46 protein-coding genes, 1 rRNA gene and 1 pseudogene are annotated in these 51,758 nt (G+C 42.8%); 17 read left to right on the top strand and 31 right to left on the bottom strand.

Annotation, left to right across the window (positions count from 1 at the left end; all coding sequences use genetic code 11):
• Window positions 1–191 precede the first annotated feature (191 nt).
• Complete coding sequence (locus MF4640_RS11060; RefSeq protein WP_153042476.1) at window positions 192–1,247, bottom strand: serine hydrolase; 1,056 nt, start codon at window positions 1,245–1,247, stop codon at window positions 192–194.
• 215 nt (window positions 1,248–1,462) lie between these two features.
• On the opposite strand from MF4640_RS11060, the gene MF4640_RS11055 reads away from it, so the two are divergent.
• From MF4640_RS11055 to MF4640_RS11045, 3 genes are all read left to right on the top strand, one after another.
• Entirely contained in the window at window positions 1,463–2,098 is a 636-nt protein-coding gene (locus MF4640_RS11055) for a response regulator (protein WP_004692836.1), read from the top strand.
• A gap of 21 nt (window positions 2,099–2,119) precedes the next feature.
• Window positions 2,120–3,688 carry a sensor histidine kinase gene (locus MF4640_RS11050; protein WP_078389590.1) on the top strand — a complete coding sequence of 523 codons (1,569 nt, stop codon included), beginning with the start codon at window positions 2,120–2,122 and terminating at the stop codon, window positions 3,686–3,688.
• Window positions 3,689–3,760: 72 nt separating this feature from the next.
• The gene (locus MF4640_RS11045) at window positions 3,761–5,125 is read left to right on the top strand and encodes a sigma-54-dependent transcriptional regulator (protein ID WP_413772695.1); all 1,365 of its coding nucleotides are present in this window, start codon (window positions 3,761–3,763) and stop codon (window positions 5,123–5,125) included.
• Between the two features lie 4 nt (window positions 5,126–5,129).
• Here MF4640_RS11045 and MF4640_RS11040 read toward each other — a convergent pair whose 3' ends face one another.
• The 4 genes from MF4640_RS11040 to lptF form a co-directional block, all read right to left on the bottom strand.
• Window positions 5,130–6,305: a S41 family peptidase gene (locus tag MF4640_RS11040; protein ID WP_078389588.1), complete on the bottom strand. Its 1,176-nt coding sequence runs from the start codon at window positions 6,303–6,305 to the stop codon at window positions 5,130–5,132.
• An 18-nt stretch (window positions 6,306–6,323) separates the two neighbouring features.
• Window positions 6,324–7,871, bottom strand: a complete 1,548-nt coding sequence (gene gpmI / locus MF4640_RS11035) for a 2,3-bisphosphoglycerate-independent phosphoglycerate mutase (protein ID WP_078389587.1) — start codon at window positions 7,869–7,871, stop codon at window positions 6,324–6,326.
• A gap of 123 nt (window positions 7,872–7,994) precedes the next feature.
• Window positions 7,995–9,065, bottom strand: coding sequence for an LPS export ABC transporter permease LptG (gene lptG, locus MF4640_RS11030; RefSeq protein WP_004692843.1), 1,071 nt, complete (start codon window positions 9,063–9,065; stop codon window positions 7,995–7,997).
• A gap of 2 nt (window positions 9,066–9,067) precedes the next feature.
• Window positions 9,068–10,168, bottom strand: coding sequence for an LPS export ABC transporter permease LptF (gene lptF, locus MF4640_RS11025; RefSeq protein WP_078389586.1), 1,101 nt, complete (start codon window positions 10,166–10,168; stop codon window positions 9,068–9,070).
• A 158-nt stretch (window positions 10,169–10,326) separates the two neighbouring features.
• Here lptF and MF4640_RS11020 point away from each other — a divergent pair, with 158 nt between their 5' ends.
• Genes MF4640_RS11020 through MF4640_RS11010 form a run of 3 tightly spaced genes read left to right on the top strand, consistent with a single transcriptional unit; the run spans window position 10,327 to window position 12,842 of the window.
• Window positions 10,327–11,775: a leucyl aminopeptidase gene (locus MF4640_RS11020; protein ID WP_078389585.1), complete on the top strand. Its 1,449-nt coding sequence runs from the start codon at window positions 10,327–10,329 to the stop codon at window positions 11,773–11,775.
• Window positions 11,768–12,175 (top strand): DNA polymerase III subunit chi, encoded by a 408-nt coding sequence (locus MF4640_RS11015; RefSeq protein ID WP_004692846.1) that lies wholly within the window; start codon window positions 11,768–11,770, stop codon window positions 12,173–12,175. The genes MF4640_RS11020 and MF4640_RS11015 overlap by 8 nt, the downstream gene beginning before the upstream one ends.
• Before the next feature lie 31 nt (window positions 12,176–12,206).
• Window positions 12,207–12,842, top strand: coding sequence for a hypothetical protein (locus tag MF4640_RS11010; RefSeq protein ID WP_004692847.1), 636 nt, complete (start codon window positions 12,207–12,209; stop codon window positions 12,840–12,842).
• Window positions 12,843–12,928: 86 nt separating this feature from the next.
• Here MF4640_RS11010 and MF4640_RS11005 read toward each other — a convergent pair whose 3' ends face one another.
• The 7 genes from MF4640_RS11005 to glnK form a co-directional block, all read right to left on the bottom strand.
• Window positions 12,929–13,477 carry a VTT domain-containing protein gene (locus MF4640_RS11005; RefSeq protein WP_004692848.1) on the bottom strand — a complete coding sequence of 183 codons (549 nt, stop codon included), beginning with the start codon at window positions 13,475–13,477 and terminating at the stop codon, window positions 12,929–12,931.
• 145 nt (window positions 13,478–13,622) lie between these two features.
• A complete protein-coding gene (locus MF4640_RS11000) occupies window positions 13,623–14,282 on the bottom strand; it encodes a riboflavin synthase (protein ID WP_078389584.1) in 660 nt (219 codons plus the stop codon).
• Between the two features lie 23 nt (window positions 14,283–14,305).
• Entirely contained in the window at window positions 14,306–15,604 is a 1,299-nt protein-coding gene (locus MF4640_RS10995; protein WP_004692850.1) for a DNA adenine methylase, read from the bottom strand.
• A complete protein-coding gene (gene ribD / locus MF4640_RS10990; RefSeq protein WP_078389583.1) occupies window positions 15,601–16,704 on the bottom strand; it encodes a bifunctional diaminohydroxyphosphoribosylaminopyrimidine deaminase/5-amino-6-(5-phosphoribosylamino)uracil reductase RibD in 1,104 nt (367 codons plus the stop codon). The genes MF4640_RS10995 and ribD overlap by 4 nt, the downstream gene beginning before the upstream one ends.
• Before the next feature lie 14 nt (window positions 16,705–16,718).
• Entirely contained in the window at window positions 16,719–17,177 is a 459-nt protein-coding gene (gene nrdR / locus MF4640_RS10985) for a transcriptional regulator NrdR (protein ID WP_004692852.1), read from the bottom strand.
• Window positions 17,178–17,328: 151 nt separating this feature from the next.
• Window positions 17,329–18,732: an ammonium transporter gene (locus MF4640_RS10980; RefSeq protein ID WP_010325684.1), complete on the bottom strand. Its 1,404-nt coding sequence runs from the start codon at window positions 18,730–18,732 to the stop codon at window positions 17,329–17,331.
• Between the two features lie 59 nt (window positions 18,733–18,791).
• Window positions 18,792–19,130: a P-II family nitrogen regulator gene (gene glnK / locus MF4640_RS10975; protein ID WP_004281042.1), complete on the bottom strand. Its 339-nt coding sequence runs from the start codon at window positions 19,128–19,130 to the stop codon at window positions 18,792–18,794.
• A gap of 275 nt (window positions 19,131–19,405) precedes the next feature.
• Here glnK and MF4640_RS10970 point away from each other — a divergent pair, with 275 nt between their 5' ends.
• Together MF4640_RS10970 and MF4640_RS10965 are read left to right on the top strand one after the other, a co-directional pair.
• On the top strand, window positions 19,406–19,633 hold the full coding sequence (locus tag MF4640_RS10970) for an accessory factor UbiK family protein (RefSeq protein ID WP_004692854.1): 228 nt from the start codon (window positions 19,406–19,408) through the stop codon (window positions 19,631–19,633).
• Window positions 19,634–19,698: 65 nt separating this feature from the next.
• On the top strand, window positions 19,699–21,186 hold the full coding sequence (locus MF4640_RS10965; protein WP_078389582.1) for a YifB family Mg chelatase-like AAA ATPase: 1,488 nt from the start codon (window positions 19,699–19,701) through the stop codon (window positions 21,184–21,186).
• Between the two features lie 108 nt (window positions 21,187–21,294).
• Here MF4640_RS10965 and MF4640_RS10960 read toward each other — a convergent pair whose 3' ends face one another.
• Both MF4640_RS10960 and MF4640_RS10955 read right to left on the bottom strand, forming a co-directional pair.
• Window positions 21,295–22,038 (bottom strand): TorF family putative porin, encoded by a 744-nt coding sequence (locus MF4640_RS10960; protein WP_078389592.1) that lies wholly within the window; start codon window positions 22,036–22,038, stop codon window positions 21,295–21,297.
• A 346-nt stretch (window positions 22,039–22,384) separates the two neighbouring features.
• Window positions 22,385–23,155, bottom strand: a complete 771-nt coding sequence (locus MF4640_RS10955) for a TorF family putative porin (protein ID WP_004692874.1) — start codon at window positions 23,153–23,155, stop codon at window positions 22,385–22,387.
• A 459-nt stretch (window positions 23,156–23,614) separates the two neighbouring features.
• On the opposite strand from MF4640_RS10955, the gene MF4640_RS10950 reads away from it, so the two are divergent.
• Window positions 23,615–24,928, top strand: coding sequence for an OprD family outer membrane porin (locus tag MF4640_RS10950; RefSeq protein ID WP_005401006.1), 1,314 nt, complete (start codon window positions 23,615–23,617; stop codon window positions 24,926–24,928).
• Between the two features lie 102 nt (window positions 24,929–25,030).
• On the opposite strand, the gene ppa is transcribed toward MF4640_RS10950, so the two are convergent.
• Together ppa and MF4640_RS10940 are read right to left on the bottom strand one after the other, a co-directional pair.
• Window positions 25,031–25,555 carry an inorganic diphosphatase gene (gene ppa / locus MF4640_RS10945; protein WP_004692877.1) on the bottom strand — a complete coding sequence of 175 codons (525 nt, stop codon included), beginning with the start codon at window positions 25,553–25,555 and terminating at the stop codon, window positions 25,031–25,033.
• A gap of 117 nt (window positions 25,556–25,672) precedes the next feature.
• Entirely contained in the window at window positions 25,673–26,077 is a 405-nt protein-coding gene (locus tag MF4640_RS10940; RefSeq protein WP_005401007.1) for an MAPEG family protein, read from the bottom strand.
• Window positions 26,078–26,184: 107 nt separating this feature from the next.
• On the opposite strand from MF4640_RS10940, the gene MF4640_RS10935 reads away from it, so the two are divergent.
• Window positions 26,185–26,565: a hypothetical protein gene (locus MF4640_RS10935; RefSeq protein WP_004692879.1), complete on the top strand. Its 381-nt coding sequence runs from the start codon at window positions 26,185–26,187 to the stop codon at window positions 26,563–26,565.
• 49 nt (window positions 26,566–26,614) lie between these two features.
• On the opposite strand, the gene MF4640_RS10930 is transcribed toward MF4640_RS10935, so the two are convergent.
• Window positions 26,615–28,294 carry an AMP-binding protein gene (locus MF4640_RS10930; RefSeq protein WP_078389581.1) on the bottom strand — a complete coding sequence of 560 codons (1,680 nt, stop codon included), beginning with the start codon at window positions 28,292–28,294 and terminating at the stop codon, window positions 26,615–26,617.
• 148 nt (window positions 28,295–28,442) lie between these two features.
• A complete protein-coding gene (parC, locus tag MF4640_RS10925) occupies window positions 28,443–30,662 on the bottom strand; it encodes a DNA topoisomerase IV subunit A (protein ID WP_078389580.1) in 2,220 nt (739 codons plus the stop codon).
• Between the two features lie 210 nt (window positions 30,663–30,872).
• Here parC and MF4640_RS10920 point away from each other — a divergent pair, with 210 nt between their 5' ends.
• On the top strand, window positions 30,873–31,172 hold the full coding sequence (locus MF4640_RS10920; RefSeq protein ID WP_153042475.1) for a hypothetical protein: 300 nt from the start codon (window positions 30,873–30,875) through the stop codon (window positions 31,170–31,172).
• 25 nt (window positions 31,173–31,197) lie between these two features.
• Here MF4640_RS10920 and MF4640_RS10915 read toward each other — a convergent pair whose 3' ends face one another.
• The 4 genes from MF4640_RS10915 to MF4640_RS10900 all read right to left on the bottom strand — a co-directional run bounded on the left by MF4640_RS10915 (window position 31,198) and on the right by MF4640_RS10900 (window position 35,443).
• Window positions 31,198–32,517, bottom strand: coding sequence for an MFS transporter (locus tag MF4640_RS10915; protein ID WP_078389578.1), 1,320 nt, complete (start codon window positions 32,515–32,517; stop codon window positions 31,198–31,200).
• Window positions 32,518–32,620: 103 nt separating this feature from the next.
• Window positions 32,621–33,265 (bottom strand): trimeric intracellular cation channel family protein, encoded by a 645-nt coding sequence (locus MF4640_RS10910; RefSeq protein ID WP_004692884.1) that lies wholly within the window; start codon window positions 33,263–33,265, stop codon window positions 32,621–32,623.
• 59 nt (window positions 33,266–33,324) lie between these two features.
• A complete protein-coding gene (locus MF4640_RS10905) occupies window positions 33,325–33,792 on the bottom strand; it encodes a YchJ family protein (protein ID WP_078389577.1) in 468 nt (155 codons plus the stop codon).
• A 70-nt stretch (window positions 33,793–33,862) separates the two neighbouring features.
• Window positions 33,863–35,443, bottom strand: a complete 1,581-nt coding sequence (locus tag MF4640_RS10900; RefSeq protein WP_004692886.1) for a TerC family protein — start codon at window positions 35,441–35,443, stop codon at window positions 33,863–33,865.
• A gap of 335 nt (window positions 35,444–35,778) precedes the next feature.
• Between MF4640_RS10900 and MF4640_RS10895 the strand changes: the two genes are divergently transcribed.
• Window positions 35,779–36,399 carry a TIGR00730 family Rossman fold protein gene (locus MF4640_RS10895; RefSeq protein ID WP_078389576.1) on the top strand — a complete coding sequence of 207 codons (621 nt, stop codon included), beginning with the start codon at window positions 35,779–35,781 and terminating at the stop codon, window positions 36,397–36,399.
• A gap of 59 nt (window positions 36,400–36,458) precedes the next feature.
• Here MF4640_RS10895 and MF4640_RS10890 read toward each other — a convergent pair whose 3' ends face one another.
• The gene (locus MF4640_RS10890; RefSeq protein ID WP_004692891.1) at window positions 36,459–37,433 is read right to left on the bottom strand and encodes a hypothetical protein; all 975 of its coding nucleotides are present in this window, start codon (window positions 37,431–37,433) and stop codon (window positions 36,459–36,461) included.
• Window positions 37,434–37,598: 165 nt separating this feature from the next.
• Window positions 37,599–39,506, bottom strand: coding sequence for a choice-of-anchor I family protein (locus tag MF4640_RS10885; RefSeq protein ID WP_078389575.1), 1,908 nt, complete (start codon window positions 39,504–39,506; stop codon window positions 37,599–37,601).
• A gap of 160 nt (window positions 39,507–39,666) precedes the next feature.
• On the opposite strand from MF4640_RS10885, the gene mdtD reads away from it, so the two are divergent.
• From mdtD to MF4640_RS10860, 4 genes are all read left to right on the top strand, one after another.
• Window positions 39,667–41,061 carry a multidrug transporter subunit MdtD gene (gene mdtD, locus MF4640_RS10880; RefSeq protein ID WP_078389574.1) on the top strand — a complete coding sequence of 465 codons (1,395 nt, stop codon included), beginning with the start codon at window positions 39,667–39,669 and terminating at the stop codon, window positions 41,059–41,061.
• A 98-nt stretch (window positions 41,062–41,159) separates the two neighbouring features.
• Entirely contained in the window at window positions 41,160–41,945 is a 786-nt protein-coding gene (locus MF4640_RS10875; protein ID WP_411692111.1) for a GH25 family lysozyme, read from the top strand.
• Window positions 41,946–42,080: 135 nt separating this feature from the next.
• A complete protein-coding gene (gene dinB / locus MF4640_RS10870) occupies window positions 42,081–43,142 on the top strand; it encodes a DNA polymerase IV (protein WP_078389573.1) in 1,062 nt (353 codons plus the stop codon).
• A gap of 528 nt (window positions 43,143–43,670) precedes the next feature.
• Window positions 43,671–44,027: a RidA family protein gene (locus MF4640_RS10860; RefSeq protein ID WP_004692897.1), complete on the top strand. Its 357-nt coding sequence runs from the start codon at window positions 43,671–43,673 to the stop codon at window positions 44,025–44,027.
• A 61-nt stretch (window positions 44,028–44,088) separates the two neighbouring features.
• On the opposite strand, the gene MF4640_RS10855 is transcribed toward MF4640_RS10860, so the two are convergent.
• Entirely contained in the window at window positions 44,089–44,631 is a 543-nt protein-coding gene (locus tag MF4640_RS10855; protein WP_078389572.1) for a DUF2726 domain-containing protein, read from the bottom strand.
• 381 nt (window positions 44,632–45,012) lie between these two features.
• Entirely contained in the window at window positions 45,013–47,418 is a 2,406-nt protein-coding gene (locus MF4640_RS10850) for a YgiQ family radical SAM protein (RefSeq protein WP_078389571.1), read from the bottom strand.
• On the opposite strand from MF4640_RS10850, the gene MF4640_RS19710 reads away from it, so the two are divergent.
• Entirely contained in the window at window positions 47,417–47,644 is a 228-nt protein-coding gene (locus tag MF4640_RS19710) for a hypothetical protein (RefSeq protein ID WP_227518530.1), read from the top strand. The genes MF4640_RS10850 and MF4640_RS19710 overlap by 2 nt on opposite strands.
• 272 nt (window positions 47,645–47,916) lie before the next feature.
• Here the strand turns inward: MF4640_RS19710 and MF4640_RS10840 are convergent.
• The 5 genes and pseudogenes from MF4640_RS10840 to rrf form a co-directional block, all read right to left on the bottom strand.
• Window positions 47,917–48,861 (bottom strand): annotated as a pseudogene (locus MF4640_RS10840) (glutamate carboxypeptidase); the annotation flags it as partial.
• A gap of 79 nt (window positions 48,862–48,940) precedes the next feature.
• Complete coding sequence (istB, locus tag MF4640_RS10835; protein ID WP_034686254.1) at window positions 48,941–49,714, bottom strand: IS21-like element ISAba8 family helper ATPase IstB; 774 nt, start codon at window positions 49,712–49,714, stop codon at window positions 48,941–48,943.
• Window positions 49,714–50,733, bottom strand: a complete 1,020-nt coding sequence (gene istA / locus MF4640_RS10830) for an IS21-like element ISAba8 family transposase (RefSeq protein WP_078389570.1) — start codon at window positions 50,731–50,733, stop codon at window positions 49,714–49,716. Before istA ends, istB begins: the two co-directional genes overlap by 1 nt.
• A 57-nt stretch (window positions 50,734–50,790) precedes the next feature.
• Entirely contained in the window at window positions 50,791–51,168 is a 378-nt protein-coding gene (locus tag MF4640_RS10825; RefSeq protein ID WP_078389569.1) for a hypothetical protein, read from the bottom strand.
• 245 nt (window positions 51,169–51,413) lie between these two features.
• Window positions 51,414–51,528, bottom strand: a 5S ribosomal RNA gene (gene rrf, locus MF4640_RS10820).
• Between the last annotated feature and the right edge of the window lie 230 nt (window positions 51,529–51,758).

The following is a 51,758-nucleotide window of genomic DNA, read 5'->3' as shown; positions in this document are numbered from 1 at the left end:
AAGTGAAGGAGCTGTCTGCTGAAATGCTGAACTTAAATTCTGAGAAAAAGTCATAAAAAAATGAGCGTATCTGGATACGCTCATTTTTACCGCATTTCAGCTATTTTGTCTTAACTGATCAGCATTACTGCATATGCAGGGCTTTTTTATGACTCAATTTTTGTTGTTGAGTGAACAAAAACAAAGTCGGGTTAAATGCGTTTTGGTAATTGGCTTGCCCAGTTCATTAGGCGCGTTGCATCATTGGTACGTGCTGCAGATGAGTCTGCGCCCAATAACACCACCACTGCTGGACGGTTATTTAAAGTGGTATGCATCACCACACAACGACCGGCTTCATTAATGAAACCTGTTTTTGAAATATTAATATTCCAACCACCATTACGAACCAAGGCATTGGTATTGTTTGATTTCAATACACGATAGCCCAAGTTAAAATCATAGCTTGCTGTGGTTGAGAACTGACGAATCAGACCATACTGAGACGCAGCATTGACCAAAATACCTAAGTCACGTGCTGAAGCGACATTACCCGGATGCAGACCAGTCGATTCCATATAATGGGTTGAATTCATGCCCAAAGATTTTGCTTTGGCATTCATCGCCGAAACAAAGGCTGAGCGACCACCCGGATACGTCCGTGCAAGCGCTGATGCTGCTGGGTTTTCTGACTTCATTAATGCAAATAACAATGCTTCTGCACGGTTCATACTGTCCCCTGCACGCAGTGACGAGCTTGAACTTTTACAACCCGAACAGGAAAAGTCCGCTTGCTGTAAAGTAATGTTTTCAGACATATTTAAACGCGCATCTGAAATCACCACCGCCGTCATCAGCTTAGTAATCGAAGCAATTGGCAGCGCGGTATTACTGTTTTTACTGTACAGCACTTCACCTGTATTGCCATCCATCACCAGTGCTGCACGAGCATTCACACTGGGTTGGTTGGAATATTTCGAGGTATCGAAAATTTGTACCGTTTTTGAGGTACTGTTGTTCGTCACCACACCATTAGAACTGCGAATACTGGTGGTGACTTTTGTTGAACCCTGAGGAGCGTACTCTTCAGGATCTTCCATGAGATCATCATTCAGAAGCTGTTCTGCATCTGCCGCAGACCAGCTCATGCTTGCTTGGCTTGGCCCCGAGCTCGGGTTCATCACCAAGTCTGCAAAGCTATGGGTACTGACCGTCATTGCAATCGACCATCCCAATAGATGCATTAAAAATTTATTTGATTTTTTCACTTTTCTTCACTCAACTTCATAACCCATAAGATACATTTGCGTATTCACGCCAATATGCCTTACATTTGTACACAATGCGAACAGCATTGCCGTCGACAGCGTGCATATCTTTTCAAATAAGCCTAAGAATAGGATTGCTAATTTTGTCGTTTCATTGCAAGCTTATTTTGCTTTATGTAACAAAAAATATGGTTTTTATAGTGAGGAAGAGCTAGGTGATCACAGTTTTAGTGGTAGATGACCATGAGTTAGTACGTACAGGGATTTGTCGAATGCTCGAGGACCATGCCGATGTTCAAGTCATTGGCCAAGCTGAATCTGGTGAAGAAGCAATTAATCTCGTCCGTCAACATCACCCGAATGTGGTTCTGTTAGATGTCAACATGCCAGGGATTGGTGGCGTTGAAACCACACGCCGCTTACTGCAAACCGCACCCGAAACCAAAGTACTGGCAGTCAGTGGCCTAGCTGAAGAACCGTATCCTTCCCTGTTACTCAAAGCTGGCGCCAAAGGCTACATTACCAAAGGTGCGCCCGTGACCGAAATGGTACGTGCCATCAATAAAGTGATGCAAGGCGGCAAATATTTCAGCGCTGATATTGCTGAACAACTGGCCAGTTCTTATCTATCGGATACACAAACCTCACCTTTTGATGCTCTGTCTGAACGTGAAATGCAGGTGGCGATGATGGTCGTGAATTGTATTAGTGCACAGGAAATTTCTGACAAGCTTTTTGTCAGCGTAAAAACGGTCAATACTTACCGTTACCGAATTTTTGAAAAGCTCAACATTGACAGTGATGTGAAGCTGACTCACCTTGCTATTCGTTATGGTTTAATTAAACCCTGATGCAAGCTGACTAACACCCACATGCTGCAATACTCAACCAATATTCAGTTAAATCAATACCGTCTAGGTGTTTGGTATGCGTCTTATCGACTGTTTATTGGTTGCTGTTTATTGTTGGTTTATCTGCTGACTTATGAGCAACTGTTTTCCAATTATCAATATCCAGTATTGTATCGTTCTGTCCTGATTGGCTTTATTTTTATCAGTGCCTTTCAGCTATTGAGCCTCAAGCATGTGCGCAAGCGCATACCACTTCAGCTCACCTTGTTATTTATCGTCGATGTCATTAGCCTCAGCTTACTTACTTTCGCCACCGATGGTCCGAACTTACAGTTAAGTTTATTGTTTGTGATCACGATCTTTGCCTCTTCTGTATTGGTCGATAAACAAAAAGCACTCATCATTACGTTGATTGCTGTGATTACACTGGTTTATCAACACTTTATTGGAACGCTATTTTCAATTAGTTCACTGAATACCATTGGCAACAGTGCCGTGCTCGCCTTTTTGTTCTTTGTAGTTTATGGGTCTGGACAAATTGCAGTACGACGTTTTCAAGTCCTTGAAAATTTAAACTTCTATCAGTCCCAAGAACTGGATCAACTGCAAAACATTAACCGTTATATTTTAGAGCAAACCGAGCTCGGCTATTTGGTTCTCGATGAAAACTGCCACATGGTGCTGAGTAATCCTGCCGCATGTGCATTATTGGGTATCTCCCCGATTTATGCTCACGATAAATATCCTTTGTACAAAGCACAGCCTGATTTATTTGAACTCCTCAAATTCGACCAACTGAAGAATGGAGAAAAATTCCAATTTACATCCCAGCTGAGTCGCTTTCAAATTCAGATCGAAATTCAAAAACTACAAGTACCGAATCAGACACTCACCTTATTCGTCCTGCAAGATGCACAAAAAATTAATCAACGTGTACAACAACTCAAACTGGCTGCACTGGGTCAACTTTCTGCCAGCATTGCACATGAAATCCGCAATCCACTGGCAGCCATCACGCAAGCCAATGAATTAATGCAACTTAACGACCCACAACAAGAACTGTTGCATAACATGATTGCCAAACAAGCCTCACGGATTGATAAAATTATTGGCGATACACTGAACATGGCACGCAGTAAAGAAACCTATCCGACCTTGATTGATGTCGCCTCTTTTTTAGAACGTTTTATCGTTGAAGATTTGCCCGATGTCAAAGATCAAATTGATTACCGCATTTCCGATCAAGCTCAGATTCAGTTTGATGAACAACAACTGAGGCAAGTGCTGATCAACCTGATTCGAAATGCCATTCGGCATAATGCAGCTGAAGCCGAGCACATTCACATTCGAGTCTATAGCTATAAAAACCTCGTCCACATTGATGTCTGCGATTTTGGTGAAGGGGTCGCCACTCAGGATCAAAGCACCCTGTTTCAACCGTTTTTTAGTACCTCAATCAATGGAACTGGGTTAGGATTATATTTATCCCATAGTTTCTGCGAAGCCAACCAAGCTAAGCTATACTATGTAGAACAAAAAATAGGGGCATGCTTTCGGATTGAATGCCCCCGTATAAACAATGACGTGTAATTTTTGGGGTTAAACGTGGAAAAAAAACCACTTGTTTTATTGGTGGATGACGAACAAGACTTATGTACACTGATGCAAATGTCTTTAAGTCGGATGGGGATTGATACACATATTGCCTATCGCTTACAAGAGGCGGTTCAAGCCCTGAAAACGCATCAATATGATGCCTGTCTAACCGATCTTAATTTACCCGATGGTAATGGTCTGAGCTTGGTCGATTTTATTGCTCAAAATTATCCTAATTTGCCTGTTGCAGTGCTGACTGCTTACGGCAATATGGATATTGCGATTGCAGCACTTAAAGCTGGTGCGTTTGATTTTGTCAGTAAACCAATCAACCAAAAACATTTAGAGCAACTTTTACAAAAAGCCTTTAATCAACCCATCAATCAGCTGCATATCCAAGAAGATACGCTTGAACATCGTCTGCTGATTGGTCAGTCCCTTCCTATTCAACAGCTACGCATAACCTTAAAGAAAATTGCACGCTCGCAAGCCCCTGTCTTTATTACGGGTGAATCAGGCACTGGCAAAGAAGTGGTGGCTAATCTGGTACATCGCCTGAGCAATCGCAATGAAGGGCCATTTATTGCCATTAACTGCGGTGCCATACCGACCGAACTGATGGAAAGTGAATTGTTTGGACACCGTAAAGGCAGCTTCACAGGGGCCACTCAAGACAAACAAGGGCTGATTCTCTCTGCACATGGCGGCAGTTTATTTTTAGATGAAATTGCCGAGTTACCGCTCACTATGCAGGTGAAACTGCTGCGCGCGGTACAAGAAAAACGCATTCGCCCAATTGGGAGTGACACGGAAATTGATGTCGATTTTCGTGTGATTAGTGCCAGCCATCAAGACCTAGAAGCACTGGTACAACAAGGCAAGTTCCGTCAGGATTTATACTTCCGCATCCATGTCATGGACATTGTACTGCCTGCTCTACGTGAGCGTGGCAATGACATTATTCTTTTGGCACAACATTTCATTCAGAAAATCTGCCAAGAATGGGACATCCCAGTCAAAGCATTGAGTGAACGTGCACGTGAATTTTTATTGGCCCAATATTATCCAGGCAATGTGCGTGAACTACGCAATATGATGGAACGTGCCATCACTTTAAGTGATGAAAGCAGTATCGACTTACCACACTTGCAAACAGCTCCACTGCGACCGATTGCTCAGACCAGCTATGCCAATGCCACGCAACAAGGTGCTGTTGGCAATGATCAGCTCAGTCATGTGCCTTCGCGTAAATTGCCCGAAGAGGGTCTAGAGCTGTATTTAGAAAAAATTGAAAAAGAAATTTTGATGAATGCGCTCAATCTCACCCATTGGAACCGAACACTGGCGGCTAAAAAGCTCGGCATGTCTTTCCGTTCTTTACGTTATCGCTTGAAAAAATTCGGGCTAGATGGCGAAGACGATTCCGTTTAAAGACTTAACGACGATTCATTAAAATCTCTGCCACATGTTCAACATAGCTTTCGTCTTTGAGTTCATGTGGCATCGGATACACTTGATTCGGTGCAATCCCCACCCCCTCAATCATTTGCCCACTTGGGGTGTAATAGTGTGACACGGTCATTTGTAAGGCTGCACCATTGGAAAGCGGAAACAGTTTTTGCACCACGCCTTTACCATAACTTTTTTCACCCATCACCCACGCCCGTCCATGCTCCTTCAACGCAGCGGTAAACACTTCCGCAGCCGATGCAGAGCGGTCATTAATCAAAATGCCCACTTTTAAATTTTGAAACTCGAGGCTAGGTAAGGCCTGAAACTGCTGATCCCCTTCGGAACGGCTTTGAGTTGAAACAATCACCCCTTGATTTAAGAATAAATCGGCAGATTCAACTGCGGCAGACAACAGCCCCCCGGGATTATTTCTGAGGTCTATCAAGACCGCTTTTAAACGCGAAGACTGATGCTCTTCAATCAGTTGCTGAATTTCATTGGCCGTATCCTGCTGGAATACCCGCACCTTGAGCACCAAAACTTGGTTATTCAACAGTTGCGCCTGAATATCGGTTTCAACCTTTTTGGTTCGGACTAAATTGATCGGGGTTGAGTTGGCTTTCAACTGCAAGCTGACGGTACTACCAATCGCCCCACTGAGTAATTCATTGACTTGAGCATGGTTGAGCTTGCGTAGCTCTTGATCATCCACTTTAAAAACGGAGATCCCATTTTTTAAGCCCAGTTTGCTGGAATCTGAGTCAGGTTTTAATCCACGAATCAACCATTGTTGTAAGCGAGAATCAAACTCTAAGCTGAAGTCAACTGAAGCCAAATCCCCTTCGGTATATTGCACCAGTTGTTTATATTCTTGAGGAGATAAATAGCGAGAATAACGGTCTAAGCCACTGACTAAACCTTTAATGGCCTGTTGAAACAGTGCTTCATCACTACGTTCAGCCACATAATTGTCTTTGACTAAACCGTAGATTTGCACAAATTGTTGAATTGATTCAATTGGAACCTCAACATAACCTTGTTCCAGTTCATCATCAAAAGCGGGGGCTGCCGCAGTTTTTGCAACAGCCCCCATCGGGTGGATCAGACTCAGACCTAAAGCAATCACTACACCTATTGAAGTCCACGATGCTTTTGCCATTTACCCACCCAAATTGATTTATACGTCTAATGTAATTAAGTTACGACCTTGCATGTCTGCTGGAACAGGAAGATGCATCAAGCTTAACAAGGTTGGTGCGACATCGGCCAATACGCCCCCCTCAGCAATGGTTGCTTGAGTTGGGCCGACATAGATAAAAGGCACCAATTCTGTCGTATGCTGAGTATGCACCTGACCACTGTGATAATCCTGCATTTGTTCAACATTACCATGGTCAGCCGTAATTAACATATGGCCTTTTTGTGCCATCACCGCCTCATAGACACGGCCTAAGCATAAATCAACAGCTTCCACTGCTTTCACTGCAGCATTAAACACGCCCGTATGACCAACCATATCGCCATTGGCATAGTTCACCACCAATAGATCAAACTCGCCTGAGTTAATCGCAGTCACCAATTCATCGGTTACTTCATAGGCGCTCATTTCTGGCTTGAGGTCATAAGTAGCAACATTTGGCGAAGGAATCAAAATACGTTTTTCACCTGGATATTCATCTTCACGACCACCACTGAAGAAGAATGTCACATGTGCATATTTCTCAGTTTCAGCAATACGCAATTGGGTTTTACCAAGGTCTGAAAGATATTCACCAATCGAGTTTTTTAATGCTTCAGGCATATACGCCACAGGTGCATCAATACTGGCTTGGTAGCGTGTCAACATCACAAACTTAGATAAGTTTGGTACAACTTTACGCTCAAAGCCTGCAAAATCTTTTTCAACAAATGCTTTGGTAATTTCACGCGCACGATCCGCACGGAAATTCATAAAGACAATGCTGTCACCATCTTGAACTTTCACGACATCGCCAATGCGTGTTGCTTTGACAAATTCATCAGATTCGTCTGCGGCATAAGCCAAGGCTAAACCTTCAACTGCTGTAGCTGCAGTACGTGTTGCTTCAGACTCTGTGAGTAAACGATAGGCTTGTTCCACACGGTCCCAACGGTTATCTCGATCCATCGCAAAATAACGACCAATCAGACTCACAATACGACCTTGATTTGGATATTGAGCAAACAATGCATCTAATTTTTCTAAAGAAGGCTGTGCACTGCGTGGTGGGGTATCGCGACCATCTAAGAAGGCATGAAGGTATACAGTTGCACCGCGTTTTAACGCAAGTTCAGCCATGGCAACAATATGATCTTCGTGTGAATGAACCCCACCTTCAGACAATAGCCCCATGATGTGCAACGCACCACCCGCGGCTTTGGCTTTTTCAACGGCATCAACCAAAACTTCATGTTCGAAAAAAGCACCCGTACGAATGTCTTTGGTGATTCGGGTAAAGTCTTGATAGAGCACACGACCTGCGCCCAAGTTCATATGGCCCACTTCAGAGTTGCCCATTTGGCCATCTGGCAAGCCCACGTCTTCACCAGAACCTGAAATTAAGCTATGCGGATGCTTTGCTTCAATCGCTGTTAAATTCGGTCGATTCGCTGCTAAAAATGCATTGTCTTCGATCGCTTCACGGTGTCCCACACCATCCATAATGACCAGTACGTGAGGGATTTTGCCAGCAGTTGCATCCGCCATAATAAGCACTCTTTTTTTGTCTACAAATTCATCGCTCTATCTTACCGAATTTTCGGTCAAGACTCTATGCAGGCATGATGGTTTAACACCATCATCCGCATTGTTTTCTTCAATATCGTACAGTTATCGCGCACGTTGTAATAAATAACCACCTGCGACAAACATCAGTAAAATCGGCACAAAAACGAACCATGCGGGTGAAGGTGAATAAACCAAACTTGCATAACCCAAGAAGTCTTGCAGGTAAAAGAAACCTAGGCCTGTAAACAGTGCAATCACCAAACGAAAGCCCATCGATTGTTGGCGCAGTGGGCCAAAAATAAAGGAGCAGGCAATCAACACCAAAGCAATCAAGGCAAATGGAGACGCCACTTTCTGCCAAAAAGCCAACTGATAAGTTTTAGGCACTTGGCTGTATTCATGCATATAGCTCATGAAACTGACCAATTGACTCGGTGAAAGGTCTTCAGGGTCAATCGTCACCATGTGCACATATTTCGGCTGCAGTGCCAGTGCCAAAGGCGTTTCAGCGGCCTTTTGTGCCGTAGCATTGCCTGTCGGCAGCAAATCAACTTGGGCCGTATTTTCTAAAATCCAACGACCATCTTGCACAAACTGACCTTGCTCAGCATTTAAAACGCCTTTCAAACGAGCATTATTGTCAAAGTCGACCACTTGCACATTTTTCAGCTGACCTTGAGAATTGGCATAATCGACATAAATAAAACGCTGCCCTTCTCGTGTCCAGTAACCACGTACTTCACCGAGCTCAGCCGCTGTTCGATGGCTTTTCACACCTTTGGCTTGCTCATTGGTATATGGAATCACCCATTCACTTAAAGCAAATGACAGTACCACCAAAATTAAAGCTGAACGAATCACCCAACCAACAATCCGCCAAAGACTCACCCCCACTGAGCGCATCACAATCAGCTCACTGTTTGAAGCCAAAGTGCCCAGTCCCAGTACCGAGCCAATTAACGCGGCAATCGGTAGAATCTCATAGAGATATTGCGGCGCCCCCCACAGTACGTAACGTAAAGCATCCCAAGCGCCATAACCTTCTTTAAGAGAGCCTAACTCACCCAAATAGGTAAACAGAATTTGCAAGACCGATAAAATAGCGGTAGCACCCAGCATCGCCATCGCGGTGGTTTTGGTCACATGTTTTGCGACTATACGACGTGCGAACATGATTAAGACCCCGCTCGTTGTAATGTTTTCTTAATTTTCGGGGCCAGCTTTTGTTTACGCGAAAACAAAGCCGCTGCTATCGCATAGATCACCAAGATCATTGGATAAGCCCAAATCCCCATTTCTTCTTTACTGACTCGGGTTTTAATGGCCATCAGCGCCACGATTAAACTGGCAAAAATAAGCAATGCAGGAAACAGCTTTAAGTAACGTCCTTGGCGTGGACTCACTTCAGATAAAGCCACAGCGAGAAGCAACGCCACTACAATGGCAAACGGTACAAAAATACGCCAGCCCAACTCACTCGCCACAACAGGATCATGACGATTATCCCAAAGTTTCATGGTGGACAATGCTTCAACATCGGCACTTTCAAACTTTGCTTCTTTATCATTTTCTAAGCGTAGGCGATAAGACTGGAACTCGGCTTGGCTATAACGTGGCTGTCCCGGATAAATTTCATAACGGCGACCTTGCACCAAATCCACGACATTGGCTGGATCATTTTCAATTTCAACCCGCGTGGCTTCTTTGGCCAAAATCATCACATCAGGCTTACCCTCTGCTTGAGCGCGTTGATAGAAGAAGATGTCTTTGAGGTTTTTACGGTCTTCGGATAAGTCACCCGCATAAATGGTATAAGGCCCCGATGAAATAAACTCTTTGGGTCGAACCAAATCAAAACCAGTACGCACCGCCTGACTGGTGGTGAGCTGCTCAAACTGACGAACACCCCACGGCGCCATCCAAAGCATCAGCACGGCTTGAACGGCAAGAAACATCACAGTCATAGGAATCAGCAGTCGCCCCAATTGGTTACGACTGACGCCACTGCCATTGAGTACCGCCATTTCATGATCGACATACAAACGACCAAAAACCAGCATCAGCCCAATAAAAAAGCCTAGAGGAAGAATCAGCGTTAAAAATTCAGGCAAACGATAGCCAATAATGCTAAATAAAATACCTGCATCTAAGCGACCCTGCGCGGCTACGCCAAAATACTTGATCAAACGACCGCCCATCATGATCAAGGTCAATAAGGCGATCACAACCAAGGATGTCGACACCACTTGTTTGACCAGATAACGCCGAATAATCAAATTAATTCTTCCAAAAATAGGTGAATAAAAACTAGCGCTAGTTTACCCGAATAGTGAAAATATAAAACCTGTACTCTTGTTGCACTTTGCAACTCTATTCATGTTAATGTTTCAGTGGTTTAATCATTTTCAAACTTTATAAGGCTTAAATAAAACTTATGAAACTCTCTATTAATACGTCATTCACAGAGAATACGTCTAGCCAATTTTTGTTGATATTAGTAGATTCTGAAAACACGCAACATCTTGCAAATGCTTATCAAATTAATGATTTAAACAACTTAATTGAAGCGACTCAGTTTAAAGCCGCGTTCAATGAAACCTTGAGCCTCATTGGTCAAATTCCAACAAGCTTCAATACAGCCTTGGTCGGTGTCGGGAAAGCAGCTGAATTACAAGCAGCAAAGCTGGTGAAAATTGCTCAAACCATTATCAAAGCTTCACAAAAAAAATTCAAACACATCAGCCTTGACCTTTCAGCCCTTCCAGCTGAACTCCATTATTTATTTGCCCTCAGTTTGACGCAAGCGGCATATGCTTTTGATGAATTCAAATCGAAAAAAGCCGACAACGTACTTGAACAGATCAGCCTCATTGCCGCCGAGTCGCCGCTAAATGCTGCGCAACTTAAATTGATTGAAGCCGTGCAATCTGGTCAAAGCTTTGCTCGTGACTTAGGCAACCGTCCGGGCAATATCTGCTTCCCTGAATATTTGGCAGAGCAAGCCTTAGAACTGGCAGCCCAATATCCTGACCTACTCCGTGTTAATGTCCTTGATGAGCAGCAAATGGCGGATCTGGGCATGCATTCCTTCCTTGCGGTGAGCAAAGGTTCAGACCGCCCAGGCCGTATCATTACCCTTGAGTATCAAGCTGAACGTACTGAAGCCCCAGTGGTCTTGGTCGGTAAAGGAATCACCTTTGATACAGGTGGCATTTCATTGAAACCGGGCGCTGGTATGGATGAAATGAAATATGACATGTGTGGTGCAGCATCGGTTCTAGGGACACTCCGTGCTCTATGTGAATCACGTTTAGCCATTCATGTCGTAGGTACGATTGCTGCAGCTGAAAATATGCCGTCAGGCAAAGCTACACGTCCGGGTGACATCGTGAGCACCATGAGCGGTCAAACCGTTGAAATTTTAAATACCGATGCAGAAGGTCGTTTGGTGCTGTGCGATACATTGACCTATGTAAAACGCTTTAACCCTGAACTGGTCATTGATATTGCAACCTTAACAGGTGCCTGTGTCGTGGCACTCGGTTCAGTCTTAACGGGTATGTTTACCCCAGATGACAAACTGGCGGCCGAACTGTCTGAAGCAGGTCAAAATAGCTTTGACCGCGTCTGGCGCATGCCTGTGATTGATGACTATCAAGAACAGTTAGACTCTCCATTTGCCGATATTGCCAACATTGGCGGGCCAAAAGCTGGTGCCGTAACTGCAGCGTGCTTCTTGCAACGTTTCACCCGTGATTACCGCTGGGCGCATTTGGACATCGCAGGTACAGCATGGAACTCGGGTGCCAATAAAGGAGCAACCGGTCGTCCAGTACCCTTATTGATGCAATTCTTAGCTCATCGTGCGCAGTCTAATGGCTAATATTAGCTTTTATCTGTTTGAACAAAGTCCTGAACGACAAGTCGAAAGTGCTTGTCGTTTATGTCGAAAAATCTTGCGTCAGCCAGAGCGAATCTGGTTGTATGCAAGCGACCCTGAACTACAACAGCAACTGGATGAGCGTTTGTGGAGTTTTGATGATACGAGCTTTATTCCACATGGCATTGATCAAATCGATGCCCGCATTTGTATCTCAGCGCAACTGCCTGAACAATCCGACTGGATTGTGTTCAATTTTAACGATCAAGCTCTTGAACAGTTCGAAAAATTTAGCCACATTATAGAAATTATTGAAAATAACGAATCGGCCAAACAACAAGGTCGTGAAAAATTTAAACAATATAGACGTCTCGGGGTTGAAGCTCGAACCTTCAAGCTTTAATTGATTCCCCGTCTAAATAAGGAGATGCGTAGTGGCATTGAATGTTGGTCCAGATTTTAAACAGCGCTGGTTAAAGGTACCTGATGCTGTTCGTCAGGCCTTTATTGATGACCTGAGTCGCGTCTGCGATGTACTCAAACCTGAAACAGGTTTGCACAGTTGGATTGAACAAGACCAACGTGCTCAAGCTGTCTCGATCCAACGAATTGAACAAGCGTATGCCGATCTGAAAGCACAGCTGATTGAAGAAGCGCGGATTCGCAAACAACAAGCGTTAGAAAAATCACTGGCAGACAAACGCGCAGCACAGGAAGCTTATGCGGAGAGCCTCAAAAAAGATGAAATCCGTCAGTTCAATGAGCAAACCCAAGCTTTAAATGTGATGCGTCAAAGTGTCGATCAGGAAATTTCGAGCTACACTGCACGCTATGAGAAAACGCCTGAACAAGCTCTGGACTATGCCAAAGGTAAATTTGGTATTGATGACTCACAAATTTTGTCTGAGTTAGAAAGTGTCCGTTTACGTTTAGAGCTTGAAGCGGAAACCTTAATTGAAGAGTCTGTAGTCAGCTACCGCAGTAAGCTGCAAGCCGCGGCTCAAGAAGAAATTGACTATATTTTGAAAAATTCAGACTTTTCTGATGAAGTGGTATCCAACTCTGCCTAACTGGCCTTGGCTTCCGTTCAAACTCACTTCGGTGAGTTTTTTTATGCACTCTTGTTTTTTCTCGGCTGATGTGATCTGTCTCGATCTCAAACCAACACATCAACCATAAACGATAAGGTATTGCCCACACCATAACCAATCGCCAACAAACTACCAATCCAAATCAGGCCACCGGTCACGTTATACCACATAAAAGTCGCCAAGCTCATATGCCCTGCGCCCGCAGCAAAAGGCGCGAAAGAACGCACAAAAGGAATAAAACGTGCCACTAAAATGGTTTTACCACCATGCTTTAAGAAATATTGATTGGTCTTCATCATATATTCGGGTTTCAGCCAACGCGAATGCTGATGGGCAAATTTAAAGCCCAACTTCTGACCAGTATAATAATTGACGATATAACCCAATACCGCAGCAATCATCATCAAAATACCCATGGTGTGGATATGGATTAAATCCGAGCTGGAACATAGGGCACCAATGGCAATCAGTAAACTGTCACCCGGCAAAAAGAACATAAAAACGAAGCCCGTTTCTGCAAAAATAATCAGAAAAAGAATCGCATAAATCCAAAGGCCGTATTCTGCAAGCAGTACGGGCAATAATTGTTCTAGATGGAGAAAAAAATCAATCATTGTCACCTATCCGTGCAATGAACTGCGTACTATCTTTCATCATACTCAATTGCTTACCTATTCATTTCAAAAGAAAAACTCCCTCATTTTGGGCAAATAGGGAGCTCATCTTTTGTCTATTCTTGCTGCAATCTAAACGATTTTTCTATTTCAAGAAACCATTTTGTGCCAAAAAGTCTAAACTAATTTTAGATTGTGAGGGAGTTTCCGCAGCTTTATCGCCCATCATCAGCCGTTCAATGTAGCGTGCTAACACATCCACTTCAAGGTTCACTTGACTACCTGCTTTCCACGTTCCAATGTTGGTTCGTTCAGCGGTATGCGGAATTAAATTGAGGCTTAAAATACGCCCACGCAAATGATTAATGGTTAAACTGATCCCATCGACCGTAATCGAGCCTTTTTCTGCCAAGTAACGTGCAATCTCAGCTGGCGCAGTCACTTCAAAATAAAGCGAACGTGCATCTTCACGCACAACGGTGATTTCACCCACAGCATCGACATGACCTGACACAATGTGTCCACCAAAACGTGTGGTTGGTAACATCGCCTTTTCCACATTTACACGTTGTCCAGCTTTCCAGTGGGCCAGCGTGGTTCGGTTTAAACTTTCACGTGAGACATCTGCAGCATACCAGTGCTCACCCCAGTCAATCACTGTGAGGCAAATGCCATTGGTGGCAATCGAGTCACCCAAATGTACATCTGACATATCAAGATCCGTACCAATACGTAACCGCACATCGCCACCGACATTTTGTACGCTTTCAACTGTGCCTAGACTTTCAATGATCCCTGTAAACATTTCTGATTTCTACCTCTATATTTTTACCACAGCGCCAACTGTGTCGTGACCCCAGATGTATCGACTCCACCCAATTCGGCATAATGGTACAACTGCCCCAGTAGCTGACGAATTGGCGGACCTGACTTGGCATGGGTATCGGTGATCACAATAAACTCTAACACACGCGCACGCTCAGACTGACGCTGTTTACTCACGCGATAACGCGGTACATCCTGCGTTAATAAAGTCACGCGACCTCGCTCCAAATTGGCTTTGAGCAAGTCCCCTGCTTCAATATTACCATCGGTTGAATAACTGGTCAGAATGTAACGTGCATTGATGGTGGACAGTAATTTTTCATATGCCTCTTTGGCATACTTTGACGAGTTATAAGGGCTCGGACGCTCTTTGCGCCACGCACGGTCAATTCCGCTTTTAAAACCTTTGGTGTCTGGTGTTGGTAAATCTACCTGATCCCATAGTGTTAAAGCATTTAAAACATGATAGTTACTGCTGTAGGCATGTTGGTTATAGGGTGGATCTAGATAAGCTACATCGACCTCAAAACTGCTCATTTGATTTGCCAAATGCTGTGCATCGACACACCACATTTCAGCCATCGGATTCTTTTGCTTATTATCACCCACTTCACTAAAACGACTTGGAGTTAACCACAACAAGGATTCAATCCGCTCTAGCGCTGTTTGGGTTTTACCGCCCCAACCGTGGTGGAAACTTTTAAAGACGCCGGAAGTATTGCTGACAAAACTGGCTGAATAAAGTAAAGGTGCCAGTAAAGCAGACATCTCTACATCATCGATTGCACCTTGTGCCTGCCATGTGGCAATTTGCTGACGAATCGCATCGATACGCATGCCGTTGCGACGTTTGAAGAACAAACGATCTCGGCTTGGATCATAGATCTCATCATTTCGCGGACACAGATTATGCGTTACCCAGCCCTTAACTTCAGGCAAGCGGTTTAAATAATCAATGGCTTTTTGATAACCACCCAACTCTTTAAATGCAGGCGCTTCGGTACAAGCCAAAATGGCATGGTTCAGCGCATGGCTATACGGTTCCCAGTCATTGGCAATCACGCGATAACCATTTTGACGCGCCAAACGCGAGACCACACCTGAACCTGCAAAGAAGTCAGCAAAAATAGGCGCACGACCATCTGCACGGTTTAAAGTCCCTGTACTCTCGAGTGCCTCTAAAATCAGATGTAACAGGCGGCGCTTATTCCCCAAATAAGGAACAAGTTGATGAAATAGATATTCATCGGTGGTACGTGCCGCGTGACGACGTTTATGATAAACCGTAGACTCTGAACTCATAATGACTCTTGAGAAGGGGTAAGCGTTAAGCGCACATCATCACCCAATTGTGTGACATCCATAAGCTTAAAGCGGAGTTGCTCTGCCATCTGAGAAAACTCAGCATTGAACATTGCACGTGCAGACTGACCCAATAAGGTTGGTGCTACATAACTAATCATTTCATCGACCAACTTCTCTTGTAAAAAAGCCGTCGATAACGTTGCACCTGCTTCAACCATGACATCGTAAATCTGATGCGATTGAACCAACTGCTTTAATAACTGATCTAAAGGCTGAACAGCAAACTGTAGCACGCCTACATCGGCCAATGCTTGGCGATAAGGCCCCATTACCATCACGGTATCCGGCTGCTGTAAAATTTGGGCCGTCAGCGGCAAGCGGCCTTGACGGTCTAAGACCAGACGTTTCGGTTGTACAACTGTTGTCAGATCCGCAACACTCTGAAGCTGTCTGACATTGAGCTGCGGATCATCGGCCAGCACCGTTTCAATCCCAGTGATCACGACGCCAGAAATGGCACGAAAATGCTGAACATCTAAACGTGCGGCTGGGCCTGTAATCCATTTTGACTCACCCGAAGCCATTGCCGTTCGACCATCTAAACTAGAAGCAACTTTTAAACGTACATAAGGCATGCCAGTAGCCATGGCTTTTAAAAAACCAGCATTCAACTGATGCGCTTCGGTTTGGCAAATACCGACATCAACCTCAATGCCTGCTTCTTTTAAAATTTGTACCCCTTTACCGGCCACCAAGGGGTTAGGATCTGGACAAGCAATCACAACACGCGCCACACCTGCCTCGACCAAACCTTTGGCACACGGCGGTGTACGCCCATAATGCGCACAAGGTTCTAAAGTGACATAAGCCGTTGCGCCTTGGGTCTGTTCGCCCGCTTCACGCATCGCAAAAACTTCTGCATGTGGCTGACCCGCTTTAGGGTGATAACCCGTCCCCAGCAACAGCCCATCTTTCACAATGACACAGCCTACATTTGGATTTGGCTTGGTGCTGTATTGACCTTGCAGTGCTAAAACAATCGCTTGTTTCATCCAAGCTTGGTCAGCGTGTAAAGCACTAGACTGTAATTCAGACATGGATGCCAACTCGCTTAATGTTCACGTTGTTGCATTTGTTCAATTTGGTGACGAAAGGCATCGACATCTTGAAAGTCTTGATAGACCGATGCAAAACGCACATACGCAACATGATCCAATGAAAATAAAGATTGCATAACAATTTCACCAATGGTGCGTGATTTCACATCACGCTCACCTAAACGGCGGATTTGCAGCTGAATATCGCTCAAGACGGTTTCAATTTGCTCTTGCGTCACGGGACGTTTTTGTAAAGCATGCATCAAGGAACGACGCAATTTCGCTTCATCAAAAGGTTCACTTTTTCCATCCGACTTGATCACACGAGGCATGACCACTTCATAACTTTCAAAGGTTGTGAATCGTTCACCACAACTAATACATTCACGACGACGACGAATTTGACAACCTTCAGCGGCCAAACGTGAGTCGATCACTTTACTGTCTTCAGCGTTGCAAAATGGACAATGCATAGTGGTTAAATTGAACAAATTTGAATGGTTTTAGAGTGTAGCAAAAATTCGGTGTTTTGTAGAGTTTTACGCTAGATATAGAAAAAAAACAGCCCTTTCGGGCTGTTTCACACAATATATTGATTATACTGTTTATTTATTATTCTATTGATTAGTCCACACGTTCACCATGTTGGCTCAAGTCTAGGCCCATACGTTCATCATCAGATTCAACGCGAATTCCAATCACCAGATCAATCACTTTCAAGATGATGAAGGTTAATACTGCTGAGTATGCAATCGTTGCCAATACCCCTTCAACTTGAACCCAAAGTTGATGCATTACATCACTTGGTGCTTTGTCGCCCATGATGAAATCGCTGGCAAAGAATGCTGTTAAGATTGCACCGACAATACCACCGACACCATGTAAACCAAACGCATCTAAAGAGTCATCGGCTTTTAAAGCACGTTTCAATGCACTGATACCCCAGAAGCATACCACACCACCGATTAAACCCATCGCCAGTGCACCGCCGACAGTCACAAACCCTGCTGCTGGTGTAATCACTACAAGACCAGCAACCGCACCAGATGCAGCACCGAGTACTGAACCTTTACCACGTGCAACTTTTTCAGTAATTAACCAAGAGATTGCCGCTGCTGCTGCTGCTACTTGAGTCACAAGCAATGCATAACCTGCTGAGCCGTTTGCGCCCAATGCAGAACCCCCGTTGAAACCAAACCAGCCTACCCACAGTAGGCTTGCACCCACAACGGTTAATGCCAAGTTGTGTGGAGCCATTGATTCACGACCTAAGCCCATACGTTTACCAAGCATATATGCAGCAACCAAACCTGCCACACCTGAGTTGATGTGTACAACGGTACCGCCGGCAAAGTCGAGTGCGCCATCATTTGCTAACCAACCACCGCCCCATACCCAGTGAGTAATTGGTGCATAGACCACGACTACCCAAATCGAGATGAAAGCGATAAATGCGCCGAATTTCATCCGTTCTGCAATTGAACCACTAATAATGGCAACGGTAATGATGGCAAAGGTCATTTGGAAAATAACGAATAGAACTTCAGGAATCGTCCCTGTGAGTGCATCTGTGGTAATCCCAGTCAGCATGAACTTATCTAAGCCACCAATAAAGGCATTGCCCTCACCAAAGGCCAATGTATAACCAATGATGACCCATGCAATACTTACCACTGCTGCAGCAACAAAGCTATGTGCCATAGTGCTTAAGACGTTTTTCTTACGAACCATACCGCCGTAGAATAACGCTAAACCTGGAATGGTCATTAATAAAACCAGTGCTGTGGAGACTAAAATCCACGCCGTATCACCTGTATCTAATGTTGGTTCTTCTTCTGCAGGTGCGGGTGCTTCTACTGGAGCAGCAACGGCTTCAACTGCTTGTACCGCTGGAGCAGCCACATCCGTTGTTTCAACCACTGTGACTTGTTCTGATGGAGTTGGCGCTGTTGCTGCTTCTTCAGCCCAAGCAACAGAACCACCTAAAAGTGCGCCAGATAAGCTCAGCGCGAATAGCATCTTTTTCATTCGTATCCCCCAACCTAATTTGTGCGAGTTATGTGTTACTCAGCAAACTTCATGCCAAATTAAACGGCATCGGCACCTGTTTCACCTGTACGGATACGGATGACTTGCTCTAAATTTGTGACGAAAATTTTACCGTCGCCAATTTTTCCTGTACTAGCCACACGTGTGATTGACTCAATCACCGCGTCGACCATTTCATCACTGATCGCGATTTCGATTTTTACTTTTGGTAAGAAATCAACAACATATTCAGCGCCACGATAAAGTTCAGTATGACCTTTTTGACGACCAAAGCCTTTGACTTCAGTTACCGTGATCCCTTGAACACCAATTTCAGACAGTGCTTCACGCACATCATCCAATTTAAACGGTTTTACAATTGCAGTTACGAGCTTCATGTTTGTTTTCCTTCGGCTTATTTCACCAGTAAGGTTTTATGTTCAAATTTCATGCCAAAAATTCTTAGGTTGGGGGGAAAAGAAAGTCTGACATGAGTTTTCTTTATACCCTATTCTATACATTTAAATGCGTTTTGAGCTTCAAAATTCAGGTTTTTTAGTCGAAGATTTATGATTTTTTTACAATCGATGAAATCATATTTCATCTGAAAGGCTATAGAGTCAGAAGCAGCAATGGTACACTGCTGTCACTTCTCCAACTGTTGGATATAGAAATGATTGAAACTTTATTACAAGCCATACTGGAACAAGTCGAACAACCTAAACAAGACTTAGAACATAATTTACGCGCACTGCTGAATGAAGCAGTCACCAAGATGGATTTGGTTTCCAAAGATGAAATTGAACGTCAACGTACTGCACTGAATAATGCCAATTTGCGTTTAAATGACTTATTGAAACAAGTGGAAGCTTTAGAGTTACGCATTCAGAACAAAAAATGAGCACCTGTTTGGTGCAACAAAAGACGCATAACGAATTAAAATAATGCACTATAATGGAACAAAAGATGTCTTTTGCCAAAATTTACACTCGAGCTTTGCTCGGTTTACACGCACCTTCGGTTGAAGTTGAAGTTCATCTGAGCCAAGGACTACCCTCTTTAACTATTGTGGGGCTTCCTGAAGCAGCCGTTCGGGAAAGCAAAGATCGGGTGCGCTCCGCCATTATCAATAGTGGTTTTCAGTTTCCGACCAAACGCCTCACCATCAACCTTGCACCCGCAGACCTGCCCAAAGACAGCTCACGACTGGATTTGCCTATTGCACTGGGTATTTTAATTGCCTCTGGTCAGCTCCCTGAGCAAGGAACTGAAAATTTTGAATTTATAGGTGAGTTGGCACTTGATGGGCAACTGCGACCAATTTCAGGTACTTTAAGTATTGCGATTGCCTGCCAGCAAGCTGGGCATCAACTGATTTTACCTGAGGCCAATGCGCAAGAAGCCTCTCAACTGCCCAACTTTCAAGTGTTTGCAGCGCAACATTTAAAACAAGTCTGTGAGCATCTGTCGCAAAACCATCTCATCCAACAGTTTCAACCCACGGCGCTAAAAGCCTCACAGCACTACAAATTTGATTTGGCCGATGTTAAAGGTCAACTGCGTCCGAGACGTGCCTTAGAGATTGCGGCAGCAGGTGGTCATTCTTTGCTATTTAAAGGACCGCCAGGAACAGGGAAAACCCTATTGGCTTCACGTTTAGCCAGTATTCTCCCACCCTTGAACACGCAAGAGAATTTGGAAGTGGCGAGTATTTACTCGGTGGCCAATCATCAACATCCTTTTGGACAGCGGCCATTTCGTGCACCGCACCATACAGCTTCTGCGGTTGCCTTAGTCGGTGGCGGGTCACAACCCAAACCCGGTGAAATTACTTTGGCACATAAAGGCGTGCTGTTTTTAGATGAACTACCAGAGTTTGACCGCAAGGTTTTAGAGGTTTTAAGACAGCCGATTGAAGCCAAAGAGATTGTGATTTCGCGTGCTTCACGGCAGATCACCTTTCCAGCCAATTTCCAACTAATTGCCGCAATGAATCCGTGTCCCTGTGGTTATGCGTTTAATCAAGATAGCCGTTGTCAGTGCTCAGCCGAGGCGATTAAACGCTACCAAAACCGCATTTCAGGGCCGTTACTGGATCGGATTGATTTACATATTGATGTACCACCCTTGCATGCTTCTGAATTGCAGGACACACAAGTCGTAGAAGACTCGGCAACTGTACGTGAGCGCGTGATTCAAGCTTATCAATGGCAAATGCAGCGCCAAGCTTGTCTCAATATGGCCTTATCACCCAAACAACTGGAACAGTTTGCGCCACTCAATGAACAAGCCGCGCTGATCTTTGAAAAGGCACAACAGCGCTTAAACTTATCTGCTCGGGGGTATCACCGTATTTTAAGAGTGGCCAGAACCATTGCCGACTTAGCGCAGTCTGAACAGATTCAAACAGGCCACTTAACCGAAGCCCTGTCTTATCGTGGGCAACATCACTAAAACGGCTGACTGTTCATAAAAACTGACAAGTTAGAGCGAAATCCCATCGCCGATAAAAAAAGCCCACTCGATTGGAGTGGGCTTTTTTATATTTAAGCAGCGTACAGCTTAGAACTCATACTTCAAACCGAAGACAACTTTGTTCTTTTGTTTTACGTCCGCACGGTCATAACCACCCAAGGTGTAATTCATACTTGCGGTTAAACCTGTTTCAGCTAAAGGTTTGCTCACGCCCACATCAAAATGACGGAAACCAAAACTCTCCGTCGTCCCTAATGCTTCTTCATAATCGCCAGAGTCTTGATAAGCATATAAGCCCAATGCCGTATCTAAGCTGAAATCATTCGGCAATGGATAACTATAAGTTGCCTTAATATAAGTATCACCCGCGTTACTCCAAGTGGTATCTTCCAGTAAAGTCTGTACAGTGACGCCAAAGTCTTTGTAGCTTAAGCCAAGCAAAGTTTCAAAACCGTTGGTATCTGAATTATCTGTTTCATAGTAATAATAATAAGTCGTACCAATAGTATAGCCGAGATTATCATTAATTGAGCCGTTATAGCCCGCGTAGAAATTGTTTTCAAAGGCATCACGGCCTTCTTCAACCAATGAATAACCCAGTGTAGAACCCCACCAACCTGCATAAAAACCAGATGCGTGGCTGTAATCTAAACCACCTTGAATAGTCGCATCTTCATTTTCAGGCGTATTGGTAATACCACGTAAGTTATAACTAGAAAAAACCCCAATATTCCCTGACACAGAATGAACGGACGTTGCTTCATCTGCATAAGTGAATGTAGAAGCTGCAGCTACCACAGCTAAAGATAATGCCTTAAGTGCAAATTTCATGGTTTGATTCCCCCACATCGTATCCGACGTCTTTTGGTTATTTCGATAAACTCATGTAGGTAGTAGCAATAGCTATGCCACATTCAATTCAACATCAGATACACCTTTTACAAAATCATTATAAATAATTGTTTTTATTAAAATTATTTAAAATATAAAAAATTGAGCTCGCACTCAACTTGATCGTTAAACCTCTTCGCGGTGAATTGAAGCCAAGCCCATCAAGCAAACATAATTGTTTACAATATGCGCTATTTTGAGACTCATCTTTGGAAGGTACGTTTTTAAGTGCATAAAAAAAGTGCATCCCCAACCGATCTGGATGCACTTTTCATATCTACAACATTTAAAAGTTGTAAGTTAAACCCAGCACCAGATGGTCCTCTAAATCCTCGCCCATACGATTATGCACACCATAAATATAATCCGCAGACATCTCGATCCCTGTCTCTGCAAAGGGCCTACTCAGGCCTAAGCGAACTTCATTAACAGTAAAGTTCTTCTCTGTAGTGAGTATGGCATCATCATGCTGACGATAAATCGATGCACCAATTGAACTATTGAATTGAAAGTGTTGTGGAAGAGCATAATGATGTGCAAGGCTTAAATAAGTATCGCCCGCGTTGGCATAGCTCACATCCACTAAAGCCACCGTGACGCCTACATCAAAGTCTTTATAGCTCAGACTATTTACAAATTCCGCTCCAGTTGTACTTCGGCGTTCTGTGCGATCCTCACTATAGACCGAGCCGCCATCATTATATAAATAAGTCACAATATGCGAGCGGTAGCTTAAATCTGGACTGAGTGCGCCTGCATACCCCATATAAAAATCATGCTCAACACCGTGATCTTTACTGATATCCGCTGCATCATAATTCAGTGTTGAAGCCCAATAACCAGCATATAGACCAGATGCATGTTCATATTCAAGCCCTGCTTGTAGGGTAGGCTGATCATTTTCAATACCCCCACGATAAATATACTGACTGAGCACAGCAAGGCTTCCACTGAGTCCACCTTCTGAACTTTGTTGCTGTGGCTCACTTGCGTTGACCAACATACTGCCAGTGGAAAAAATTAAAAATAGTGCAATTTTATGTGAATTCTTATGCATTTAAGTTCTCGAAATTTCTTTAGACATGAATCATTTACTGATTCCATACCCATAAATTTTAAAGCTATTTTTTAACAATAGATCAATTTTTCCTAGGTAACTGCTGTGTAATTCATCGTTTGCCAATCTGGCTATGGGTGATTTTGAGCTGATTCCAAAAGATTAGAAATGACTGAACACTTTGATTCATAAGCTAAAATGACCTCACAGTCTATATATTATATTCTGCAATACATAGCAAAAAACAGAATTAAGAAGAGAAAAATAATTCAATGTTTTATAAAGATTTATTTTAGTAAACCGAATATTTTAACTAAAATTAAAATATTTCAAACATATCGCTTACAAAAAAATGCATTACTTTAGTTGAATATGTTAAATAAAAATGACAATTTTTCAGCGATTACTTATACAATTGCTGTTCTCTTTCCATCCAATTTGTATAAGGTTCGCTCCCCAATGCAAAACACAAAAAAATTAGCATTAGCAGTTTTAGTACAAACTGCACTTATATCAACAGCTTTTGCGAGTGAGCAAAGTGAATCTAAAGGTTTCGTTGAGGACGCTGAAGGATCAGTGTTATTTCGTACTGGTTATTTAAGTCGTGACAAGAAAAATGGTGTAGCTGATACAAGTTCAGCAGCTCAAAGCGCAATAGTTAAAATTGAGTCTGGTTATACCAAAGGTATCGTTGGGTTTGGTTTAGGCGTAGTTGGTGATGGTTCGTTCAAATTAGGCGAAAATAACCATGCTGGCAACCAAATGATTCCATTGCACAACAATGGTGCAAAAGATTCAAATGGCCATGTTGATGCTTATGACCACTGGGCTCGTGGTGGCGGTATCGTCAAAGCGCGTATTTCAAATACTGAAGTGCGTTATGGTACTCAAGTACTCGATTTACCTGTTCTTGCAAGTAATACTGGACGTATGGTTCCTGAATATTTTACAGGTACTTTATTAACTAGCCACGAAATCAAGAATCTTGAAATTGTTGCTGGTAAATTTACTAAGAACCAAATGTCTGATCAAATCAAAACCGATGCTGACGTCAATGGCAATGGTCTTGATCGTGCAATTGTTTGGGGAGCTAAGTACAAATTTGATGACAATTTAAATGCATCTTATTATGGCTTAGACAGCAAAAATGCTCTTGAACGTCATTATGTAAATGTGAACTTTAAACAGCCTTTAGCGAATGACAGTTCATTAACTTACGATTTAAGTGCTTATCATACTAAGTTTGATGAAGCAGCAAATACTTATTCACAAACCACTGATAACTTATCAGATCGTAAGAATGATATTTGGGCTCTTTCTACAGCTTATAATACTGGCGCACATAACATCATGGTTGCATACCAACAAAACAGTGGTAATGTTGGTTATGACTATGGTCAAAATGCTGATGGCTTCCAAAGTATATACCTTCCAAACTCATACCTTTCTGACTTTATTGGTAACGATGAAAAATCTGCCCAAATCCAGTACAGTCTTGATTTTGGTAAATTAGGTATATTACCAGGTCTAAACTGGACAACTGCATTTGTATACGGTTGGGATATCAAAGTCAAAGATATGACGAATGATGCGCAAGAGCATGAATTCTTTAACCAAGTGAAATATACAGTTCAATCTGGTTTTGCTAAAGATGCGAGCTTACGTTTACGTCATTCGTACTACCGTGCAAGTGATGAATATCAAACAAATGCATACATTGGTGACACCAACGAATGGCGTGTTTGGTTAGACATTCCTGTGAAATTCTTCTAATTTCTATGGAAAAGCTAATCTAATAAAAAACCTGCACATTGTGCAGGTTTTTTATTGAAGCCTACAATCAAACACAGTTCAATCGAGGCTTCATAGACAGAATTATTTTGCTGCTTCGATTGCTTTAAGCACTTCTTGCTTAGCAACTTCAGAACCTTCCCAACCTGTTAATTTAACCCACTTCCCTGGCTCTAAGTCTTTATAGTGCGCGAAGAAGTGTTCAACTTGTTGAATCAGTAAAGGTGGAAGATCGGTATATTCTTTCACGTCTTTATAAATTGGCGTTAACTTGTCGTGTGGAACTGCGATTAATTTCGCATCGATACCACCGTCATCTTCCATGTTCAATTTACCCACAGGACGGCAACGAATTACTGAGCCTGGTTCAACTGGATGCGGCGTTACAACAAGTACATCTAATGGGTCACCATCTTCAGACAAGGTGTTTGGTACATAACCATAGTTCGCTGGGTAGAACATTGCTGTACCCATGAAACGATCTACAAAAAGCGCATCCGAATCTTTATCAATTTCATATTTGATTGGTGCTGCATTTGCAGGAATTTCGATGATCACGTAGATATCGTTCGGTGCATCTTTACCCGCAGGGATATTGCTGTAGCTCATAACATCACTCTTTAACAAGTTAAATCTTTTAAAAACCGCATCGATTATAACGGTTTTTGAGAAAAAAATATTTCTGCGATTATACATCCACTGGGTGAAAATATGTATGTTTCGCACTTAGCCCATTGTCAGTCGAATGACCAACAATAATAAACAAATTGGGCAAAGCAGTGACAACAGCCAAACGATCGATCGAAGCGTCGACCAGTTAGCCAAATAACAAATGCCATACACCACACGAAAGACAAGATAGGCAATACCAAACGTCATAGTGACCACTTGCGGAATCACCATATATTCAGCCATTAAGATGGCGGCAATAAATAACGGTAAACTCTCAAAACTATTTTGCTGTGCCGCATTGGCACGTGCAGCCAGACCAGTCGTTTTGGCGAGAAATTCACGCGGATGTTGATTATCTTTGGCGCGAAATCCTGCTGTTTTTTTAGCAATGATTGTAAATACGTAAGGCAGTAAACAAGCAATTAAAATGAGATAAATAATCCCGCTAATGCTTTGCATTGGTTTTTTCTCATCAAGATCATTTCGACGGCTATCATAGCATGGCATTCCGAGGATAAATTTGGTTAAATTATAGTGTTTTTATAATTTCCCGATGAGACTCCAGCATGGCTAGCCCTGATCAAAAAGAAATGTTCGACGTGCTCGAAATTCAGCGTCAACATCAACGCCACGTGGATCGTGTTTTAAAGATTGTGCTTCCCGTTACTGCATTTTTATTGGCGGTCATTTGTGCCAATATGAATATTGGTTCGACTCTTGGCACACTGGTCATGCTGATCATTGCATTTTGGATGGTCGGGATTAAACGTCAAAACCTATGGTCTTGGTTGCTTGCAGTGACCGTCTATTGTCTGATCGATAATGTCCTGAGCTTTGGTAGTTTTGCTTTCCCAGCCTTTAGTCGTCAGTGCGGTACGATGCTGACCTTTGTTGGCATCTTGGGCATTGGCCGTCCCTATATCGACCGCTGGTTAATGAAAAATTAAATGCGAACATGAAAAAAAAGCGCCTGATGGCGCTTTTTTTTATTTGAACTTAAGCTGTTTTACGTAAATCTTTACGTAGGATTTTACCTACGTTTGATTTCGGTAACTCATCCAAGAATTCAACATAACGCGGACGTTTGTAACCGGTTAAGTTCTCTTTCGCGAATGCCAATACTTCTTCTGTGGTTAAAGATGGATCTTTCTTCACCACAAACAGTTTTGGTACTTCACCTGATTTTTCATCAGGTACACCAATGGCAGCGACTTCCAATACTTTAGGATGCTTTGAAACCACTTCTTCAATTTCTGAAGGGTAAACGTTAAAGCCTGACACCAAAATCATGTCTTTCTTACGGTCTACAATTTTCACATAGCCGCGAGGGTCCATGACACCAATGTCACCTGTACGGAAGAAACCATCTTCAGTCATCACTTTAGCCGTTTCATCTGGACGGTTCCAATAGCCACGCATCACTTGGGGACCACGGATTGAAATCTCACCTTGTTCACCCAGTGCAACTTCCTTCCCATCATCATCCAAAATTGCAACTTCAGTTAATGGCAATGGAATACCAATTGTGCCGCTAAATTCTTCTGACGCTGGCGGATTTGCCGTTGCCACAGGTGAAGTTTCAGATAGGCCGTAACCTTCAATGATGTTGGTTCCAGTAATTCGCTTCCACGCTTCTGCTGTAGAAGGAAGCACAGCCATACCACCGCCCATCGCCATTTTCAATTTGCTGTGGTCGAGTTGCTTAAACTCTTCATTGTTCACTAAAGCATTGAATAGTGTATTCACTGCTGGGAAGAATGACGGTTGATATTTACGTAATTCTTTCATCACCGCAGGTAAATCACGCGGGTTTGGAATCAAAACGTTGGCTTGGCCTTTGTACATGCCGTACATCGCACACACCATGAACGCAAAAATATGATATAGCGGTAAGGCACAGAAAATGCGGTCATCAGGTTGACCATCTTGTGCACCAAATTTACTTTGGAAAATACCGTCACACTGCAACATGTTCGCCACAAGGTTGCGATGCGTCAGTTCTGCACCTTTTGATACCCCTGTAGTGCCGCCAGTGTACTGAAGCACTGCTGTGTCACTTAACGTTAAGTTCGGGCGCTTATAGTTACTCGCACTAACTTTCGACATTGCCGCATTAAAGCGAATATGGCCAGGAATATTCCATGCTGGAATTTGCTTACGCACTGAACGTAATACAAAGTTCACCAGTGTGCCTTTTAATGCACCCAACATGTCACCTACAGAGGCAATCACAACATGTTTAACTGGGGTTTTACCATTAATCGCTTGATAAACAGAGGCAAAGTTTTCGATGATCACTAAAACTTCTGAACCCGAGTCATTTAACTGATGTTCAAGTTCACGCGCGGTATACAGTGGATTGACGTTAACCAGTACTAAACCTGCACGGAATACACCCAAAGCAACGATAGGATACTGAAGAACGTTCGGCATCATCACAGCGACACGTGAGCCTTTTGCTAGACCCAAACTTTGTAAATACGTTGCAAATTTACGGCTTGCTTCTTCTAACTCACTAAAAGTGAGTACTTTATCCATAAAGATAAAAGCATCACGAGAGCCAAATTTTTGGAAATTTCGTTCAAAAACATCTACTAATGACGTGTTTTCTGGTGGCAATTCTACAGTCTCTGGAATCCCCATTTTTTGGTATTCTGCGAACCAAATTTTTTCCATATCGCCCGATTCTCCTATCAGTAATCCTTAAATTTCAACTATTGTTCTCAATATTAAGCGCTCTTTATTTAACTTCTGTTGCTTAATACTGCATCCATTTCCCGCATACATACCATATATAACGTATTTTGATCAATGGATGCTAGTTTTATCTCTGAACTAACAGTTTATTTGCTTTTTGATAACCACGTGGTAATAACTGCCCTTTTGATGCTCTTTTGCCTATGTATTTTTGCAAGTCATCACCCTTCAATTTTAATTGCTGCTGTCCTGCAACGACTTGCAGTATTTCATCTAGCGTTAATCTTGTCATGAATACAATTTGATCTTTCTCTTCAAGTTGTATCAATTTATTACCTTTACCTTTATTCAAAATAGGCAACTCTGACAACTCTAAAATCAACAAACGACCCGTTGAGGTCAGTAACGCCAAATGGGTGGCCTGATCAACACTGGTTAACGGCATAACTGTGGCTTTTTCAGGTAAAGTCAGGAAGGCTTTACCTGCTTTTGCATTGGTATCTAACTGTTTTGCCTGTGTTTTAAAACCATATCCTTTACTACTTAGCGCTATGACTTCGGCTTCATCATCAGCAATAAAGACTTGTTTAAAACCAATACCACTGGCTGGGGACAATTTTGAACTCAACGGTTCTCCCAGACCACGCGCGGATGGTAGGCTATTAATGGCTAGGGCATAACTACGTCCTGACTCATCCAATACATACACGCGCTGATTCGATTTGCCTTGCGCATGACTGAGGTATTGATCGCCTGCACGGAAGTTCAAGTTTTCAGCATCAACTTCATGACCTTTGGCTGAACGAATCCATCCTGCCTCAGACAACACCACAGTCACAGGATCAGCAGGCATGAAATCCTGCTCACTCATCGCCGTCGCTTCTGCACGATGCACGATTGGCGAACGACGGTCATCGCCATATTTTTTCGCATCATCTTTGAGTTCATTGATGATCAAAGCTTTTAAAGACTCTGGATTAGCCAACTGTTCACGAATCAGTGCAGCTTTAGCTTCTAACTCTTCTTGCTCACGGCGCATTTCCATTTCTTCAAGTCGAGCCAAATGACGTAACTTGAGTTCTAAAATGGCTTCAGCCTGAATATCATCAATATTAAAACGTGACATCAACTCCGCTTTGGGCTGTTCTTCTTCACGAATAATACGAATCACTTCATCAATATTTAAATAGGCAATAATCAAACCGCCCAAAATATGTAAGCGTTTTTCAATTTTATTCAGGTGATATTGCAGACGACGGGTGACGGTTTCCTTTCGAATTTCAATCCACTCCAGCAAAATACGACGAATCGATTTCACTTGTGGACGGCCATCCGCGCCAATCATGTTCATATTGACCCGATAACTCGACTCAAGATCAGTGGTGGCAAAAAGGTGACTCATCACCGCTTCAGCATCAATCCGATTTGAGCGCAGTACAATTACCAAACGGGTTGGGTTTTGATGATCCGATTCATCTCGTACATCGCTCACCAAAGGCAGTTTTTTCGCCTGCATTTGATCTGCAATTTGCGAAATAACTTTCGAACCTGAAACTTGATAAGGCAAGTCCGTGATCACAATTTCATTTTTTTCGATGCGATACACCGAACGCATACGATAACTGCCCCGCCCTGTGCTTTGAATTTTTAACAGCTCTTCAGGTGGCGTAATAATTTCTGCTTTGGTCGGCAAATCGGGTGCAGGAATATATTCTGCAACTTTTTCATCGCTTAAATTTGGATTGCGAATTAAGGCAATGGTGCCTTTCACGACTTCACGCAGGTTGTGTGGTGGAATGTCCGTAGCCATACCAACCGCAATGCCCGTAGTGCCATTTAACAAAATATTCGGAATACGTGCAGGTAAAGTCACAGGCTCTTTCATCGAACCATCAAAGTTGTCCTGCCAGTCACAAGTCCCCTGTCCCAGTTCAGACAAAAGCACTTCACTATACTGAGATAATTTGGCTTCGGTATAACGCATCGCCGCGAACGATTTTGGATCATCGGGAGAACCCCAGTTACCTTGACCTTCAATAAATGGATAACGATAACTAAAAGGCTGCGCCATCAGCACCATCGCTTCATAGCAGGCCGAATCACCATGCGGGTGATACTTACCGAGCACATCGCCAACGGTACGCGCAGATTTTTTGGGTTTACCGCTGTGTTTCAGGCCCAACTCACTCATGGCATATACAATACGGCGTTGTACAGGTTTTAAACCATCGCTGATATGCGGTAAGGCACGATCCATGATCACGTACATGGCGTAGTTGAGATATGCTTGTTCAGTAAATTCTGCTACGGAACGGTTTTCTGTCGCTTGATGCGCAAGGTTCGTCATAACAACCTGTCATCCTAATTAATCGTTTTTTGTTTAAGTTCTTATGCTATGTCGCAGGCTCTGCCTATACAAGTGAAAGCGTACACCACTACGACAAATTGCGTCTTTAGATGTTCCTAGTGTCGTAAAATTATCCATTTTTTTTAAAATGAGCAACTAATTATTTTGAAGTTCGGTTCCTGTGTTCATCTCTGCTCATCAATGAAAATAATGAAGCAACTTCAGCCCACTCAACTTGATCGATACGATCGACAAAAAATCGGGTCATCCTCGCCCAAAATGCAACACAACGAATCGGGTATATTGCATCAATCAAGCAGTGAATATTTAAAAGGTCTCATCATTAACAAGATCTTCATTTATCAAAATGCAACGTTGAGAGGCCACATTTCAGTCGAGCAGATTGAATTTTTTATTGCTGAGTTGGATCTGGTTATCGGCTATTTTCAGATCCCTCATCTAGATTTTATGTTGAAGTGTATTGAAGACTGCGAGTCTCAGCACATCTGACTCTCAATCTTCAGCGCGGACTAAATTACAGTCCAATTTCTTCCAATGTTTTGCCTTTGGTCTCTTCACCCAAAATCAAAATTACCGCTGCCACCGCAAGCAATACCGCGGTAAACATCATGAAAATCGCACTAAATCCATTGCTCTGTACCATCATATGCGTCACCACCATCGGTGCGACAATGCCGCCCATACGACCAATGGCCGATGCCCAGCCCGAACCAAAAGCCCGGATATTGGTTGGATATTGCTCTGGGGTATAGGTATACAACACGCCCCATGCACCGAGGTTAAAGAATGACATCAAACAACCCCAGAACATGATCATGCTCACAGTATCAGCTTGACCAAAGAAATACGCGGAAACTGCACACATGCCAATAAAACCAGCCAAGGTTGCTTTACGTCCCAGCTTTTCGACCAGCCATGCTGCGGCCACATAGCCTGGCAGCTGTGCCAAAATCATCACCAAGACATATTCAAAAGACTGAACAATGCTATACCCCTGCTTCACCAGCAAACTCGGTAACCATGTAAAAATGCCATAATACGAGTAGACAATACCAAACCAAATCAACCATAACATCAAGGTTCTACGCGCAAATGCCCCCGACCAGAGCTGGGTAAAAGACACGGTCTTTTTCTCTGCCACCGGTTTAACGATGATATGTTCAACGACTTCCACACCGCATTGACGTTCAATCTGCTGCACCAAAGCATGCGCTTCCACAATGCGACCACGGTTGATGAGATAAGGAATTGACTCAGGCACCTTGAACCAAATCACAATGGCGTACAGTGCAGGAATCCCACCGATTAAGAAAGCCATATGCCAGTCAAATTTTGGAATCACAAAATACGCCACCAATGCAGCGCAAAGCCAACCTAGACCCCAAAAACTTTCTAGCAGCACGATAAAACGCCCACGCACCTGCGCAGGAATGTATTCACTGACCAAGGTCACCGCTACTGGCAACTGTCCACCTAAGCCTAAACCCACAATAAAACGAAACGCCAACAACCACGTTAAGTTCGGGGCAAAAGCACAGGCTGCCGTCGCTAAACTGTAAATCACTAGGGTCGCGGCAAAAACTGTTTTGCGCCCGATGCGGTCGGCCAAGCCCCCTGAACACACCGCACCAATCGCCATTCCGACAAAGCCAATGGAGACCACCCAACCTTTCTCGGTTGGGCTCATGTGCCAATCTTCGGCCATTTTTGCCAAAATAAAAGAAATCAGCCCCGTGTCCATGGCATCGAACATCCAGCCCAAGCCAATGACCCACAACAAGGTGTAGTGAAATTTACCGATCGGTAAGCGTTGTATGCGAGAAACTAAATCCATAGCTCGGCCTCTAAAGCGGGAAAAGATAGCAGGCTGCTTTCTCAACAGGCTTTATCATTATGTGCTTTTTTTATACAAATAAGGCAGTCAAATCACTGCTATTTTAGCTGGCATCTTTCGAGGAAGCCGATTGCTCATCATCATCTTGATAAATGAATTTCGGCATTTCTAAGCCAAAGTAAATCGCGATTAGACGTAAGCTAAAACCAAAGATCAAAGTCGAAATCACAGTCAGCTCAAGTGATAAACCGAGCTGAATGCAGCCCCAATAGAAAATCACCGCGACAAAAGAAATACTGGCATACAGCTCACGGCGGAACACCAAAGGGACGTCATTACACAAAATATCACGCAAGATACCGCCTGAGACTCCTGTCAGAACCCCTGCAACTGCAGATACCACAAAACCATGTCCCATTTCTAAGGCAATTTGACAGCCGATGATGGTAAAACCGATCAGGCCCAGAGCATCGAGGACCAAGAAAATGTTGCGTAAATGGCGCATCCACTTAGCAATCAAAATCGTCATAAAAGCGGCAAAACACGTCAGCATCAGATATTCAGGATGTTTGACCCAAGTCAGCGGATAATGTCCCAACAACACATCGCGGACAGAACCGCCACCCAGTGCTGTGACACAGGCAATAATCACCACACCAAACCAATCCATACTACGCCGACCCGCCGACAGTGCACCTGTCATTGCCTCTGCTGTGATCGCTATAATATAAATAATAGTGAGTAACATCGCCTGGATTCCATATAGGCTAATTGATGCGCGCTATTCTAAGCCAAATTTGCTTAAAATTATAAAAATTGTGCACAACATTGTTTAAATTTTTTCCCTGAACCGCAGATACACGCTTGTTTCATGTTGATTTGCATTTCAGTGGTTGGATCTAAAAAATACCATGCCTCTGCATGTTTCACAAAATGTGAAATTTCATGATGTATCTGTGGCGATGTGCCATCATGATAATGGGCTTTGAACTCGACCATGGCATGGTTTTTATCGAGTTTTTCATTGGCCTGCACGACGTCTAACTTCAACCATTGATTGCTTCGACTCCACTCTGCAATTGCTGCAACATCTAGAGCCTGTTGCTGCCCCAACGCTGTGGTTTGCACAATGTAATCAATTTGCTGTTTGGCAAAAGCACTATAACGTGAGCGCATAAGTTGAGTAGCGCTCTGCGCACGGCTTTGTCCCAAGTGCAATGGCTGACAGCACTGCTTATATTCGCCCTGCCCACACGGACACTCAACATTACTCATGATTTTTCCATAAAAAATAGCTCGACATTGCGAGCTATTTTAACCTGTTCAAACCAGATTAAGGTTTGTTTTAAGATGATTCCTTGTGCAGATCTGACTTGGGAATTACATGCACTTTTTCAATTTTGTGCCCATCCATCGTCACCACTTCAAAAATACAGCCATCTGCTTCAAGGCTAGAGCCATTTTCAGGTAAACGACCTAAATGAAAGAGGATATAGCCTGACAAGGTTGAGTACTGATCAGACTCGTCGACCAAATCACGATCCAACAATAACGACACATGGCGAATATCGGTTGAGCCATCGAGCATCAGGCTACCATCTTCTAAACTTTCAGCCACATTATCTTCAGCATCTTCATCAGGGAACTCCCCTGCAATCGCCTCTAATACGTCAATCGGTGTGGCAATCCCTTCAATCGAGCCGTATTCGTTCAAGACCAAAGCCATTTGCAACGGTGCTTGACGCAATTGTTCCATCACCATCAGGACTTGCGCATTTTCATGCACAATCACAGGTTCACGTAAATGTTTATCAAAATCGAGTACACCCGTTTCAATATATTCATTCAAAACTTTATGGGTCAGCACCACACCTGCGATGTTGTCTAACTCGCCCCGTGCCACAATTAAACGTGAATGCGTAATACTGAGTAGTTGTGACTTGATTGAGGCTTCTTCATCCTCTAAATCAATCCACTCCAACTCTGGACGTGGGGTCATCACGGACTTCACTGGACGTTCAGACAAACCCAGCACCCCTTGTACCAAGACACTATGATAGACCCCATTTTCAGGATCAAACACTTCATCCGCATAAGCGCGAGTTGCCAGGACATCTTCAGGCTCAGAGGCATGATCACTACTTTTACCGCCCAACATTCGCAGCACCGCAGATGCAGTTTTATAGCGAAGGTCTGTGGTAGTGACCATTTTTTCTTGATTACGGCGCATGGTTTGGTTGATGAATTCAACAATTACCGAGAAACCAATCGCGGCATATAAATAGCCTTTTGGAATATGGAAACCAAAACCTTCTACAATCAATGAGAAACCGATCATCATCAAGAAGCCGAGACACAAAATCACCACGGTCGGATGTTTGTTGACAAATTCCATCAAGGCTTTCGATGCCCACAGCATAATGCCCACGGCGATAACCACCGCAATCATCATCACAGACAGGTGTTTAACCATACCGACTGCGGTAATCACCGAATCTAAGGAAAACACAGCATCCAAAACTACAATCTGAACGATCACCATCCAAAACACAGCATTGGCTGGACTTTCTTCTTTCTGAACCACTTTGGCGTCAATACGTTCATGCAGTTCCATGGTGCCTTTAAATAGTAAGAACACCCCACCAAACAGAAGAATCAAATCCCGTCCTGAGAAAGGATGATCGAAGATATGGAACAGCGGCTCGGTCAGTGTCACCACCCAAGCAATTGAGGCCAACAGCACCAAACGCATTAAGAGTGCAAGGATCAAACCAACAACACGGGCCGTATTACGTTGTTCTGGTGGAAGTTTCTCCGCCAAAATCGCAATAAAAACCAAGTTATCAATCCCCAGCACAATTTCCAGCACCACTAGAGTGAGTAACCCCACCCACGCAGAAGGATCAGACATCCATTCAAATATCATGTGATCTGCTCCTGTCGAGGGGAAATATATGGTGCATAACGCAACTTAAGCGGATGAAAAGGAAGATTCAGCACCAATGGCTGTAATTTTTTTTCGGAAAACTGAAGATGTCTTGAGCGACAACTACCACTACCCATGTTCGTTCTTGTGTTGTAAAACAGGAAATAAGTATAGGCAAGATCTACATGAAATTCATCTTTTTTTCAAAAGCGCACTGTTTTAAAAGATTTAACAAATTATTACCCGATTGTTAGATTAAATACAGCTTGCCGTCACATTTCTTGCTTAAACTAAGAAAGAAAAAGTAGATAAAGCAAAAGGTAAAAACATACGCCATGAATAGTGAATTAAAAATATCCTCTCTCAACACTGAAGTAAATGTTCAAACCACTCAACCTCTGATCGCACTTTACTGCGGTTCTCGTTCAGGCAATAAACCGATTTATCAAGAAAAAGCGATTGCACTGGCACAAGGTTTAGCTAAACAGGGTTTTGGTCTGGTTTATGGGGGGGCCAGCATTGGCCTCATGGGACAAGTGGCCGATGCCATGATTAGCCACGGCGGTGAAGCAGTCGGCGTCATTCCAGAATTTATGCTGGATTATGAAATTGCGCATCACCAACTGACCGAATTACATATTGTACAAACCATGCATGAGCGCAAAGCCTTAATGGCCGAACGTGCAAGTGCCTTTGTCGCACTACCTGGTGGTTTAGGCACTTTTGAAGAAATTTTAGAAGTGGCAACCTGGGGACAACTGAACCAACACCAAAAACCGATGATGATTTATAACGTCAATGGTTTCTATGACGCACTGATTACCCAGTTGGATCATGCAGTAGAAGAAGGTTTTCTACCGCCACAGCACCGCGCAAAAGTAATTGTATGCAACCATGCTGAACAGATTTATTCAGCTATTGCCAACCTCGGCAGCCCAGCGCACTTTGCCATTTAAATCCTGTTCTTAATGCCATAAAAAAGCGAGCCTAGAGCTCGCTTTTTTAACATGTGTGGTTATTGCCCATAATGGGTGACAAAGTTATAGAACCACGGCAGTGTGGTCGCCAAAATCACCGACATAGCTAAACCAAACATCAATTTCATCGCATCTTTACTGACGTTACGCGAAGTGCGATGTTTGTTCACTTCATCAAAAATCATCGACATTGCAAACTCACGACCTGCAAGTAAACCTAAGAATACCCATGTGGTACTCATTGGAATATTGCTCCACTCTTTGAACACCAACAAAATCAGGGCATACATAAAGTCAATAATGGTCGCTGCACGAATATCGGTGACACCTGTTTTGGTATCGACAATCTTCTGAATCGCACCACCGCGTTGGTACAAAATCACCGCCAACAACACCACAAAGACCGTGATGGCAAACAGTAAAAATGAAAACGGCACTTGACGGGGTACATAGACGAAAATATTGGCCAAATCTTGAATTAGCCACTGGCTCCACAGAAAAGCCGTAGAGACCCACTGTAGCCCAATCCAAATATGCGACGGTTCTTGATTACGGGTTTTCGCAAAATACTTTGCGACTTGTCGCATCACAAAACGATAGACAATAATCGCAACCACAAAAGCCACCGCATAGCCCATCATCGATTTCACCATCATCGAGCCTAAACTTGCAGGCGAGAAAATGGTTAAAACCAAGAAAGTGGTACTGACGGGAATTCCGTATTTGGTTAAAAATAGCAGTAAAATCGGTGGCACAATATAGAGCCACGTGACCCCACCCTCAGGAAAAGGGATCGTTTCTAAACGGCCATATGATGCATCACCCACACCGGATGCATACCAACCATAAATCAACACCACCACCAAAATGGTACTGATAAAGAGCCAAAGCACCCACCATGGACGATGTGCATTGGATGAAATAAACGTACCTAATGTCTGTGGCACATCATTTCCGACGATAGAATAAGCCGCTAAACAGAAGCCTATCACCATCAAAATTTCGATTGTCATAAAACCAACCTTTTGAATAATTTATTCCAAGACAGTGCCTTTGGACGTTTGCCAAAGATTATGACGGTTTTATTTCATTTTCATGACATCATTGTCATATATTTTTTGTAGCGCCATAAAAAAGAGCACCGTAGTGCTCTTTTTTCAAATTCAAAACTCAGTTTTTTAATTGAGTTTGACTTCATAAACCGCTGTACTACCACTGACTTCATTTCCCACCACCAACAGCGGGCGACCATTGGGTGAATTCTTCGCCGCGATGAAGATCAAACCTTCTGGGCCTAAGTCCCCTTGCTTCGTGACTTCTGTTTCCGTGGTGTTGCGATGGTTCAAATACTGAACAAATTTAGCCTGATTCGGGTTGCTAATGTCATACACCATGATGCCACTGGCACGCTCAAGTCCAATAAAGGCAAAGGTCTTTTCACCAATTTTACCCAATGTCACCCCTTCAGGTTCAGGGCCTTTATTATCACTACGGTCATCAAATTTAAATGCTTCATGATTGCTATTAAATTGATGTGGAAACAACTCCGAAATTTTTCGCTCAAACTCACTCCCCGAGTCCCACACAATCTGCTTGGTTTCAGGGTCGACAATACTCACCGAACGGCCACCATAGGCATATAATTTGTCATAAGTTAGACGACCATTTTCATCTAGCTTCGGCAGACCTGTTAGTGGATCTTTTTGATAACCTTGCGTCCAACTAATGGTCAAACGTCCAATTTGTGAGTCTTTAATTAAATTATCTGCACAGACTTCTGTTGCGTCAGCCGTTTGACAAGGTTTAAACACCTCGGGGTTTAATTTTGCCCCTTTTACGCCCGGTGCAAGCTGACGTAAATGCGCGGCATAATCGCCTTTGGCATCAAAACCTGCTTTTTTAAACAAATGTTTAATGCGTATTTCTTCAGCATAACCAGCATTTAAGTCCCCGCCTTCAAAGTATTTGGCTTCATCCCTTAGCCATTCACGGGCATCCCCCTCATTGGCCGTGACCAAATAGGTTTTTCCATTGGCTTGATATTGTGCAATGGCATCGGGCATATACATGCCATATAGCCCTGGCCAAGAACTAATATTAATCATGCCGGCATCTTTTGCACATTCTGTAATACTACGTCCCAAAGAGTCTTGACCAATAGCACAGTCACGGTCACTTCCATCCAAGGCATTTTCAGGCAAGCTATGGTCCTTGTAGCCCATCGGGAAAAGGTCAAAAAATTGATTTTTTTCTAGGTCTAAAACTCCAATCGCATTGTTTTCCTGCAAACTGACCCATGCTTTTTTACCATCAGCACTGACTGCGATGTACTCAGGCTCTAGGTCTTGTGCAACGGTGGTCGTTTGAATACCTGCGGTCGCTACATTTGGGTATTGACTGATGTCTGGGCCAAAAATACGAATACCTGCATCTAATAAGTCTTGTTTACGATCGTTCCATGCGTGGAAGCCCGCAATGGTTGCTGTTGGTTTTTGAATATCTGAAATATCAATAATGCTGACCGAACCTTCAGGATCGACTTGATACCCTTCATTCGGTTCCGCTTCATTCGCTACCAGTACTTTTCGACCATCAGGCGTGAAGATCAACATATCTGGCAAAGCCCCCACGTTGACTTGGCTGATAAAAGAGAGATCTTGTGCTTTAAAGAAAGCCACAATACCGGTTTGGGTTTTATCCTCAGCCTGAACCGCCAGTGCCACGATACCATTATGCACCGCGACACTATTCACTTCGGAATTGGCTAAATAAGTTTTGGCATCCAAAGATTGGATATATGTCGGTTGCGCTGGTTTGGAGAAATCTAAAACATCAACCATGCCTTTTTGTGCATTCACCACGAAAAGTCGCTTACTAATAGCATCATAGGCGGGAATTTCAGCTGCACTCTGTCCAAATATCCCCGACTCATAACTTGCAACATGAACCAGTTCAATACTATTCGGCGTGGCTTCCTCTACCACTGGTGGTGGTGTGATGGTTTGCGCATCATCACTGTCATTGCATCCTGCTAAGCCCAACCCCATGCATGCTAAAAAGACAGCACTATATGTTTTATTCATCATGATCTAAATATCGATTTAAATTTGACCAATGTATGACGTACGCGTTGCAAACACATGACGTAGAGATGTCAATTTGATGGCATGTGATGAATGCACATTCGCAACAACAGTCCAACTCAAATTAAGCTAAACTGTTTAAAAATTTCACTTTGTTGTATCTATGAACCAAACGCCGACCCATCAAGCACTCGCTCCTGAGTACCGTCTTTTGGTACTTCTGGTTTCGATTGGCTTTTTTATGCAAGGCTTAGATACCACCATTGTGAATACCGCTCTACCCGCTATGGCAGCCAGTTTGAATGAAGACCCACTGCAAATGCATAGCGTGGTAGTGGCCTATGTGCTTGCCGTTGCTGCCTGTATTCCCTTGAGTGGCTGGCTCGCCGACCGTTTTGGAGTGCGCAACACCTATTTCAGTGCCATTATCATTTTTACCCTTGCCTCACTGGGCTGTGGCTTTTCTGAAAGTTTAAATGAATTATTGTTCTATCGTGTGCTACAAGGCATCGGTGGTGCATTATTGCTCCCTGTTGGCCGTTTAGCCATGCTCAAAGTCATTCCGCGGACGCAGTTCTTATCGGCCATGAGTTTAATGAGTCTCGCGGGACTGATTGGCCCTCTGATTGGTCCAACACTCGGGGGCTGGTTGGTCGAAGTCAGTACATGGCATTGGATTTTCCTGATTAACCTCCCCATGGGGCTGTTAGGTGTCCTGATTAGCTTTAAAGCCATGCCGAATGTCACCGAGCAGAATGTGCCGCGTTTTGACTTTTGGGGTTTTATCCTGTTGGTGATCACCATGGCAGGACTATCTCTAGGGATTGAAAATTTTGCCAGTCCGCACCTGACTTTATGGTGGAGTATGGGGCTGATTGTACTGAGCTTAGTAGCTGCGCTTTGGTATGCCTATCATGCACATACCCATCAAAATGCGCTATTTCACAGTAAACTGTTTCGTAACCGTATTTATGCCGTGGGTATTTTAGGTAACTTCTTTGCTCGCCTCGGTGGTAATGCTATGCCCTTTTTAATGCCACTCATGCTCCAAGTAGCTTTCGGTTTTGAACCCTTTGTGACGGGCCTCTTGATGATTCCAACAGTGCTGGGCTCACTGGCCTCCAAACCCATCATTCGTCACTTGATTCAGCGCTTTGGTTATCGCCATGTGCTTTTGGTTAACACCTTATTGGTCGGTGTATGTATCGCCAGTTTTGCCCTTAATACCGCAGATACCCCAACTTGGCTGCGCGCGCTGCATTTCTTTGTTTTTGGTATGCTGAACTCCCTGCAATTTGTGTCTATGAATACCCTCACGCTGAAAGATTTACCGCAACAAGATGCCAGTAGTGGCAACAGTTTCTTGTCGATGATCATGATGGTGTCGATGAGTATTGGTGTGGCTCTAGCAGGTACTTTGGTTAATGTCTTTACGGCATATTGGGGTACAGATCACATCGTCATGGCATTCCATAACACCTTAATTGTTTTGGGCTGTATTAACCTGATTACCGCAGCCATCTTCTGGCACATCCCCAAAGATACCGTGGATTCATAACAGATACAAAGTGCTGCCATTCACTGACCATAATCATCATGGTCAGTTCCGCAAATTCGAGCTATGATGATGAGCTAAAAACCAATACCTGCAAAAGCATGTCCGCAAGAAAAAAAGTTTCCACGCCGTCAAAAACCTCATATCCCTATTACATACTTGCCTGTGTAGTGATGCTATGTGTCGGACTGGGGATCACCTATTTTTTCTTACAGAACAATGTCGCATCTGCCCAAGAGTATCCAGTAAAAGGCTTTGATGTGTCTCATCATCAGGGCGACATCCAATGGCAATCTATTTCTCCCCAAGAGTTTAAATTCGTTTATTTAAAAGCCACTGAAGGGGGCGATTTCAAAGACCGTAAATTTCAGGACAATTGGCTCAAAGCCCGTGAACAAGGCTTTTTGGTTGGAGCCTATCATTTTTATCGTTTATGCCGTGATGGCCAGATTCAGGCCCAGAACTTTATCGAAACTGTACCGAAGAAAACCGATAGTTTGCCGCCTGTGATTGATTTGGAATATGACAGCACCTGTATCAACACCTACACCAGAGAACAGCTACTCAAAGAAATTCAGGTCATGCACGACCAACTGTATCAACACTATGGTTTGCAACCCATTTTTTATACTTCTAAAGCATTTTATAATATTGTTTTAGTCGATGAATTTAAACAAACTCCCCTTTGGATTCGTGAATATCAAGGCCAGCCTGAGCTCAAAGGCAATCCGAAATGGATCTTTTGGCAACACACCAGCCAAGGTCAAATTAAAGGCATACCAACCTTGGTGGATCTCAATGTATTTCAGGGTTCAGAACAAGATTGGATCAGCTTTTTAGAGCGCCAAGGACTTTATCAACTGCCACAAAACTTACCAATCAAGTAAGCAGTTCCAAGCTCATCATTGAAGTTCAAATACAAAAAACACCAAGTCAAACTCTGTCGCTTATGCCACATACAGGACTACGCAATCGATCTGAATAGTGCAATACTGGTTTAGGTTTCAATATTAAAATTCAGCATGCGAAAAATCATTCACATCGACATGGATGCCTTCTATGCCTCGGTGGAGTTACTTGATCGTCCCGACTTAAAGCATTTACCTGTGGTGATTTCTTCACACCATCCTCGTGCCGTCATTGCTGCCGCATCCTACCCTGCACGTAACTACGGACTCCGCTCGGCCATGTCGATGACTCAAGCCAAAAAACGCTGTCCTCAAGTGGTAGTGATTGAACCTAATTTCTCTAAATATCGTGCGGTCTCAGAGCAAATTCATACAATTTTTCAGCGTTATACCACACTCATTGAACCGCTTTCCTTAGATGAAGCTTATTTAGATGTGACGGAAAATTTACAACAACTGGCCAGCGCCACAGAGGTTGCTGAACGCATCCGTGCTGATATTTTTCAGAGTACAGGACTGACCGCCTCTGCGGGTGTTGCACCGAATAAGTTTCTAGCCAAAGTTGCTTCGGACTGGAATAAACCCAATGGTATCTGCGTGATTAAACCCTCACAAGTTCAGCAGTTTATTCAGCACTTGCCGCTTAAAAAAATCCCCGGAGTGGGTAAAGTCATGCAAGAAAAATTACATGCGCTCAAACTTGAAACTTTAGGTGATTTACAGCATGTGGATGAAAATATCCTGATTCATCATTTTGGCAAATATGGCAAACAGCTCTATCTATATGCACAAGGGATTGATGAGCGTCCTGTACAAGCGGAACGAGAACGTCAGCAAATTTCAAAAGAAACAACTTTTGATGATGATTTAACCATTGAACAATGTCTCCAATTTTGGCCCAAGTTGATTGCACAAGTCTGGCAAAGCTTAGAGAAAAAGCATCTGTATGCCCGTGGTGTCACCGTCAAACTGAAACTGAAAAACTTTCAAACCCTACAGCACAGTAAAAGCTTCAAAATGCCATTAAAGCATCAAACGGAACTGCAAATGACCTTAGATATCTTACTCAAAGAAATGCAAATCACACCGGATCAACAATTTCGTCTTATCGGTGTTGGGGTCTATGCTCTTTCGACTCAAGAGCCTTTACCCCAGCTCTCTTTATGGTCTGACTAATTGCTCAATCAGTCATTTTTTAACCAAAAGAACAAAAATAATGCAATTTAGCATTCACAAACTGTGTTTTTAGAGTAATCTAATGACGCGCTGCATTTATCCATGTAACCGCTGAGATGCTAAAACTTACCTTTACTTTTAGCATACGTCCTGTGATTGGCGTGACGATCAAATCCGAAGATTACAGGACATCTCTGATATTTATCATGGTATTCCCCCCTATATTGCAGAGCAGCGCTCTAGCATCAGAATAATCCAATATTTAAAAATATACTGTTATAAAGCCCGCATAAGATTGACCTATTAATCGTGTTCCTTCATCTTTTGTAATTCCCACGTCGAGATATTGAATCCATCCTCTGTTCACATGTACTTACAGCAAGAGATAGAATCCTTCACGCTGTAAAATTCTGCACCTGATTGAAAGCCAAGAGATCACAGCCATCTGTCATACATCAGTTTGTGGTAGGCTATTGAGCTACATTATTATGTTCTATTTTTATACTCATAACACAGGATGCATACATCATGACGGTTCAACGTTTGCATGTCTCAAATCGTTTTTCTGAAGTTGCGATTGCTGGCAACCTCGTTCATTTGGCAGGTCAACTGGCATCTGACTTTGATCTCGATATTAAAGGTCAAACCCAACAAACATTCGACATGATTGACCAATTTTTAGCTGATGCAGGCACAGATAAAAGCCATATCTTATCGGTAACGATTTATTTAAAAGACATTGAAAATGACTATGCAGCGTTCAATGAAGTTTGGGATGCTTGGGTTGCAGACATTGATGCATTACCCCGTACCTGTGTTGAAGCTAAACTTTATGATCCACGAGTATTGGTAGAGTTAACCGTTGTTGCAGTGAAACCTGCATAAAAAATACATGCATGATAAAAACATGATTTTTCATGTTTTTATCATGCGCACTGAGATTCAGTTAGCCGATCAGACGTAATTTTCGAGTTTGTGCTGCATTATAGTAATCATATTTTTTGGCTACACGCGTATCTTTAGTCAAACGCGACGAAGCATAGAGATCACCATAAAAATCTTCACGTAACTGATGATAGTCAGGCACTTCTTCATAACGAATCACTTTATAGCCAGCCATCTCAAGGATCGCATCCTTAAACTGTGCCTTTTGTGGACGTTTCAGTGAAAGCGGATCTTCTAAAGCAACTACTGCCAAAACTTGTTGTGCACTATCCACAATGACAAAATCAGCCACCAAATTGCGGTATTTATTTCGCGTACGCGAAAATTTTGTAGTCAGTAAGGCATCATAAGACACATGTGCCAGAACAGTATGATGCGGTAAAATTTCTTTCAAACGAGTATAAGTCAGTTGCTCATGCATACTAAAAATAGCACGTTGTCTTAATGCACTATCTTGCTGCTTGGTCTTAGGGATCAACGCTTTACTCGCTAAAATCATGACTAGTATCAACAACACGCTACCAATTAACATATAAGTTGTCATATTTGCATCCTTTTGATCTTTATTATAATTTTCGGTATCACAACCATTTTTATTCGATCAGTATAACCTACTGACCATTTATCCAAACCACGCAATAAAAAACTAAAGCTAAAATCAAACAAACGCTGATAAAACTAAACAATTTTTTGCAATGTCATTCGTTGTAACACGTTTTGTTTTAATCTGAATGAAATTTTGGCTCTTTAGCCTATCTACACTGTAATAGAGTGATTCATTCACGTGCAATATGATTCTTCGGATTGACCCAATTTTCCAGACGGATGGCAGAAAAGCCAATCTTTGAGCTATTTTTCTAACGCAATAAAAAAGATCGATCCTAAAAAAGGATGCCGTAGCATCCTTTTTTATATTCAATTGCCATTAAGCACGTGACTTAGACTTTGGTTTTGACTTTGAATGTCCAAATGGCTTCTTGGCGTCACCTGTTTCACGCGGCGGCAAACCTGTATGCTGCGTTAAAATCTGACCACGTTCAGGACGCTTCTTGGTATTTGATGGATGCGATTGATTTTTCGCTTGTTGGTTACGGCTATCACCATTACGTTTTTGCGAATCACCATCCACGGTTGAGTTTTTCTTCCGAGCAGACTGATACTGACCTTCTGTCCCTTGCGGTTGATAGGTTGGAATCAAATGCTGTTTCGAGTTACCAATCAAGTCTTGGCGGCCCATCTCTTTTAAAGCATCGCGGAGTAAAGGCCAGTTGTTTGGATCATGATAACGTAAGAAGGCTTTATGCAGACGACGACGCTTCTCACCTTTCACAATATCCACATCTTCAGTATAACGTGCCACTTTTGCTAGTGGGTTTTTACCTGTGTGATACATGGTGGTCGCTGTGGCCATTGGTGATGGATAAAAAGTTTGTACCTGATCGGCACGGAAACCATTTTTCTTCAGCCAAATCGCCAAATTCATCATGTCATATTCAGTCGTACCCGGATGCGCTGCAATAAAGTACGGAATCAGATACTGTTCTTTACCTGCTTCCTTACTGAAACGATCAAACATTTGCTTGAAACGATCATAGGTCCCGATGCCCGGTTTCATCATCTTAGACAATGGACCTTTTTCGGTATGTTCAGGCGCAATTTTTAAATAACCACCGACATGATGCTGCACCAATTCTTTAACATATTCAGGGTTTAACACCGCTAAGTCATAACGCAGACCCGAACCAATCAGAATCTTTTTGATGCCTTTAATGGCACGTGCTTTACGATATAGCTGCGTTAAAGGTGCATGATCAGTATGTAGGTTTTGACAAACACCCGGATAAACACACGATGGTTTACGACAGTTCTTTTCAATTTCAGGGTCTTTACAATGCAAACGATACATGTTTGCTGTAGGCCCACCCAAATCAGAAATGATGCCGGTAAAACCTGGTGCAGTATCGCGAATCTTTTCAACTTCACGTAAAATTGATTCTTCTGAACGGTTTTGAATGATGCGTCCTTCATGTTCTGTAATCGAACAGAAGGTACAACCCCCAAAACAGCCACGCATAATGTTGACAGAAAATTTGATCATATCAAATGCAGGGAAACGCGCATCAGCATAGACAGGATGCGGTAGACGTGCATAAGGTAAATCAAACACATAGTCCATTTCTTCCGTCGTTAACGGAATCGGTGGAGCATTTAACCAAACATCACGCTCGCCATGCTTTTGTACCAAAGCACGTGCATTTCCCGGATTGGTTTCAAGGTGCAAAATACGGTTGGCATGTGCATATAAAACGGGATCATCTGCCACTGCTTCAAATGCAGGCAAACGAATCACAGCCAGTTCACGCGGCGGTAATTTATGTTTAATTGCCTTTGAAGACGGCTGTAATTGCACAATTTGTGTATCAGGATCGAGTTTATCCCCTTCACGAACAATTTGATTCGTCACAATTTCTTTTTGGAAATTTTGGTATTGGGTTAAAGAATTGCCCTTATCTTTTTCAATTTCACAGCCATCTAAATCTTCAGTCATCACATAAGGATTGATAATCGGATCAACACGGCCAATGGTATCCACATCATTTGATGCAATTTCCACAAACTTGGCTTTAGATGGACGGTTTAACTTATTCACGATAAATGCCGTGCCACGAACATCGGTAATTTCGTGAATTTTTTCGCCTTTGGCTAAGCGATGCATCACCTCAGTAATTGAACGCTCACCATTACCATACATCAAAAGATCGGCTTTTGAGTCCATCAACACTGAACGACGGACTTTGTCTGACCAATAGTCATAATGTGCAATACGACGTAAAGACGCTTCTATTCCACCTAACAATACAGGTACATCTGGAAATGCTTCACGCACACGTTGGCAATACACCGTTGCTGCACGGTCTGGACGTTTATTGGGTAAATTATCTGGCGAGTAGGCATCATCAGAACGGATTTTACGATCAGCCGTATAACGGTTGATCATCGAATCCATATTCCCAGCAGTCACACCCCAAGCGATAGTTGGCTTACCCAAAACACGGAATGCTTCAACATTCGTCCAATCAGGTTGTGCAATAATCCCGACACGGAAACCTTGTGCTTCTAACGTACGGCCAATAATGCCCGAACAAAATGATGGATGATCGATATACGCATCACCACAGACCAAAATAAAGTCACAACTATCCCAACCGAGTTGGTCCATTTCCTCGCGCGACATCGGCAAAAATGGCGCAGGTTCAAAACATGACGCCCAATATTTGTCGTAATCAAACAACGCTTTAGGCGCGGTCTGCATAGTATAAGCAGTAGACATGGCTAGCAATTCTCGGCTGGCAGATGAAAGATCTCAAATAAAGATCAAAGATGAAAGCCGATCATTTTACCATGAATTACATTCAGCTTGCTTGGTTAAAAAAGCATCATATACAGCACGTTATCATTTATTTTTTTATGCAAACGTAATTTCGAAGTTTTTATTTAAAAAGAAACAATTCGACAGTGAAGAGACAAAAGCTGCCCCTTCATTCCTTAAAGAATAAAGACCAAAGTCCAATCACTTGGGACAGCAAGCAATACATCGAGACCCAACAGATTCCGCTGAATAACGCAGCAAAGAATAAAAAAAGTAACATCAACTATAGCTATACCGATCTCTCAGAATATCCCTCACTTTATATAGTTTTTATTTAAGATCTCATCATTTCCTTATAAGATTCTAATATTTAGATTAATGAAAGATGCTGCTAAAAATAAACACCATCTTTCATGATGTAAAAACTCAAATCAGTTGAGTTCTTTCATACCAACTTTATTATTTTTGAGCGGTCGATAAATCCATAATCAACTTTGTCGCTAAATATAAACGCGGCACAATACTTTCGACCAGAATATATTCAGCATTATTCGAATGTGCACCATCACCAGATAAGCCCATGCCTTCTAAAATCGCTGCTTTCGAATTTAAGCCAGCAAATGCGGCATCTGTACCACCACCTGTTGCTTCAGCTAAGACCTTCATTGGTAAGTTAAAATCATTTTTGTAAATAAGCTGTGCTTGTTCAGCCAATTTTTTTGCCTGTGGATTTGCCATTAAAGGTGGGCGACGCATTTCAAACTTTAACTTAACTTCACTATCAGCTAACTTTTTACGTTTAATCCTTTCCTGTAATACACGTTCCACTTGCTGAAAATCTTTAACTTGCAAAGCACGAACATCTGCTTGTGCAGTCGCAAGGTCTGGAATCACGTTACGCACTTTACCTGCACTCGCTACAGTCCAGTTTAATTTCAACCCTGTTTTAGGATTCGATAAATCTTGTAACTGTAAGATTTGATGTGATAATTCTGTCAGTGCATTTATGCCTGCTTCAGGCTTAACCCCTGCATGTGCAGATTTCCCGTGAACCTCTAAATATGCTGCACCAATCCCACTGGTGGCTAATCGTAAACTGCCATCTTTGCCACCACCTTCAAATGACAAAACCACATCTTGGTCTTGTGCAGTTTCAGTAATCAGTTTGCGTGAACCTGGCGAACTGATCTCCTCATCGGAGTTAAGTAAGACTGTGATCGTGCCATAATCTTGATAATTCAACTTTTTCAAAAGATCAAGCGTATGAATAATCGCAGCAACTCCCTGTTTATCATCTAAAATTCCAAGACCAAAAACTTTATCTCCTTCCATTTTAAAAGGTTGGTCTTTCAACATTCCTGTTAAATACACCGTATCCATATGAGCAATTAGCATAATTTTACTGCTGCTGTCAACGGCAATTTAAAACTGACCCCTTTTACCTTAAAAACAGCAAAGTAAAATTGACCCCTTTGATGATTTATTAAGACTCAATTTGTGGTTGAATTCCTACTCTCTTTTTATCCTTCAAACGATAACTCTCACCCGATATCTGTACCACATGACAGTGATGTAATAGCCGATCTAACATCGCAGCGGTCAACGTAACATCATCCGCAAATGACTTAGACCATTGGCTAAAGGGTAAGTTACTCGTCAATATCGTACTGCCTTTTTCATAACGCTTGGCAATCACGTTAAAGAACAGATTCGCTTCTTCACGTCCAAACGGTAAATAACCAATTTCATCGATAATCAGTAACTTTGGTCCCAGTACCGCACGTTGCATATAGGTTTTCAATTTACCTTGCTGATAGGCTGTACTCAGTTGCAGCATTAAATCCGCTGCGGTAATGAACTTGATCTTAATGTTGTTCATGATGGCCTTATAGCCTAATGCCATAGATAAATGCGTTTTTCCTACTCCGCTAGCCCCGAGAAACACCACATTTTCTGCTCTAGCAATAAAGCTCAGATTGAACAGTTCAATCACCTGTGATTTAGGGGCCCCTAGGGCATAATTAAAATCATAGTCTTCCAGGGTTTTGACTTGAGGTAGGCCTGAGAGTTTCATCAGTACCTGCTGGCTACGCTGTTGCCTGGCAGCATATTCATGCGTCAAGATCGCTTCAACAAAGTCGGCATAACTTCCATCCTGACCTAATGTTTGTTGTGCATGATGTGACCATTGTGATGCGATGGCAGGCAGATTAAGCTTTTGGCAAAGTTGCTCTATACGGTCGTATTGCAGATTCATCAGGAAACTCCCAGCAACTGGTCATATACCGATAAGGGATGCTGCAAACTCTCGTAGGGCATGACATGCTCTGCTGCTGCAACAGGTACAGTGCTGGAACCTGTATCTGATTGCGGTAATGGCGTAAATTTTTGCTGCTCTTGTTGCAGTCGAACAGCCGGTTTTTCTTGCGTGGTGGCATGAATCCGCTGATTGGCGGTTTCATGCAGCCACCGGCCAATGTGGGCATTGGCGACATCAACATCTAACAGTAAACCCGAAGTCTTCAGGCTTGCTTTCAATGGCACAATAAAGCTTGATTTGAGGTATCCATTAAAGCGTTCAACTTTGCCTTTGGTCTGTGCACGGTAGGGCTTACATACGCGAGGACGAAAGCTGTACTTCTTGGCGCAGTCGAGCAGTTTGGGGTTCCATTTATGCTGCCCCTCCTGATAGGCATTCCGTTCAATCATGATCGTTTTAGCGTTATCAAACAGGATTTCCTGAGGTACTCCTGCAAAGAACTGAAATGCATTTTCTAGACCATCGATCCATGCATCCGTACGTTCATGATCATAAAATTTCACGAAAGTCGCTCTGGAATACCCTAATGTTGCGACAAAGGCTTTTAAAGTCGTGTTGTTGCGTCGAATCGTAGTGAAATCCACCTGCATTTGTTGGCCAGGTTGGGTTTCAAAACGAATGATCGGTTCCAGTTTGGCAACTGGTTTTAATGTTGCAAGATATTCCCTCAAGATCCTGATCTTTCCTGGATATCCCAACCCTAAAATTTCCTGGTAGAGCACAACAGCAGGAATCCATTCAGGATGAGCTGCGTTTACACGTTGGAGTAAATAGGGTTTATATGGGTCAAGGATACTTATTCTAGGCTGTATACGCTGATACTGAGGTGTGGTGTTTTGCCGTAAATATTTACGTACGGTATTTCTGGACACCCCCAGTTCACGAGTAATAGCTTTAATAGATTTACCTTGCTGATGAAGTATTTGGATTGTCACTGCTTGCTCCAAAGTTAACATGTTGAGCAGTCCAAAATGACCGCTATATTAACCAAGGGGGTCAGTTTTTAAATGCCATTAGGGGGTCATTTTTACACTGCCGCTAACACTGCCCTTACCCTTCAAAATAGCTTTTACCATGGAACCAGTCTGTTGGGGCGTATCATCCATACGATATATATCTTTAGCTTCTACAATACTGACCTCAGCACCTGTCATTTTTAATTGTTCAGCGACATATTTGGCTATCTTATTCACGCCGACAAGATCTTTACTCCCCGACTCAATATTGACTAAAGCCTCTAGAGTATTTAAATAATTCTTTTTTTCTGACTCGACCAGTTGTTTGACCTGATCATTAGATACAGCATGTACTTGCCCAAAAGCCAAACAGCTCAACAACGTACATGAGATTAAAGGAAGTTTTTTCAGCTGATATTGAATTTTATTAGACATACTCATTATTCCATTTAAAGATATTGCTAACAAACTATGAACATTTGATCGACTATTCAATATTTTTAAAAATCTAAAAATAAAAATGTTAGATAGATTAAATGTCATGATCGATAAATAAGTAAATCAGTATGTAGAAACCTATCCTAAACCTCAATTAGACGATTGATTCGTATATTATTTAACCTTCCTTGCATAAAAAAATCCCCCTATCTCATTTGAGTTAGGGGGATTTAGAATTAATGAGCTGGCGATGACTTACTCTCACATGGATAACTCCACACTACCATCAGCGCTAAGAGGTTTCACTTCTGAGTTCGGGAAGGGATCAGGTGGTTCACTCTTGCTATTGTCGCCAGCACAACTGTTTATGACTATTCGTTGGGTCTTATTTACACATTGTGTATGCCTAACTTTCATCAAATGAGTTATTAACAGGTATATTTGAGTTGGATATTTTATCTAGCTTTATAACTAAATCAAGTTGTTTGCAGTGATTTGAACCACAACACCAACTGTTTGGGTGTTGTATAGTCAAGCCTCACGAGCAATTAGTATTGGTCAGCTTCACATATCACTATGCTTCCACA

The sequence above is a fragment of the Acinetobacter sp. MF4640 genome (assembly GCF_002018895.1).
In the GTDB taxonomy this organism is placed as follows: domain Bacteria; phylum Pseudomonadota; class Gammaproteobacteria; order Pseudomonadales; family Moraxellaceae; genus Acinetobacter; species Acinetobacter johnsonii.
This window is presented reverse-complemented; position numbering and strand designations above follow the sequence as displayed.

What these genes read in the sequence shown, in the direction of transcription:
- MF4640_RS11050 (WP_078389590.1), top strand. Translation starts at nt 2,120, where the DNA reads ATGCTGCAATACTCAACCAATATTCAGTTAAATCAATACCGTCTAGGT.
- MF4640_RS11045 (WP_413772695.1), top strand. Translation starts at nt 3,761, where the DNA reads ATGCAAATGTCTTTAAGTCGGATGGGGATTGATACACATATTGCCTAT.
- MF4640_RS11040 (WP_078389588.1), bottom strand. Translation starts at nt 6,305, where the DNA reads ATGGCAAAAGCATCGTGGACTTCAATAGGTGTAGTGATTGCTTTAGGT.
- gpmI (WP_078389587.1), bottom strand. Translation starts at nt 7,871, where the DNA reads ATGGCGGATGCAACTGCTGGCAAAATCCCTCACGTACTGGTCATTATG.
- lptG (WP_004692843.1), bottom strand. Translation starts at nt 9,065, where the DNA reads ATGTTCGCACGTCGTATAGTCGCAAAACATGTGACCAAAACCACCGCG.
- MF4640_RS11020 (WP_078389585.1), top strand. Translation starts at nt 10,327, where the DNA reads ATGAAACTCTCTATTAATACGTCATTCACAGAGAATACGTCTAGCCAA.
- MF4640_RS11015 (WP_004692846.1), top strand. Translation starts at nt 11,768, where the DNA reads ATGGCTAATATTAGCTTTTATCTGTTTGAACAAAGTCCTGAACGACAA.
- MF4640_RS11005 (WP_004692848.1), bottom strand. Translation starts at nt 13,477, where the DNA reads ATGATTGATTTTTTTCTCCATCTAGAACAATTATTGCCCGTACTGCTT.
- MF4640_RS11000 (WP_078389584.1), bottom strand. Translation starts at nt 14,282, where the DNA reads ATGTTTACAGGGATCATTGAAAGTCTAGGCACAGTTGAAAGCGTACAA.
- MF4640_RS10995 (WP_004692850.1), bottom strand. Translation starts at nt 15,604, where the DNA reads ATGAGTTCAGAGTCTACGGTTTATCATAAACGTCGTCACGCGGCACGT.
- ribD (WP_078389583.1), bottom strand. Translation starts at nt 16,704, where the DNA reads ATGTCTGAATTACAGTCTAGTGCTTTACACGCTGACCAAGCTTGGATG.
- nrdR (WP_004692852.1), bottom strand. Translation starts at nt 17,177, where the DNA reads ATGCATTGTCCATTTTGCAACGCTGAAGACAGTAAAGTGATCGACTCA.
- MF4640_RS10980 (WP_010325684.1), bottom strand. Translation starts at nt 18,732, where the DNA reads ATGAAAAAGATGCTATTCGCGCTGAGCTTATCTGGCGCACTTTTAGGT.
- glnK (WP_004281042.1), bottom strand. Translation starts at nt 19,130, where the DNA reads ATGAAGCTCGTAACTGCAATTGTAAAACCGTTTAAATTGGATGATGTG.
- MF4640_RS10970 (WP_004692854.1), top strand. Translation starts at nt 19,406, where the DNA reads ATGATTGAAACTTTATTACAAGCCATACTGGAACAAGTCGAACAACCT.
- MF4640_RS10965 (WP_078389582.1), top strand. Translation starts at nt 19,699, where the DNA reads ATGTCTTTTGCCAAAATTTACACTCGAGCTTTGCTCGGTTTACACGCA.
- MF4640_RS10960 (WP_078389592.1), bottom strand. Translation starts at nt 22,038, where the DNA reads ATGAAATTTGCACTTAAGGCATTATCTTTAGCTGTGGTAGCTGCAGCT.
- MF4640_RS10955 (WP_004692874.1), bottom strand. Translation starts at nt 23,155, where the DNA reads ATGCATAAGAATTCACATAAAATTGCACTATTTTTAATTTTTTCCACT.
- MF4640_RS10950 (WP_005401006.1), top strand. Translation starts at nt 23,615, where the DNA reads ATGCAAAACACAAAAAAATTAGCATTAGCAGTTTTAGTACAAACTGCA.
- ppa (WP_004692877.1), bottom strand. Translation starts at nt 25,555, where the DNA reads ATGAGCTACAGCAATATCCCTGCGGGTAAAGATGCACCGAACGATATC.
- MF4640_RS10940 (WP_005401007.1), bottom strand. Translation starts at nt 26,077, where the DNA reads ATGCAAAGCATTAGCGGGATTATTTATCTCATTTTAATTGCTTGTTTA.
- MF4640_RS10935 (WP_004692879.1), top strand. Translation starts at nt 26,185, where the DNA reads ATGGCTAGCCCTGATCAAAAAGAAATGTTCGACGTGCTCGAAATTCAG.
- MF4640_RS10930 (WP_078389581.1), bottom strand. Translation starts at nt 28,294, where the DNA reads ATGGAAAAAATTTGGTTCGCAGAATACCAAAAAATGGGGATTCCAGAG.
- parC (WP_078389580.1), bottom strand. Translation starts at nt 30,662, where the DNA reads ATGACGAACCTTGCGCATCAAGCGACAGAAAACCGTTCCGTAGCAGAA.
- MF4640_RS10920 (WP_153042475.1), top strand. Translation starts at nt 30,873, where the DNA reads ATGAAGCAACTTCAGCCCACTCAACTTGATCGATACGATCGACAAAAA.
- MF4640_RS10915 (WP_078389578.1), bottom strand. Translation starts at nt 32,517, where the DNA reads ATGGATTTAGTTTCTCGCATACAACGCTTACCGATCGGTAAATTTCAC.
- MF4640_RS10910 (WP_004692884.1), bottom strand. Translation starts at nt 33,265, where the DNA reads ATGTTACTCACTATTATTTATATTATAGCGATCACAGCAGAGGCAATG.
- MF4640_RS10905 (WP_078389577.1), bottom strand. Translation starts at nt 33,792, where the DNA reads ATGAGTAATGTTGAGTGTCCGTGTGGGCAGGGCGAATATAAGCAGTGC.
- MF4640_RS10900 (WP_004692886.1), bottom strand. Translation starts at nt 35,443, where the DNA reads ATGATATTTGAATGGATGTCTGATCCTTCTGCGTGGGTGGGGTTACTC.
- MF4640_RS10895 (WP_078389576.1), top strand. Translation starts at nt 35,779, where the DNA reads ATGAATAGTGAATTAAAAATATCCTCTCTCAACACTGAAGTAAATGTT.
- MF4640_RS10890 (WP_004692891.1), bottom strand. Translation starts at nt 37,433, where the DNA reads ATGACAATCGAAATTTTGATGGTGATAGGCTTCTGTTTAGCGGCTTAT.
- MF4640_RS10885 (WP_078389575.1), bottom strand. Translation starts at nt 39,506, where the DNA reads ATGATGAATAAAACATATAGTGCTGTCTTTTTAGCATGCATGGGGTTG.
- mdtD (WP_078389574.1), top strand. Translation starts at nt 39,667, where the DNA reads ATGAACCAAACGCCGACCCATCAAGCACTCGCTCCTGAGTACCGTCTT.
- MF4640_RS10875 (WP_411692111.1), top strand. Translation starts at nt 41,160, where the DNA reads ATGTCCGCAAGAAAAAAAGTTTCCACGCCGTCAAAAACCTCATATCCC.
- dinB (WP_078389573.1), top strand. Translation starts at nt 42,081, where the DNA reads ATGCGAAAAATCATTCACATCGACATGGATGCCTTCTATGCCTCGGTG.
- MF4640_RS10860 (WP_004692897.1), top strand. Translation starts at nt 43,671, where the DNA reads ATGACGGTTCAACGTTTGCATGTCTCAAATCGTTTTTCTGAAGTTGCG.
- MF4640_RS10855 (WP_078389572.1), bottom strand. Translation starts at nt 44,631, where the DNA reads ATGACAACTTATATGTTAATTGGTAGCGTGTTGTTGATACTAGTCATG.
- MF4640_RS19710 (WP_227518530.1), top strand. Translation starts at nt 47,417, where the DNA reads ATGGCTAGCAATTCTCGGCTGGCAGATGAAAGATCTCAAATAAAGATC.
- MF4640_RS10850 (WP_078389571.1), bottom strand. Translation starts at nt 47,418, where the DNA reads ATGTCTACTGCTTATACTATGCAGACCGCGCCTAAAGCGTTGTTTGAT.
- istB (WP_034686254.1), bottom strand. Translation starts at nt 49,714, where the DNA reads ATGAATCTGCAATACGACCGTATAGAGCAACTTTGCCAAAAGCTTAAT.
- istA (WP_078389570.1), bottom strand. Translation starts at nt 50,733, where the DNA reads ATGTTAACTTTGGAGCAAGCAGTGACAATCCAAATACTTCATCAGCAA.
- MF4640_RS10825 (WP_078389569.1), bottom strand. Translation starts at nt 51,168, where the DNA reads ATGTCTAATAAAATTCAATATCAGCTGAAAAAACTTCCTTTAATCTCA.